Origin of the sequence: uncultured Methanobrevibacter sp. (genome assembly GCF_900314695.1) — an archaeon.
Lineage (GTDB): Archaea > Methanobacteriota > Methanobacteria > Methanobacteriales > Methanobacteriaceae > Methanocatella.
In genome coordinates, this window is the sequence record NZ_OMWD01000011.1 from 1 (window position 1) to 57,671 (window position 57,671).

General features: G+C 30.6%; 49 protein-coding genes and 2 tRNA genes (1 of these 51 running past the window's edge). 14 read left to right on the forward strand and 37 right to left on the reverse strand.

All coding sequences use genetic code 11. The features are described from left to right. Positions 1-2,979: hypothetical protein (locus QZN45_RS04765; RefSeq protein WP_296811400.1), on the reverse strand; the 2,979-nt coding region annotated here is incomplete at its 3' end. Between the two features lie 41 nt (positions 2,980-3,020). Continuing rightward, the gene (locus QZN45_RS04770; RefSeq protein ID WP_296811403.1) at positions 3,021-4,541 is read right to left on the reverse strand and encodes a hypothetical protein; all 1,521 of its coding nucleotides are present in this window, start codon (positions 4,539-4,541) and stop codon (positions 3,021-3,023) included. 1,156 nt (positions 4,542-5,697) lie between these two features. Here QZN45_RS04770 and QZN45_RS04775 point away from each other — a divergent pair. From QZN45_RS04775 to QZN45_RS11060, 3 genes are all read left to right on the forward strand, one after another. Next, on the forward strand, positions 5,698-6,024 hold the full coding sequence (locus tag QZN45_RS04775; protein WP_296811406.1) for an HNH endonuclease: 327 nt from the start codon (positions 5,698-5,700) through the stop codon (positions 6,022-6,024). Between the two features lie 153 nt (positions 6,025-6,177). Further along, a complete protein-coding gene (gene rhuM / locus QZN45_RS04780; protein WP_296811410.1) occupies positions 6,178-6,336 on the forward strand; it encodes a RhuM family protein in 159 nt (52 codons plus the stop codon). Positions 6,337-6,347: 11 nt separating this feature from the next. After that, on the forward strand, positions 6,348-6,482 hold the full coding sequence (locus QZN45_RS11060; RefSeq protein ID WP_342764027.1) for a hypothetical protein: 135 nt from the start codon (positions 6,348-6,350) through the stop codon (positions 6,480-6,482). Here QZN45_RS11060 and QZN45_RS04785 read toward each other — a convergent pair. After that, on the reverse strand, positions 6,419-7,519 hold the full coding sequence (locus tag QZN45_RS04785) for an FRG domain-containing protein (RefSeq protein WP_296811413.1): 1,101 nt from the start codon (positions 7,517-7,519) through the stop codon (positions 6,419-6,421). The two genes, QZN45_RS11060 and QZN45_RS04785, sit on opposite strands and share 64 nt — an antisense overlap. A 47-nt stretch (positions 7,520-7,566) precedes the next feature. Then, a complete protein-coding gene (locus tag QZN45_RS04790) occupies positions 7,567-9,060 on the reverse strand; it encodes an FRG domain-containing protein (RefSeq protein ID WP_296811416.1) in 1,494 nt (497 codons plus the stop codon). A 366-nt stretch (positions 9,061-9,426) separates the two neighbouring features. On the opposite strand from QZN45_RS04790, the gene QZN45_RS04795 reads away from it, so the two are divergent. The 4 genes from QZN45_RS04795 (at position 9,427) to QZN45_RS04810 (ending at position 14,952) form a co-directional block, all read left to right on the forward strand. After that, positions 9,427-11,652 carry a hypothetical protein gene (locus QZN45_RS04795; RefSeq protein WP_296811419.1) on the forward strand — a complete coding sequence of 742 codons (2,226 nt, stop codon included), beginning with the start codon at positions 9,427-9,429 and terminating at the stop codon, positions 11,650-11,652. Positions 11,653-11,895: 243 nt separating this feature from the next. Then, the gene (locus tag QZN45_RS04800) at positions 11,896-12,291 is read left to right on the forward strand and encodes a hypothetical protein (protein ID WP_296811422.1); all 396 of its coding nucleotides are present in this window, start codon (positions 11,896-11,898) and stop codon (positions 12,289-12,291) included. Positions 12,292-12,560: 269 nt separating this feature from the next. Beyond that, positions 12,561-14,042 (forward strand): Eco57I restriction-modification methylase domain-containing protein, encoded by a 1,482-nt coding sequence (locus tag QZN45_RS04805; RefSeq protein ID WP_296811425.1) that lies wholly within the window; start codon positions 12,561-12,563, stop codon positions 14,040-14,042. Continuing rightward, positions 14,035-14,952 carry a BsuBI/PstI family type II restriction endonuclease gene (locus tag QZN45_RS04810; protein WP_296811428.1) on the forward strand — a complete coding sequence of 306 codons (918 nt, stop codon included), beginning with the start codon at positions 14,035-14,037 and terminating at the stop codon, positions 14,950-14,952. Before QZN45_RS04805 ends, QZN45_RS04810 begins: the two co-directional genes overlap by 8 nt. Before the next feature lie 15 nt (positions 14,953-14,967). On the opposite strand, the gene QZN45_RS04815 is transcribed toward QZN45_RS04810, so the two are convergent. The 5 genes from QZN45_RS04815 to QZN45_RS04835 form a co-directional block, all read right to left on the reverse strand. Next, the gene (locus QZN45_RS04815) at positions 14,968-15,363 is read right to left on the reverse strand and encodes a hypothetical protein (RefSeq protein ID WP_296811431.1); all 396 of its coding nucleotides are present in this window, start codon (positions 15,361-15,363) and stop codon (positions 14,968-14,970) included. A 73-nt stretch (positions 15,364-15,436) separates the two neighbouring features. Beyond that, positions 15,437-16,363, reverse strand: a complete 927-nt coding sequence (locus QZN45_RS04820) for a hypothetical protein (protein WP_296811433.1) — start codon at positions 16,361-16,363, stop codon at positions 15,437-15,439. Between the two features lie 10 nt (positions 16,364-16,373). Further along, positions 16,374-17,312, reverse strand: a complete 939-nt coding sequence (locus tag QZN45_RS04825; RefSeq protein ID WP_296811436.1) for a hypothetical protein — start codon at positions 17,310-17,312, stop codon at positions 16,374-16,376. A gap of 11 nt (positions 17,313-17,323) precedes the next feature. Further along, positions 17,324-17,818: a hypothetical protein gene (locus QZN45_RS04830; RefSeq protein WP_296811439.1), complete on the reverse strand. Its 495-nt coding sequence runs from the start codon at positions 17,816-17,818 to the stop codon at positions 17,324-17,326. Between the two features lie 277 nt (positions 17,819-18,095). Further along, the gene (locus QZN45_RS04835; RefSeq protein ID WP_296811440.1) at positions 18,096-21,074 is read right to left on the reverse strand and encodes an Eco57I restriction-modification methylase domain-containing protein; all 2,979 of its coding nucleotides are present in this window, start codon (positions 21,072-21,074) and stop codon (positions 18,096-18,098) included. A 203-nt stretch (positions 21,075-21,277) separates the two neighbouring features. Between QZN45_RS04835 and QZN45_RS04840 the strand changes: the two genes are divergently transcribed. From QZN45_RS04840 to QZN45_RS04850, 3 genes are all read left to right on the forward strand, one after another. Further along, complete coding sequence (locus QZN45_RS04840) at positions 21,278-21,883, forward strand: hypothetical protein (RefSeq protein WP_296811444.1); 606 nt, start codon at positions 21,278-21,280, stop codon at positions 21,881-21,883. A gap of 210 nt (positions 21,884-22,093) precedes the next feature. Then, the gene (locus QZN45_RS04845) at positions 22,094-24,925 is read left to right on the forward strand and encodes a class I SAM-dependent DNA methyltransferase (protein WP_296811447.1); all 2,832 of its coding nucleotides are present in this window, start codon (positions 22,094-22,096) and stop codon (positions 24,923-24,925) included. Beyond that, positions 24,925-25,602, forward strand: a complete 678-nt coding sequence (locus QZN45_RS04850) for a hypothetical protein (RefSeq protein ID WP_296811450.1) — start codon at positions 24,925-24,927, stop codon at positions 25,600-25,602. Before QZN45_RS04845 ends, QZN45_RS04850 begins: the two co-directional genes overlap by 1 nt. Before the next feature lie 53 nt (positions 25,603-25,655). Here QZN45_RS04850 and QZN45_RS04855 read toward each other — a convergent pair whose 3' ends face one another. The 11 genes from QZN45_RS04855 to QZN45_RS04905 form a co-directional block, all read right to left on the reverse strand. Beyond that, a complete protein-coding gene (locus tag QZN45_RS04855) occupies positions 25,656-26,687 on the reverse strand; it encodes a hypothetical protein (RefSeq protein ID WP_296811453.1) in 1,032 nt (343 codons plus the stop codon). A gap of 2 nt (positions 26,688-26,689) precedes the next feature. Next, positions 26,690-27,712, reverse strand: coding sequence for a hypothetical protein (locus tag QZN45_RS04860; RefSeq protein ID WP_296811456.1), 1,023 nt, complete (start codon positions 27,710-27,712; stop codon positions 26,690-26,692). A gap of 13 nt (positions 27,713-27,725) precedes the next feature. After that, positions 27,726-28,577, reverse strand: a complete 852-nt coding sequence (locus QZN45_RS04865) for a hypothetical protein (RefSeq protein WP_296811458.1) — start codon at positions 28,575-28,577, stop codon at positions 27,726-27,728. A gap of 5 nt (positions 28,578-28,582) precedes the next feature. Further along, positions 28,583-29,527 (reverse strand): hypothetical protein, encoded by a 945-nt coding sequence (locus tag QZN45_RS04870; protein ID WP_296811461.1) that lies wholly within the window; start codon positions 29,525-29,527, stop codon positions 28,583-28,585. 14 nt (positions 29,528-29,541) lie between these two features. Then, positions 29,542-30,141, reverse strand: a complete 600-nt coding sequence (locus QZN45_RS04875) for a hypothetical protein (protein WP_296811463.1) — start codon at positions 30,139-30,141, stop codon at positions 29,542-29,544. Beyond that, positions 30,134-30,397 carry a hypothetical protein gene (locus QZN45_RS04880; RefSeq protein ID WP_296811466.1) on the reverse strand — a complete coding sequence of 88 codons (264 nt, stop codon included), beginning with the start codon at positions 30,395-30,397 and terminating at the stop codon, positions 30,134-30,136. Before QZN45_RS04880 ends, QZN45_RS04875 begins: the two co-directional genes overlap by 8 nt. A 24-nt stretch (positions 30,398-30,421) precedes the next feature. Then, the gene (locus tag QZN45_RS04885) at positions 30,422-30,673 is read right to left on the reverse strand and encodes a hypothetical protein (RefSeq protein ID WP_278514536.1); all 252 of its coding nucleotides are present in this window, start codon (positions 30,671-30,673) and stop codon (positions 30,422-30,424) included. After that, positions 30,670-30,843 (reverse strand): hypothetical protein, encoded by a 174-nt coding sequence (locus QZN45_RS04890; RefSeq protein WP_296811471.1) that lies wholly within the window; start codon positions 30,841-30,843, stop codon positions 30,670-30,672. Before QZN45_RS04890 ends, QZN45_RS04885 begins: the two co-directional genes overlap by 4 nt. Continuing rightward, the gene (locus QZN45_RS04895) at positions 30,840-31,031 is read right to left on the reverse strand and encodes a hypothetical protein (protein WP_296811474.1); all 192 of its coding nucleotides are present in this window, start codon (positions 31,029-31,031) and stop codon (positions 30,840-30,842) included. Before QZN45_RS04895 ends, QZN45_RS04890 begins: the two co-directional genes overlap by 4 nt. 67 nt (positions 31,032-31,098) lie before the next feature. Further along, the gene (locus QZN45_RS04900) at positions 31,099-31,875 is read right to left on the reverse strand and encodes a hypothetical protein (protein WP_296811477.1); all 777 of its coding nucleotides are present in this window, start codon (positions 31,873-31,875) and stop codon (positions 31,099-31,101) included. Position 31,876: 1 nt separating this feature from the next. Next, positions 31,877-33,067 carry a hypothetical protein gene (locus tag QZN45_RS04905; RefSeq protein ID WP_296811479.1) on the reverse strand — a complete coding sequence of 397 codons (1,191 nt, stop codon included), beginning with the start codon at positions 33,065-33,067 and terminating at the stop codon, positions 31,877-31,879. Between the two features lie 597 nt (positions 33,068-33,664). Here QZN45_RS04905 and QZN45_RS04910 point away from each other — a divergent pair. Then, the gene (locus tag QZN45_RS04910; RefSeq protein ID WP_296811482.1) at positions 33,665-34,435 is read left to right on the forward strand and encodes a hypothetical protein; all 771 of its coding nucleotides are present in this window, start codon (positions 33,665-33,667) and stop codon (positions 34,433-34,435) included. 484 nt (positions 34,436-34,919) lie between these two features. Here QZN45_RS04910 and QZN45_RS04915 read toward each other — a convergent pair whose 3' ends face one another. Beyond that, on the reverse strand, positions 34,920-35,891 hold the full coding sequence (locus tag QZN45_RS04915; protein WP_296811485.1) for a hypothetical protein: 972 nt from the start codon (positions 35,889-35,891) through the stop codon (positions 34,920-34,922). A 64-nt stretch (positions 35,892-35,955) separates the two neighbouring features. After that, positions 35,956-37,257, reverse strand: a complete 1,302-nt coding sequence (locus QZN45_RS04920) for a hypothetical protein (protein WP_296811487.1) — start codon at positions 37,255-37,257, stop codon at positions 35,956-35,958. Between the two features lie 234 nt (positions 37,258-37,491). Here QZN45_RS04920 and QZN45_RS04925 point away from each other — a divergent pair, with 234 nt between their 5' ends. Both QZN45_RS04925 and QZN45_RS04930 read left to right on the forward strand, forming a co-directional pair. Further along, a complete protein-coding gene (locus tag QZN45_RS04925; RefSeq protein ID WP_296811489.1) occupies positions 37,492-39,570 on the forward strand; it encodes a hypothetical protein in 2,079 nt (692 codons plus the stop codon). 204 nt (positions 39,571-39,774) lie between these two features. Next, a complete protein-coding gene (locus tag QZN45_RS04930) occupies positions 39,775-40,953 on the forward strand; it encodes a hypothetical protein (protein WP_296811492.1) in 1,179 nt (392 codons plus the stop codon). An 80-nt stretch (positions 40,954-41,033) separates the two neighbouring features. On the opposite strand, the gene QZN45_RS04935 is transcribed toward QZN45_RS04930, so the two are convergent. From QZN45_RS04935 to tgtA, 8 genes are all read right to left on the reverse strand, one after another. Beyond that, on the reverse strand, positions 41,034-41,972 hold the full coding sequence (locus QZN45_RS04935; RefSeq protein ID WP_296811494.1) for a DUF1848 domain-containing protein: 939 nt from the start codon (positions 41,970-41,972) through the stop codon (positions 41,034-41,036). A gap of 186 nt (positions 41,973-42,158) precedes the next feature. After that, positions 42,159-43,007: a DUF1848 domain-containing protein gene (locus QZN45_RS04940; protein ID WP_296811496.1), complete on the reverse strand. Its 849-nt coding sequence runs from the start codon at positions 43,005-43,007 to the stop codon at positions 42,159-42,161. Between the two features lie 24 nt (positions 43,008-43,031). Then, a complete protein-coding gene (locus QZN45_RS04945; RefSeq protein ID WP_296811499.1) occupies positions 43,032-44,189 on the reverse strand; it encodes a thiolase domain-containing protein in 1,158 nt (385 codons plus the stop codon). A gap of 12 nt (positions 44,190-44,201) precedes the next feature. After that, entirely contained in the window at positions 44,202-45,239 is a 1,038-nt protein-coding gene (locus tag QZN45_RS04950; protein ID WP_292609516.1) for a hydroxymethylglutaryl-CoA synthase, read from the reverse strand. 143 nt (positions 45,240-45,382) lie between these two features. Next, positions 45,383-45,456, reverse strand: a tRNA-Gly gene (locus QZN45_RS04955). Between the two features lie 8 nt (positions 45,457-45,464). Further along, a tRNA-Gly gene (locus QZN45_RS04960) sits at positions 45,465-45,538 on the reverse strand. A gap of 89 nt (positions 45,539-45,627) precedes the next feature. Then, positions 45,628-46,296, reverse strand: a complete 669-nt coding sequence (locus QZN45_RS04965; protein ID WP_292609518.1) for a class I SAM-dependent methyltransferase — start codon at positions 46,294-46,296, stop codon at positions 45,628-45,630. Positions 46,297-46,304: 8 nt separating this feature from the next. After that, on the reverse strand, positions 46,305-48,284 hold the full coding sequence (gene tgtA / locus QZN45_RS04970) for a tRNA guanosine(15) transglycosylase TgtA (protein ID WP_296811500.1): 1,980 nt from the start codon (positions 48,282-48,284) through the stop codon (positions 46,305-46,307). Positions 48,285-49,825: 1,541 nt separating this feature from the next. Between tgtA and QZN45_RS04975 the strand changes: the two genes are divergently transcribed. Continuing rightward, a complete protein-coding gene (locus tag QZN45_RS04975) occupies positions 49,826-51,049 on the forward strand; it encodes an MnmC family methyltransferase (protein WP_296811502.1) in 1,224 nt (407 codons plus the stop codon). On the opposite strand, the gene QZN45_RS04980 is transcribed toward QZN45_RS04975, so the two are convergent. The 7 genes from QZN45_RS04980 to QZN45_RS05010 form a co-directional block, all read right to left on the reverse strand. After that, complete coding sequence (locus QZN45_RS04980; RefSeq protein ID WP_296811505.1) at positions 51,034-52,926, reverse strand: Ig-like domain-containing protein; 1,893 nt, start codon at positions 52,924-52,926, stop codon at positions 51,034-51,036. The two genes, QZN45_RS04975 and QZN45_RS04980, sit on opposite strands and share 16 nt — an antisense overlap. 386 nt (positions 52,927-53,312) lie before the next feature. Further along, on the reverse strand, positions 53,313-55,097 hold the full coding sequence (gene glmS, locus QZN45_RS04985; RefSeq protein ID WP_296811507.1) for a glutamine--fructose-6-phosphate transaminase (isomerizing): 1,785 nt from the start codon (positions 55,095-55,097) through the stop codon (positions 53,313-53,315). Further along, entirely contained in the window at positions 55,098-55,817 is a 720-nt protein-coding gene (cobA, locus tag QZN45_RS04990) for a uroporphyrinogen-III C-methyltransferase (RefSeq protein ID WP_296811509.1), read from the reverse strand. A 9-nt stretch (positions 55,818-55,826) separates the two neighbouring features. Next, positions 55,827-56,471, reverse strand: coding sequence for a phosphoribosylformylglycinamidine synthase subunit PurQ (gene purQ, locus QZN45_RS04995; protein ID WP_296811512.1), 645 nt, complete (start codon positions 56,469-56,471; stop codon positions 55,827-55,829). Positions 56,472-56,481: 10 nt separating this feature from the next. Then, positions 56,482-56,748: a phosphoribosylformylglycinamidine synthase subunit PurS gene (purS, locus tag QZN45_RS05000; RefSeq protein ID WP_292609532.1), complete on the reverse strand. Its 267-nt coding sequence runs from the start codon at positions 56,746-56,748 to the stop codon at positions 56,482-56,484. Beyond that, positions 56,749-57,477, reverse strand: coding sequence for a phosphoribosylaminoimidazolesuccinocarboxamide synthase (gene purC / locus QZN45_RS05005; RefSeq protein WP_292609534.1), 729 nt, complete (start codon positions 57,475-57,477; stop codon positions 56,749-56,751). Between the two features lie 90 nt (positions 57,478-57,567). Then, positions 57,568-57,671: the 3' end of a hypothetical protein gene (locus QZN45_RS05010; protein WP_296811516.1), read on the reverse strand. It continues 181 nt past the right edge of the window; the window shows 104 of its 285 coding nt (coding positions 182-285); its start codon lies off the right edge, out of view; the stop codon is at positions 57,568-57,570.

Below are 57,671 nucleotides of genomic sequence, written 5' to 3' on the forward strand. Positions count from 1 at the left end.
ACTAATTTCCTTAGCCTGAGACTCAATAGTACTGTTCTGAATAGCTACAGTATCAGTAAGATTACTAATTTCCTTAGCCTGAGACTCAATAGTACTGTTTAACTCTTTAATGATTTCATTGAGTTCACTGATTATGTCAACTGTTGGTGTGACATTAACTGCAACTGTTCCAGTAGCTTTATTGAATTTTTCGTCACCTGCAAAGACAATATTCGCTGTGTAATTACCTGCAACTAAACCATCAACTAAAACAGTAGCTTTACCTTTATCAATGTCACCATAGAATTTTTTACCTTCAACATCTACTAAAATAAAGCCAGAATCAACATCAGGAATGTCAATTTCGATTGTTGAGGTGTTTCCTTCTTCGAATACTATTGGGTTTGCTGTGATTGAAGTTTCATCTTTAGAGACCGTGTATTCTTTGGTTGCCATGTCACTTTCGTAGTTTTTATCACCAGAATATGTGATATCGGCAACGTAGTCTCCTGCTTGATTGTTTAGATTAATGGTTATTGTTTCGTTTGCAGAAATGGTGTCTGCTTTTTTACCATTAATTTTAACTGTAACTTCACCAGTAGCATCAGACGGTAAACTGATTGTTAATGTTACATCATCTTTTGTTGTAATATTTTCTACTGGTTCAACAATAGCATTCATTGAAGGATTTGCTTTATTAATTGTAATTGTAGCTGTTTTGGTAATATTAGTATGGTTTTCATCAGGATTTGTTGTTACAGTTAATGTGTATTTACCTGTGTTTAATTTTGGTAAGGTTATGTTGTCTCCGGATACTGTGACTGCTATTTCAGTGTTGTTTTCATCTGTTAATGTTGCAATAACATCTCCAGTTGAGTTTTCACATACTGCATTGATGACTGTTTCTGCCGCATAAGTGAATTCTTTATCCGGTATATCTAGACTGGAGTTTGCTTTATTGATTGTTAAATCAATTGTTTTTGAAACCCATTCATAGTTAGAATCAACTATTGTTGTTGCTTCTAAAGTGTATTTCCCTGCAGGTAAAGCATCTAAGTTAATAGTACCTGATTCACTTGAAGCAGTTGCAACTTCATCATCATCTTTGTTTAAGACACTGACGGTTACGCCATTTGCATTAGTCACATTAAATGGAATAACTATAACATCACCATAGGTAAATGCTGCATCTTCAATTTCAAGAACTGAATCTGCTTTATTAACTGTTACACTAGCTGGTTTATCTAAAGCCACATATTTATCATTACCACTGTAAGATACAGTTACACCGTATGTTGTTGCATTTAAGTTAGTGAAGTTTACAGTCATTGTTTGGTTTGCAGACATTTCTTTAGTGTCATTACCAAATTTGACAATAACTGTACCGTTAACATCATCAGGCAATGTGATAGATATTGTTGCATTATCACCAACTTTAACATCACCAGTTGCAACTTCAAAAGTATAATCACTTACTTTAGATACTGTTAAAGTAGTTGTGTTGAAACCAAATAAGTTATTTTCTGCTAAATTAATTTCAACATCATAAATACCTTCTTTTAAAGTATCTGGAACAGTGTAGACAATTGAATCTTTGCCGATGACTTCGACTCTTTCGGATTTATTGTAACTTCCATTGGAAACTGTTACAGTAACATTAGCAGTTATTGGTTGAGTGAAATTGAATGTAATATTTTGATCTTCACCATAGTAAATATTTACTGGATTGGCAGTGATGTTTACTTTAGTGAATTCTAATTCAATTTCTTCATTATGTAATGTAGCAGTTACTTTATGGGTTGAATTTGAACTGATATAAATAGCTCTGAAATTACCATTAATTAAAGTAGCCGTTTGATTAATATCACCAGTAGATGATTGTAAGTTAACAGTCATAGGTTGGAAGTTTTCCATACCATCTTGATCTTCAGTACCATTCCAAGTTAACTTACCAATAATTTCATATTGATCATTGCCCAAATAATTTTCAGATACTGAAAAGATTGCATATCTATTAACTGGGATAACATAAGTATCATTATAGGTTCCATCAGGATTTATTACGTTACCATGTGCTGGAGTAATATAAGGCGGAAGTGAATTTTGACCAAACCATACACTATCCATTGAAATATTGCACCCAATATATATGGATCCACCCAACATTTTACTGGTATCAGGTAAATTAAATACACAATATTCAAAAATGTGCACCATATTTTTAGTAAAACTTCCCTTGAATATTGTATTCCAAGTATTATGGATGTCAAATATACAATTTATAAATTGAGAGTTATATTCTTCTGAACCAGTAATATAAGTTTTATCTGTAAATCCAATAAATGAACAATTATTAAATATCCCTAAATTAGCAGAACCATAAAATGGAAAAAAATAAAAATATGCAGAATTCTTATCTGATATATATGTACCCAGTTTATTATTACGCCCAGTTATATCAAAAATTATATTTGAAAAAGTAAAATTTGATAAAGAGGATGTTAATCCAAATGCTTCAGCATGATTTGTATTTTTAGTAAGTTTAGTATCACTATAAAGATTTGTTATAATAACCTTACCACCAATACCTTCAATATGCAAATTTGTGGTATTGAAATTTAATTGCGCACCTAATTTATATGTACCATTAAAAACTTTAACTGTGACTTTCTCTTGGCCATTAATATTATCACATGCTAAAGAAAAATTAGAAAATGGATTTTCATAAGATCCATTCCCACCAATAGTACTATTATTATTACCCACGTAAATAACGTATCCTTCATCAATATTTTGACCATCTACACCATAATTTAATTCATCATCTACCACTTGATTCAAATCCACCTCCTCAGAGGAAACAGATAGCAGTTCATTTTCATTGCCAATATTTAACACAGTATCATTAAAATCATCTAAATTAGAAGCTGAAATAACATTAAATGAACTGAACAATACAACAAATATAACAAATATTAATATTAAATGTTTAGTTACCATTTGAATCAAAATTTAAAGAAAGAAATATTTTAAGTAATATTTCAATTATTAATTCCGACATCTGCAGTAGGTGCAAATATTGCATCATTACCAGTATTTGGAGTTGAAGAATTTGTTATTGCTTCTAAAGTATTATCGTTAATATCCCCAGTTACACTAGTATCATTCATTAAATAAACTGCATAATCCCCGTTATATACAGTTACATTATTATCATGAATATTATAATAATGTTGACTGTAAGTATTTTGACAATAACTTATACCATATGCACAATAATTTTTATGATAACCTGCAGTATTATTCACAGTTACAGTATTACCATATACAGTTGCATAAGTATCTTGTAATTCCATACCTGATACTAATGACCATTCGTCACTACCTGCTTTACCAGTTACAGAAATATGATTACCGCAAACAGTAATGTTAGTTTTACCATAATAGTTTTGAGAGTAAATACCTAAATTAGGACCATTATTTTTTGTAGTTAAAGTGTTATTACATATTTTTACACCAGTGTGTGGACCAGTGAGTTGTATACAGTATGCTGCACCAGTTCCATTACCACCTACTTGACCACCAGATTTATTACCATTCATATCAACAGTGTTACTGCAGATTGTTATATTAGTACATGAATATACATCAATTCCATAAATATAACTTGCATTATTTGCAGGTGTTACTGGATCAGTTTCATAAATATTATTTCCACGTATTTTAGCATTTGGAGATTGTGCTATGATAAATGCATCTAATGTTGGGTAATCTCCAACACGTCTATTTCCAATTACAGTTAAATTATTTTTATCAAATTTTAAATTGTTACAATATTCAATTGCCGCACCGGCAACATAATCAGCATATATGGAACCAGATAGAGTCCAATTAACTTGTTTGAGTGGGACGTTTGCATTAATTTCATTTCCATATATTGTTAAGTTTTGACTATGTCCTGCTTTTATTACATAATTATAGTTTGCAGCATTATCATAGTTACAGGTATAATTTACTTTATTGTTTATTACAATAGCATTATTTGCATTTTGAATGTCAATTGCAAAACAGTTATCATATTGAGGAGCGTTAACAACTATTGTTGCGCCATTCAAAACTATTCCATTATGCAATAATTCAAATCCCATATTATTAAATGTGGATCCTGTTGCGGTAACTGTTATTGCTTGATTAAACTTAAGAGTTGTATAAGTATTTGAAGCAAAATTTCCATTAAATATTACTTCATCCACATTTGCATCATTAAATACACCATTTGTGAATTTAGTTGTATAATTGCTTGGAGTTAATGTAATTTTATTTGTACCGCTTGGTATAGTAGGTACTTCAATCACACAATTGCAATCATTACAATCACAACCTCCAGTGCCCCGATCTTGTTCGACTTCCTCAACTGAGTCAACAGTATCATCTATTTCAATGACAGCTGTATCATCAGGTACGGTAATGTTGTCTGCATCTGTTGCGCTTACTGCGCTTACACAGCAGATTAACATTACTAACATTGACATAAGTAGTATTGTTTTAGACATACTCTTCATCTTAATAACCTCGTTTTTCTAGAAGATTTTGACGAATCCAATTTTTGGAATCTGCCAAAATCAAGGTTCTTTTTCAAAAAGAGTTTCAATCTGCTCGCCAAAATGTTATACATTGTATCAATGTCTCGGACATTACTTCTTTTATAAAAGTTTTGATTATTTGTTTAAACATTGAGATTCTGATTGCGAATTCGTATTTTTATTTTTTGGTGATGATTATTCGGCAGTTAAATAAATAATGTGTTTTCAGCTTTTTTTATCTATTTTAAGTGAGAGTAATATTTAGTTTACATCGATTTTTCAGGACGGCTTTCTGGTTGTATTTAAAAATGGCTTTAAAAATTTGGTAAATTCCTTAATACATGTGTTTACAGTCTGAAGTTATGAATTGAATGCTTTTAATTAAGTTTGGATTGATTGAGGAAATATTATCGATTAACTTGTGGTAAACAAGTGGATAATGTAAGATTTATTTAACGTTTTTTGAAATTTTGTTGAATTTGCGATTTTTCATGCAGGCAGTTAAATTTTCTAAAAGAATCCCTTTTCGTTTAAAATGAGTAATTAAATATTATAATGGAGTATTTTTTTATGAATCTGTTTTAAGATCTTTAATATTTCTTTTTGCAAAAAAATCATTTAAATTTGTCAATTTAACACCTTTTAAAAAATTCAAGCATGATTGAATAATGGGAAAGTATATATTAATAAATGGATAAATAATATCATATGTATAGATGCTAAAGTTATCTGTACTAAATTAGGTTTTATGTAAATTTAAGTTTAATTTAATAAAAAACAAAAACTTAAAGCTTGATTTGATTAATTCAAAAGGAATTCAATTAAAGTTTAAAAATAAGATACATTGATACAATGCCTAGGACACTATCACAGTCATCAAAAATCAGGTGTGATTTTTAAAAACCAAAAGGAAAAAAAACATTTTCCCAAAAAATCCTATTAATCTCGAGTGATTGAAAGCAAATAAAAAGATTGAAATTAAGCATTTTTTAATTTTTTGTTGAGGTCTAAAAAAAATACATTAATACAAGCCAAAAACATTATTACTTTCTCTTTAATAGGATGTAAAATAATTTTTTTATTTTACGGTTTTAACTTTTTTATCTTTTAGTATAAATATCTACTCTTAAATTTATTGAGAAATCATCATGACACAAAAAGAAGAATGGATGACATTTCAAAAAGCAAAAGCATAGATGAAGTGAGAAACACCAAGGAGTATAAGGACTGGGTTAAAAGTATAAAAGAAAGGGATAATGAATGCTGCGTTTTATGCGGAGCCGACCAGCACCTGGAAGCCCATCACGTGTTCTCGTTTAAGAATTTTATACCCCTGCGTCTTGAGCCGGACAACGGCATAACCTTATGTCACTGGTGTCATAAAAAGTATCATACATTTTATAACCTTGAGAATACCAATCCCGTAACACTTCTGAAATTCTTTAAGGATTTCAGGTTTTAGATAATCAAACATTTAAATAATATTTTTGAGTCAGGACAAACTGGTAAAATCAGAAGTTATCTTCAATCCGAACGATTCTACTAATAGTGGAATCGTTATTATAAACCTCGATGCGAAATCACAAACAATATATACAACCTGAACACCCTAATCTTGGTTGACCCTCGTGTAAACAGCAAACAGGCAACATACTTTCGCAGATGGGCAACAAGCGTGCTTAAGGAGTATATTGTAAAAGGTTTTGCACTGGATGATGAATTATTAAAAAAAGGCACAAGATTCGGGAAAGATTACTTTGACCATTTGCTTTAAGAATCCGTGAAATCCGTGCATCAGAGAGAAGATTCAATCAAAAAATCACTGATTTGTATGCAACAAGTGCAGACTCAGATTTTCATTTCATCAACAACTCATCTAAAATTACCTTGTTTTTTACACTATTGGAAACACCATTATAACCTGGGAATAAAAACTCTTCTGAATAATCATCTTCATATATTTTTTTTAGAATTTTAGGTTTTAATTTTGAAGGAATGATAAATTTATAAAATATTTTTTCTCCTTCAGGAACGTCAGAATCTGTTAATCCATGAGATCTAGTTAATGATTCACCACTGAAATTATTATCATTATTTTTTTTAAAATCATCAATAATTATATCATCAAATGATTTTTCATCTTGATTATACAAATCATTTATAATAAATGTAAAAAATCCTTTTTGAGCAGTTAAATTAGGATTTGAATAATATTCTGGCCTATAAAATCTTAATTTAAATTTTTCACCTGTCCTATTATTTTTATGATTGAAAGGATAAAATAATTTATAATTAAATGCCCATAAAACACCATCTGCCTCTTCATAATCTTTATCTTTATAATTTAAAATATCAGAAACAGCAAAATATATTGAAGATTTATAATCATATGACCAATCTAAAAATCTTGTAGGCATCCCATAGTGTTGAGCTAATCCAATAATTTCATAAAAGCTTTCTCTTGGCCAATAATCTTCAGGATAGTAGAAATCAGAATTGTCTATTAAATCACGAATCTCTTGATTAATATTAATTTTTAAACCAGTTTTATCTGCACGATTAATGAATTTCATTAAAACATTACACTCTTTTTTAATCTGCAACCTATTTAAACTGATATCATCAAACCACCCATCTCTTGGAGTTTCATAATATTTATTGGTCCTTAAATAATATTCTCCACCGTATTTCTCAAGGTCATCTTGAGGGATTGAATATTCCCTAATTTGAGCATTAGTAACTCGATATGGAAATGTTTCCTTTGGCGAAATAGCTTCATTTAAATCAGCCCCATCATTCCTTAACGATTTTGGACATAACGGATATGATTCTTTCTTTATTCCTCTAAAAATACATTTTCCATGTATATTCTCAATTTCATCACGACCCTCTATTAAATCAAAAAGTTCATAACAGTTTTTGATTTTATGTTCCCAAATATATTTTTCATCAACCATAATATAAGTGTATGATAATAACTATAATAAATTTATTAAATTCATTATTACTTAAAATTCAATAAAAAGTTTATATCCGTGTTATCGGGTTCAATATACATAAATTGATTCCTCATACTAAAATTATTGATTTTGAATGGAAACTTAAATTCTATTAAACCATTTATTCTGATGGCATACGCTTCATTATCTTTAAAATAATTGTTAAAATCCTTTTTTAACCAATTAGATTTATTATGATATTTTTCCCAGATCAAATTAGGAGAATTCTTAATGATTTCATTAGCTTTGAAATATCCTTTAATTTCTTGGGATTCCGGCGAATAAATATAAATATTTTCAATTTCTGAATTAAAATTGAACTTACCAAATAAATAATTTATCTTTCTTTGAAATATGTCCTCACAATTCTTAATTTTTAGCAAGATATTCTTTTTAGGTTTTTTATCACTTTCATTCTTTATATTTTCTAACATGACTCGATTTCCCATATTTTGTATAACCCTACCATATCCCGGAAATAAAGTATCTTCAGAATAACCTTCTTTATATAATTCTTCTAGGATATCTAACTTAGCATTTTTAGAAATTACGAATTTATAAAAGATTATATCATTTTCAGTTATTTCAGGAGGGATTAATATTAAGTCTTTTCCATTGTCAAAAACAGTCTTTTTATTCTTTTTTCCAATATTTTTAATTTCATTACAGATTGCCTGATCTAACGGACAGTCTAAGATTTCATCAACCGGATTTATTAAAAATGTGAATAATCCTTTTTGAGCTCTTAAATTTGGATTTGAATGATATTCTGGTCTATAAAATCGTAACTTATACTCATTTGATTCATTATAATTATCTTCAAATAATCTATAATTCAATGCCCAGATAACCCCATCATTATTTTTATTTTCTAAAATGTCCTTTACGGCAAAATATAATGCTACATGATAATCATAAGTCCAGTCAAGAGCACAAGTTGGTAAATTATAATGTTGAGCTAAAGAAATTATTTCAAAAAAGGACTTTTTTGGCCAGAATGTAATTTTATCAGGATTCAAATAATTATGTATTTTACTTCTGGTCTCATAACTGGTATTAATTTTTAATCCATTTTTATCGGCAATATTTAAAAATTTCAATAAAGCATATGTTTCTCTTTTGATTTGTAAATAATTTTTATTTTTTAAATACTCTCTATAGTTATCAAAAAAAGGATGATGATTTTTGTCAAATAAAATCAATTTTCCATAACCTAAATCAGTATGCACCTGCTCTTCTAAAAAATTAGAATTAACATCCTCATTACTAATCAAAACTAAAAAACCTAAATCTCCACCAACATAATCATTTACAATAGGTTGATTGAGATCATCTTTTCTTAAAGCAGAAGGTACTAATTCATATTCAAAATTCGATAAACCTCTAAAAATAAAATTATCCCTAAGATCCCCACATTTATCCGTTTTTCCTTTAATATGATTAACTAAATCATCATAACTATCAATCTTTATCTCAATAATGTTGTTTGTAGATTCCATAATTATTCTATAAATTTAATAAATTATTATTCTTTTGTTAAATACATTAAATCCTAAAAAATAACTAAAATAATTATAATTTAATAAGAAAAATGTCTTATTTCAAAATAATCTTTCAAAACATGTTAAAAAGAAGAATAACATCCTAACGTAAACATTGATAAACTTTTTTTGAAGAATAACCATCAAATGAAAAATACATCCAATCTTACAATCCAAACAGATATGTTCTAACATATGCATTAAGATAAACTTTATAAAACAGGATTAATTGAAGGTGAAATACAACTCAGATAAAAAAAATAATAATATGAATTTCACATATATTATTAATTGAAAATCTTCTTTAATTTAAAGGTGGGTAATATGGATAAAATTTTCATAAATTTAAAAAATTGTCACGGAATTAAGCAATTTAAACATGCATTTAATTTTGAAAGAACAGGAGTTAAAAATACGAATATTTCTTTAATTTATGCTCCAAATGGAATGATGAAAACCTCCTTTGCAAAAACTTTAAGAGATATAGGCAATAACGAATCCCCTCAAAATCAAATCAATGGCCAACCACCTCTTTATAATATTAAAATTTATGAAGATGATGATTCATTTGAAATAGATAATGAAGAGGTAAATAAAAGGATTTTTGTAATCGAATCCATGAACAGAGACTTTTCTTTTGAAAACACAACTCCCTTAATTTCAAATAAACAATCAAGAGATGAATACAATGAAATTTTTAATGACTTAATATCTAAAAAGAATGAATTTCTTAGTATTATAAAAAATAAAACCAAGATATCTGTTCCTCGAAATGAAGATCCGTATGACTTTATTGAAAATAAAATAAATAACGATTTGAATAATGATTCCGAATCATTTCTAGAATTTTTATTTTCATTTTCAGAAGAGTTAGAAAATGATGATTTCCCACTTGATATTAATTCAATAAAATATTCTGATTTATTTGATGATGGTATTATAAAATTATTAAAAGAAGAAGATATTCAAAATAACATTGAATCATTTTCTAATAATCTAAATAGGCTTCTTTCAAAATCTAAAATTTATGATGTTGAGCATTTTAATCATAATCATGCTAGTGATTTAGCCAAAGCCATTAAAAAAAATAATTTATTTGAGGTTGGTCATCAAATTAATTTCAAGGGCGTTAGAAAAAATGTATCTGATTATAAGGAATTAAATAAATTATTAAACAAACAAATGGATAAAATTTTTAAAGATGCCTCATTAAAGGATGATTTTGAAAATATCAATAAAAAATTTTCCAATGCAAAAACAAAGAATTTCCAAAATATTTTAGTTGAGCACAAAGAAATTATACCTTATCTTGACGATATCGATAATTTTAAGAAATCATATTGGATTGCAGTTTTTAATTCAGAAAAAGAACAGTTTTTCACAATTATTAATGAGTATAATGATAAACATTCAGAGTTAGACAGAATTAGATTAGATGCTTTAAATGAACAGACAGAATGGCAAAAGATTATTGAAATATTTAATAAAAGATTTCATGTTCCATTTACACTGAAATTGGAGAATAAAGAAGATGTCATATTAAAAGAAGATACTCCTCGAATATCATTTTATTATGAATACAATGATGAACCAATAGAAATTTCATTAGACACCCTGAAAGAAATATCCAGTGCAGGACAGGAAAGGGCGATGTATTTGTTAGATATATTATATCAAATCGAAGCTAAAAAAAGCGATAAAGATACACTACTAATTTTTGATGATATAGCGGATTCTTTTGATTATGATAACAAATATGCGATAATTGAATACATTTATGAGTTATCAAAAAGAGATGACTTTAAAATTATTCTGCTAACACATAATTTCGACTTTTTTAGAGCATTAAAATCTAGATTGAATTGTAAATACACTTATTTTGCAAGTAAAACCGAATATGGTATTATAAAGTTAGAGGATAACAATTTTGAATCATCAAATAATATCTTTGTTGAAATCCGAAAAAGAATTGAAGAAAACCCTGAAGAACATATTCGTGACATCCTGGCATTAATACCATTTATTCGGAATTTATATGAATATAATGGAAATCAAGAAAATTTTCTAAAGTTAACTAAAATCCTACATTATGATTTTGATTATAATGAAGTTCCTTTAAATTCACTGACTAATATCTACTCAGAATGGAACATTCAAATCCCCAACAATACTGAAAAAATATATCAGTTAATTTTTCAGGAAGCTGAAGAAATTACACAAACACGAACAACAAAAATCAATATCGTCAACAAGCTCGTTTTATCAATGGCTATTAGATTAAAAGCTGAAAAATTCATGCTTGATTATTTAAATATTACAGATACATCAGAATTTGATAAAAATCAAACTAGATCATTATTTAATATGTTTAAAGTGAATTCTAATGAAAATAAAGATATTGAAATACTTGAACGTGTTGCAATAATGACACCTGAAAATATCCACGTCAATTCATTTATGTATGAACCATTATTGGATATGAGTGATGCAGCTTTAAAGGACTTGTATTCAGATGTTTTAGATTTAATTGATAGTTACAATAATTCATAATATATAATACTAGGGCAAATGACTTATTTTATAAACAGTGAAATTATGTTTGTGGATACAAACCATATGAAAATGCCTTGAAATAAGTTTATCCATTATGTTTTCAAATGTCTAGTAATCAAATAACTTGTAGTGAAATATAGTATATATCAAAAAAATTACTTTGCAAATGCTCTCTCTAATTCTTTATATACATTATAAACATACTTACTATATATAATAATATATTAAAAGAGGTTATTTATGTCAAGTGAAAAATTACTAGAAGTAAATGAAAATATTTTATCTGAATTAACCAAATTAAGAAAAGAAGTTACTGAGATTAAAAAAGGATTGAATAAATCTAATTCAAACAAACAAAAAAATACAGAATCCCATGAGGATTTATTTGATACTGAAAAAATGAAAAAAATAATTTCAGAATATGAGATGTACAATATTCATGATTTCATGGATTTGCTTGAAAATTTAAAAGATGGAAAACCTATTAATAATTATTCCTCTGAGGATAACAAAATATCTAGAAAGTTATATACTGAAATTTGTGAGTTGTTAACTAATATTAAAAATGGGGATTATGATTCAATTTTTAAACTCGATGAAAAATTCATATCTGATGAGGATTCCCCTGAGGAATAATACCATTAATATTTTCAGAACAGGCAATGACAATTATGGCGAATATAATGAAAAATCAATGCAAGGCATATATTAAAATTTACAATATTTAATTTTAATTATTTGGAGTTTAAAAAGACATATTATTAATTAATGAACTAAAAATCATCAATATATCCCCATACTCCAGATAATTAAGTTATACACTATTTAAAGGAGATTCATTTATAAATTAATAATATTTAAGTATTATTAATAATATAATTATTAAACAGTTCCGGAGGATTTTTATGTTAAATCATGTTGTTAATATTACCGACCAATATTTAGAAAAATTTCCCAAACCTGAAAGAAAAAACATTGGTCAGTTTTTCACTTCTAAAAATACTGCCGTTTTCATGGCAGATATGTTTAAGGAAAATATTAATAAAGACTTAACTATTTTAGATCCTGGTGCAGGTACTGGAATATTATCTGCCGCATTAATTGAAAGACTACAAAGTCTTAATTTGAATTCCATTCATCTAGTGATGTATGAAAATGATGAAAATATTCTACCAACATTAGAATCAAATTGCAGATATCTAATTAAATCTTCCAAAATTCCATTAACAATTGATTTAGTCAAAAAGAATTTTATTTTAGACAATGAATTTGAAAATTCCCTATTAAACTCCAATACCAAATTTGATTTAATCATTTCAAATCCTCCTTATAAAAAAATACCTAAAAAAGCTCCTGAATCCCAGAAAATGTTAAATGTGGTTTACGGCGCTCCAAATTTATATTTTCTTTTCATGGCAATGTCTCTGCACCTTTTAAAAGAAGATGGTGAAATGGTATTTATCATACCTCGTAGCTGGACATCTGGAAATTATTTTAAAACCTTCAGGAAATACTTATTAAGAAATGGGGAAATTAACAATATCCATTTATTTATCAATAGAAATAATTTATTTAAGCAGGATTCCATTCTCCAAGAAACAATAATCGTTAAAGTTTCTAAAAGCCATAATAATCCTGAATTCATTAATGTTTCCTCATCAAATGATTTCATGTTTGATGATTTGAAACGATTTAAGTTACCCTACGAATTATCCGTATCTAGAGACGATAATTCATTTATTTTTCTGCCGACAAATCAAAGCGAGGTTAATGTTTTAACTCTATTAAATAAATTTGAATATAGCCTCACTGATTTGGGAATTAAATTAAAAACAGGTTTAACAGTTGGCTTTAGAAATAAAGAGTTATTATCTGATTATCAATGCCCTCAATCCGTACCTATATTTTATCCATGCCATTTTAATGAAGGATTTGTTAAGTTTCCAGTTGACACTGATAAAAAACAATTTATTTTAAAAGATAAATCTAGTTTACTTCAGGACAATAAAAATTTCTTGTTTTTGAAAAGATTCACATCTAAAGAAGAAGAAAGAAGATTACAACCTGCAATATACCTACATGACTCTTTAAATGAATTTAATTATATTTCAACTGATAATAAAATTAATTTCATTGACACTATTAACAAAAATGATTATTTGACACTGCCTGAAATTTACGGATTATTCGCCCTATTCAATTCCACAATATATGACATGTATTACAGGATTTTAGACGGAAGTACACAAGTAAATGCTAGTGAAATTAATTCAATGCCTGTTCCAGATAGAAATTCATTAAAACAACTAGGTAATAAAATAATTCATTCCAGTAATTTAACAACCCCTTATTGTGATAAAATATTAGGAGAATTAATTTATGGATAATTTAGATTCTGCAAAAGAAATATTAAAAGCAATTGAAATGCCGGAACGACAACAAAATGACATCAGTGCTTATACACTATTAGCATTAGCAGATATTAGCCAAGACAAAAATTGGAGTCAATCCAATAATGATTGGATAGGAATACATGAGATTATACAATTCATATCCAATAATTATGATCAAACATATGCTGAAAATTCACGAGAATCTATTAGAAAAGATGCCATTCATCCATTTAGACATGCAGCAATAGTTAAAGATAATGGTGAAGCCACTAATTCTCCAAATTATAAATATAAATTAACAGATGAGTTTTTAAACTTAATACAAAGTTATGACACACCACAATGGGATAAATCTTTAAATGAATTTTTATCATCACATGAATCATTAATACGCATATATTCTTCTCAAAGAGAATTAACAAAAAAACCAGTACAGATTAATGGTGAAATTTTTAGTTTTACCTCTGGAGAACATAATGAACTACAAATACAAATCCTTGAAGAATTTGCCCCACGTTTTGCACCGGGAAGTGAATGTTTATATGTAGGAGATACTGCTAAAAAAGATTTATTCATTAACAATGAAAAATTAGAAGAATTAGGATTTGAAATTTCAACCCACAACAAAATGCCTGATGTTATTTTATATTGTGAAGAAAAAAATTGGATTTATTTTATTGAAGCTGTTACTTCAACAGGTCCAATGAATCCTAAAAGAATAATTGAAATTAACCAGTTAACTGAAAATGTTGATGCAGGAAAAATTTACATTACTGCATTTTTAGATTTCAAAACATTTAAAAAATTCGCAACCGATTTAGCTTGGGATAGTGAAGTTTGGATTGCTGATAATCCTGATCACTTAATCCATTTTAATGGGGACAGATTTTTAGGTCCAAGGTAAAAAAAAAAATAATTATCAATTTATAATATTTTTGTTATGTATCCACTCACGATGCTTTCCAATAGCTACACGAACAATAACATCAATCAAATCAGTTTCATCAATCTGTTTGAAATAATAGTGAGCCGGTCCTTCAAGCATCTGCCTTAAGTCATAAAAAGGCCTTGGCTTAACAGCATCCGGATGCATCAACCCATATTTTTTCAATAGCTTCACATTTTCTGTTTCGTATTTCTCCAATCCGGATTTCTGCACTTTAGTGGCAACGGTCTTTTCTTTTTTATCGAAAATCTTAGCAATTTGAGATGAATCGATTAAAATACTAGATTCAATTAACAGCAGCATTATTTCTTTTCCTTTAACTGTTATTGTTGTTGGATGTGAATTTTCACTATCTAGTATTAATTTCATTTTATTGCCTCAGTTATATATTACAATCTCTATCTAAAAAAATGTTTAGCTAGGAGAATTAACTCCCAACTATTTAAGCCCTGAACTTACCTTTAATAATCCTATTAGGTGCATTCATCAAAACACCTACTGAAGTGAGTATGAATAACTTTGTATACATCGGCAGTTCATCTCGGATGTCCTTGCGCATGAATTCAATCAATGGATAAAAATCATATACATCCCCGTCAGGCCCTAAAGGAGCAACGGTAGTACCGCTTATTCTTGAGTATAACAATTTCATTCCTGGATTTTGATAGTCCATACCGATGTATGTTTTCTCGGCTATTTCAGATCCGCCGTCACAAACAGCAGTGCCCAATAAATCTATATTGTCAATACCGTAATATGACTTTATTGTTTCCACAGACTCAACTTGCCTATTTGAAGCAAACATATCAGATTTTAATGTGGTTAATGACTTATAATTGACCGCCATGCTGTTCAGGTTACAGAAGCTTCCTGCTGACTCCTTGAACTTTTCCTGAGCCTTTAAAATGGTAACTCCACTGTCATCACCGGAAGTGTGATTGTAGGTTGCTACTTTATCGTTGTTTAAAATCATGTTGATGGCAGCCTGCTCAATGCTTCTTCCTATAAGAATCCCGACATCCTGAAGCATATCATGAACACTGATTAAATTAGAGTCAAGCATTTGCGCTGAGACATTCAACACGCCACCGATTGTATCGATTGATACTGTGTCACTTACTGGTTTTCTTACGTTCAGCTCCTGAAGTGTTGCTCCAGGCGCAACATCTTTTGCTTCACCTAATTGACCTTTTGCTATTATCTCATCGATATTTACACGCTGGGACATGTAAGTGTAATATTGGCTGTTTTCCTCAATTTCCTGCTTTGGAATCAGTCTTGTAAATCTCATCCATTTGGCTGAAGTGTCTGCTACAATCTGTGCCATCACTTCATCCTGAACTTTAGTATTGTTTCCTTTAGTTAACATTTTATCACCTTTATGGTCTGCATTTTCCTGTAAGTGCAAGATGCGGTTTATTTAACAATATTCCAACCTTGGACTGGATGAACAGTTTAGTATACTGTGGCAGCTCATCATAGATGTCCTTTCTCATGATTTCGATGATTGGATAAAAGTCTGCAATGTTTTCATCTGATGTAATTGGTGCAACAGTAGTTCCTGAAGACTTGGAATACAACACGGTCAACGGCGCATTCCTTAAGTCAAATGCAATGTAGTCCTTTTCTCCAAGCATTGCACCGCCGTCTGCATGGGTTGTTCCCAAAAAGTCAATATTATCCACACCATAATAGCTTTGTATTTCCTCAATCGGCTGAACCAGCTTATTGCTAATATATGCCAATTGCTTAATATAGCTTAATGTCCTGTATGACTCAACCATTACTGTTAAATCTGCACCTGCACCGGAACTTCCTTTAAATGCTTCCTGTGCCTTGATGACAAACTGACCGAATGCCTCCATGGTATCCTCAGTTTGTGTGGTATTGTATGTTGGAACCTTAGGTGAGCTTACAAGAGTATTGTAAATGTTGGACTCGATTTTATTGGCAATAAGTGTTGCCACATCCGCCAACAAGTCCTCAAAAGAGATTCTGTCACTGTCAAAGACATCCTTGTTGACGTTTAATACTCCTCCGACTGTGTCAATGCTGATAGTGTCTGTTACAGGTTTTCTTATGTTCAGCTCCTGCAGGGATGCTCCCGGTGCCAGGTCTTTTGCCTCACCCAAAAGTCCACGTTTGATTGCATCATCAAGATTGATGTTCTGGCGGAAGTAAGTATAGTAATCAGAGTTTTCCTTGATTTCCTGCTTTGGAAAGAGCCTTGCCAATCTTAATCTTTTAGCTGACTCATCAGTAATGGTTTGAGCAATTACTTCGTTTTGCACTTTGGTATCATTTCCTTTTGTAATCATTCACTATCACCTTAAGTTTGACCTGTTGTTCCAATATCATATGGTCTGAACACTTCGATATAATTGTAATCATCAGAACTAGCTACAGGGTGCATTGCAATGTATTCGCCGTCATCTGATTTGATTGCTCCAGTACTGGTTAGAGCAATTCTGTCATTGACATCAATGTTTGATAATCCTGAGGCTAGTTTTAATCTGAACATATGACCTAAAACTAGGATTGAAGTTTTCCTTCTACCCCCAGTCATGGTGACCGGATCGTTGACTGCAATACCTAAAATGATTTCATCTTCAGCAGCAGTGTATTTTTTAACTGTTGGCTTTCCAATGTCTGAGGCAGCAGATAGAGTCACTGCATCATCGACCTTGACTTTGTTTCCTGCATACTCATAACCTGGAGTTTCTCCAGTTGGAGTTGTTACTGTGGTTGCAGTGATTGTACCTTCATCCAATAGGAAAGTTGTGACTTCTTTTCTCTCTTCAAGCAATATTATAGAATCTGCCATAAATGTCCTCCACTTAATTTATTATATAATTTATTATTTATAATATATAAATATTTATATATTATGGCTACTTTTTTTAAAATTTAGCAAAGATTGACATTAACGATTAATAATCCAAAATAAGGGATAGAATAGAAATAAGCCAAAATAGAGTTGTAATGGAATGTCCTTAAAATAAAGATGACTTACTTCTATTTTGAAAACAAATATAGGAGTGAAATTAATTTGTCCCCAATATAATATTTGTTATTATATTATATAATATTGAAAGTAAAAATTAAGATTCACTTACAGTTTCTTCAACAATATTAATTTCATCATCTGATAATTCATATAACTCATAAACTAATTTGTCTATTATTTCATCAGTTTTATTTAATTGTGTTTCCAATATTCTTTTTTCTTTAGGAGTTTTACAAGCAGATAATTTTTTGTTTAATTCAATCATTTTATCCGCCAAATCAACAAATACTTTTTGTTCTTCAATTGGGATTTCAGGAATTGGCAATTTGGAAATTCCATTAGGGAAATATTCATAAATACCATTTCCAGTTTGTTTACCTAAAGATCTATATCTAAATGTTAATAATTTTGAGTTTAATAATGCTAGAATATATTTTAAATCAAAATTTTCATTTGTATCGAAGATAACAGTCATATTTGAGAAACTCAGATATTTAAATTCACCATCATATGAAAATTCATTAATTGAATTTCTTCTACTACAAAATAGCTTAGGCTTATTATAAAATTCTTTATGCATAGGCCTACTATATTTCCACCAAGGCCTTCCTTCATTTTTAACTGTAGCACGCTTATTTAATGCAGCTCTATTAGATTTAAGATATTCTTTTATTTCATTAGGCAATTCTTTAAAATCATTAATAAATTCATAATATAACAATAAATCAGTATTTTCATTAATAAAATATCTTCCAGAATTTTTTCCAGTGACTCTTAATTTAATAAATTCTGGAGGGAATTGTTTCGGATATTCTTTAAATGAAAAAATTTTATCTGCTGCAGTTTCCATTCCTTTACCAACTAAACAGATATCACCTAATTTTTCATGAGTACTATCTATCTTGGAATTGAATTTTTTTATCTTATCATTAATCAATGGAAATATTTTATTTTTATCAAATTTTACTTTAAAAAATAATTCATCATCATTAATTATATTAATTAACTCTTTTTTATCTAAATCTTTTTCAGGTATAGTTAAAGCTTTAGTGGAAGAATATTTTTTGGTTTTGTCAAATATTGTTATAGCAGTTGTAATTCCAGCATTAAATACTAAATATTTTTCAAAATTAACAATCTTGACAAGAGAGACATCATCTAAGATATAATTTCTTAATTTTTTTGCTTTATCTGAAAACAGAAATGCATTGGATATGATAAATCCAATTTTACCTTTTGAAATTTTACTAGATTTAGAAATGAAATAAAATAATATGTCACTTTTATCCATGTAGATCTCATAATTATTTTTCAAATAATTAAAGTAATTTGAATTGGCGCCCAGAGTTTGTATGTTGAAATATGGTGGATTTCCAATAACAGCATCAAATCCTCCAGTTTCAAATATATCAGAAAACTCTATTTCCCAATCAAAAGGATTAAGTTCAAATACTTCATCATCAGTTAAATCCTGTTGTTCTAAAATATCAGTGCCTATTAAACTATTTCCACAACGGATATTATCTCCAAGATAAGGCAATGCTCTTTCTTGTATTAATTTCTGCTGAGCTTCTAACACATCTTTGTTTTCATCTTCAAGTACTTTTAAAAGTAAACTTAATTTAGTTACTTCAACAGCTTGAGAATCAATATCCACACCATAAATATTGTTTAATAAAATTCTTTTCTTTTCCTGAATAGTTAATTTAGGAATTCCATCTTTACCTATGTAGATTACATTTTTTGGAGGTTGATCTAGATTAGAATAATAATCTACATGCCAATCCAATAGCTTTTGATAGGCACCCAATAAGAAACTACCTGAACCACATGCCGGATCAACAATTCTTAACTCAGAAACTTTATTTGGTGTTTTTCCTTTCAGAAGTTCACCGACAGTATTTTCAACAATGTAATTAACAATGTATTGCGGAGTATAGAATACTCCTCCTGCTTTTTTAACTTCAGGTTTATCTTCAACTTTAGCCTGATGGCCATCAGTTAATCTAATTACTTTTCCAAGGAACTGTTCATAAATGTTTCCTAAAATTTCAGTTGAAATCATACTAAATTCATAAGGACAGTCGGGATAGTATAATCCGTCAATAATCTTTTTTAATTTACCATCATCAACTTTTAGACCTGGAGTCAGTGTATCTGCACTTAAGCTAATGTCTTTTTCTTCTGTGAAATGAAACAATCCCGAATTATATTTAGCATCAGCTTTCCTACACAATTCTATGAACGCTTCATAAACCTGATAGTTATCTTTTTCATTTCTTGCTAGTTCAGTTAATTTCTTTAGCTGACCATATTTTTCTATTCCTCTGTCTTCAGCTATTCTTAAAAAGATTATACGGTCAATAATTAGTTGAACTGCAAAGTTTAATTCATCCACTGTTAATTCTTTATTTCTGAGCGCAATATTTTTTGCAAGTTCCAATCTCCACTCTTCAATAGTTTTTAAGAATTCTGAATCTACAGTAGATGTTCCTTTTTTATCACCATGAATGTTTTTAACGTATTGATCAAATTTACCAGTTAGTACAGCTCCTTTAGAGAAGATATTATATATCTCTTCCCATTTGTCAACGTATTCACTGTAATGATAATATTTAATTCTGTCGACACTTGTGTTGTGAGTTTTTTTAGGTGCAGTTTTAGGTTCGTATATTGCAAGCTCTTCAAAGTCTGTGAGTAATCCTAAAGGCAGATGTGCACTCCAAGTATATCTTTTAAGCTGAAATGCATAGCGTCTGTCATGTTCAATATCTACACTAGGCTTTTTGGCCTCTACAAAAAATATTCTTGCCCCACCAATTCTAAAGCAGTAATCAGGAGCTTTAGGTTTTCCACCAACAATAACAGTATCCTCAAATTCAACATCCTTGAATTGTGGTGCAACACCTGCTTCATTTGTTACATCCCAACCAAGAGCTTGAAAGAATTTGTTTATGAAATTAATTTTGGTATTTTCCTCATCAAATGCTACAGTTTTATAGATATGTTCGTTTGTCTTAAACTCTTCAACAAGACTTGCAATTTGTTTTTTACTAGTTTCAAAATCAATCATAGAAACACCTTACTCACAATATATTTTAAGTTATGTCAATCATGATTAATAAAAATAGATATAATCTTAATCGAATTATGATGAATTACATATGAATACTTTTAAAAATCGTTTAAACAATTAATATATACAATATATTGTTTGTGTACAAGTATAAAATACCATAAACTTTTTTAATTATTAAAATCTAACTAAAACGTACTATGAAAAAAATTAAAAAAAATTTCGTCATTAATATTGATGACGAAGAAAAAATAAGTATAATTGAAAATAAAATTTGTGAATATGGAACTATAAATTTTTGGCATACTGGAGATTTATATTCTACAAAATATGAGTTAAAGCTAGAAGATTGTATTTTTGATATAATTGGATTTCAATTTGAAGCGGACAGTCAAGAGGAACTTGACGAAATGTTATCCAAGTTTAGTAGAGATCTTGATGAATTAAATGTTAATTATAAATTAAAGGATTTTGATACAAATGAACTTATTGAATCTGTTTATTTTGAATGTAGAGAAGAAATAATAGTTCATTTTACATCAACAAATGCGTTTAATGAAAAAATACTGCGTAAAATCCATATAATCAAAAATCTTCCAAAAAATTATGAATTCATTGGTGCAAACAGAGCGTACGAAAAAATTACTATCAAAAATTCCACTGATAGTTCTAGAGGTTTTATTTCAATAACCATCAAACTATATAGCTTATTAGATGATGATTTAAAGAATTTAGAACAGCAAGTTATTAATGAACTTGAAAAATTAAATGAAGATTTTGAGTTAGAGATTAATCATTTAGATTAATCTTTTTTTATTTTTCTAGATATGATACTCCACCATAGTTAAATATCATATTACTCAAAAAACATGATTTATATTATGAAAACAATATTGTAATCATCTAATAATATTTATCTCATCATATAATATTGTTTTCAGTAAATTAAGTAATTTAATTGATTAATATGACAAATAAAGAAAATATTTAAATACTTCATTGATTAAATTATAATCATGGAAGATTCTCTGAGAAACTTGTTGGATAAACTTGAATTAAATGAAGATAATGGATTATTTTTAAAAGGAGAAGGTTTAAAAATAAATTCACGTATCAAAAATTCTCTAAAATACATTGACTATGATGCAATTTATATTTTAGATGAAAATCCATTAATTATCTTCAAAGAATTCGACACATATTCTAAAAAAGATATTGATGATTTCCGTAAAGGAATCTGGAACCTCAATGATGTTCCAATAATATTTATTATCCTTCCAGAGGAAATTCAGGTTTATAATTCCAATATTTTCGATGATGAGAACTCATTTTTAGGTAAATTTTCAAAAGATGATAATTTAGAAATTTTTAATATTTACAACTTAGCCAATGGAACTTTTTTTGATAAATACCACAATTCATTTAATAATTCAAAAAGAGTTCAAAATTACTTATTGGAGAATATTAAAATAACAATTAAGTTATTAAAGAAAGATAAATTAGATTTAGAAATTATACATAGTTTAATTGGGAAATTAATCTTTTCAAAATATCTCATTGACAGAGGCATTTGTAAAGATGAATTTTTTATTAATAATTATGGTTGTAAGTTTAATAAGGTCATCCTAAAAAAAGAATGTTTATTTGAATTTTTCAACACTCTTGAAGAAAAATTTAATCCTGATTTGTTTAAATTAACTGAAAATCAAAAAAATAAAATCACAGATAAACATTTGAAAAATTTGCATAAATTATTCAGTGGTTTTGACATGAAGAATCCAGAACAAGCTGTTCTTGATTGCCCATATGATTTTGAAATAATTCCTATTGAGTTAATAAGTAATATTTATGAAGCATTTCTCCAGGATAATAATTCTAAAAAGAATCAAAAAGCAATATATACTCCCTTGTTTTTAGTAGATTATATACTAAATAATACATTAGATAAAAAATTAAAAAATAATACTAATTGTAAAGTTTTGGATCCATCATGTGGTTCTGGAGTATTTTTAGTCGAATCATTGAGAAGAATAATTGATAAACATATAGAGGTGAACTCCACAATAACATCTGATGAATTAAAAGAGATTTTAACATCAAATATTTATGGAATTGACATTGATAAAGACGCAATTCAAATGACTATTCTTTCAATACAATTAACATTATTCGATTATTTAGATATTAAAGAAATTAAACATTTTAAAATGCCTCAATTATTAAATAAAAACTTTTTTAATGATGATTTTTTCAATTTAGATGGATTGTTTAACTCATTAAATGATTTTGATTTAATTGTAGGTAATCCTCCATGGGGATCAAAACAAAAATCCCATATAGAATATTGTAAAGAAAAGGATTTACCCGTTTCTAATAAACAAATAGCACAATCATTTTTACTTAGAGTTGATGATTTTATAAATGAGTCATCTGATGTTGCACTAATAGTTACAAGTAAACTGTTATATAATTTTAATGATTCAAAATTTAGAAAATACTTCTTAAAAAATTTTAATTTAACTGAAGTACTGGAATTTTCATCAATTAGGAAAGAAATATTTAATAATGCTATTGGACCAGGTTCAATATTATTTTATAACACCAACATGAAAAATTGCAATAATGTAAAACATATTTCACTTAAACCAAACAAGTTATTTTATTTATTATCTTCTGTTGTAATACAGAAATCTGATATTAAATTTATTTCACAAAAAGATTTGCATGATTATGATTGGGTTTGGAAAGTTTTGGTTTATGGAAATACTTTAGACTTCCAATTAATAAATAGATTGCACTCTAAAAAAAATATTGGCCAATATATTAAAAAATATGATTTATTCAGTTCATTTGGAATAATGAAAGGCAATGGAAATAAAGATGCAACAAAATATTTCAAATATGATTTTTTAGATGTTCAACATAAAATGCTTCGAAGATATTATATTGATGAAAGACATATTGAAAAATGGAATATTGCAAATGTTTCACGTCCAAGGACTAAAGAAACATTTACTCCACCATATGTTTTAGTTAAAAAAACCCTTACTCAAGATTTTGAATGTGTTTCCACATATTCTGAAAAACAATGGGTTTTTACTGATAGTGTTATGTCTATAAAAGGAGAAGAATATGATGAAAAATTATTAAAATGCATGGTGGGATTTTTAAATTCAAAATTATTTTCTTATTTGTCTTTTTTAACTTTTTCATCAATTGGTATTGAAAGAGAACAAATCTTTTTAAATGAAATAAAAAATATTCCTATGATTATCAACGACACACTTGTTAATTATGTTGATGAAATGTTAAATAACAAAGATAGTGATAAATTACAAATCATTCAAGAAAAAATTGACAAATTAATTTTTGATTTATTATCATTTACCGATTTAGAAAAAGATTTAGTAAATTATTTTACTGATGTTACGTTACCAATGTTTAAAAAAGAAAATGTGTATCATAAAGTTTCAAATGAAATTTTAGAAGATTATATTATGGTTTTTGTTAAATATTTCAAAAATTATTTCAAAGCAGAAAATAATGAATATTTCCATGCTGAATGTTACAAATCAGAACATTTTATTGGAATTAGATTTATCATTGATGAAAAACCTCCAAAACATTTAATTGGATATAATGAAAATAAAACAGATATATTAAACCTCTTTGGAGACATAAGTATTGAAGAAAAACAAAATTTATTCGTGCAAAAAGACATTAAAGGATTCGAAGAAACTTCTTTTTATGTAATTAAATCAAATGAATTTAAAAATTGGCATAGAGCTATTGCTAGAAAAGATTTAATTGAATTTACAAATTCCTTGATGGGTGTGGAGGATGAATAATGTTAGATTCTTCCAAGTTTAAATATTTTGAACGCTTTGAAAATATTGATAGTGAAGAACATTTTAATAAATTAATTAATTTAGCAATACACACATATTTTGAAATTTTAAATACTAAAACTTATAGCAAATCTGAAATGATTAGAAAAAGAGAAAATGAATATCGAGATGATTTCGTAGATACCCTGCTTGAAATTCAAGAAGATTATGGTTTTAATAATTTAATTATAAATTGTGAACCTCAAGAAAGAAGGGAAGATGTTGAAGAAAGAGGGTTATTAGATATAAAAATTCAATATCAAACTTTAAAAAATATTCACATTAACAAATATTATCATACTATTGAATGTAAAAGATTTGGAAATGATTTAAAAATTAAAGAGAACTATTATGAAAATGGTATTTTAGAGTTTTTAGAAGGTAAATATTCGAGTAATGCTAATTATGCTGGAATGATTTGTTTTATAGAAGAATTTAAAAATAATTGGAACATGGACAAGATTATAATAAAAATTAATGAAAAATTAAACGAAAATAATATATCCTCCCTAAATAATAATCCTCATGATGATTATGAACATGTTTATACATTAACAACATTACGAGATTACAATAACAAAAACATCCATATAATTCATTTAATGTTAGATTACACACCAATATTCTCAAATAATTGATATTATAACCATTAGAATGTCTTATAAATATTAATTTATTCTATCTTTTTCAATTACGAATTTCTTACAAAATAAATTGTATCCTCATCATAACTACCTAATGCATCATATTCTGCTTGTGTCATAAATCTGAATTTACCAAAGACTCCATATTCCACGCCCATATATACGGGTCCTGTTGATTTTGCAAGATACATCTGTATACCTCCGGAATGCTTTAATGGTATCACAGAATATGCATCAAGAGATTCTGTATCCCATGAACTTCCGTTATACTCTTTAATGGTCATGACTGAGCTAGTAACAATAGCTACACGATAACCTGCACTAACACCTGTAGGTAATGTATTTGTAGTTCTTATTTCATCTACTGGCAGTTTCCATCCAGCTTCTTCATCACTACCAACACCCATATCACCTTTAGGTCCTGTTTCACCAGCGTCTCCTTTAGCACCGGTATCACCAGTATCTCCTTTATCTCCAGTTGCTCCTGTGTCTCCTTTTTCTCCTTTTATATTTCCTACATTATCCCAAGTATTATTAAGCCAAACATAAAGGGAACCGTTTACTAAATAGCTGTCTCCATCCTTACCGGTTGGATGTGCAGCTATTAGTTCTTGGTAAGTAGTATACGAACCTTTAATAGTAGTACCAATACCAGTAGCTCCAGTGTCACCAGTTGCGCCGGCCGGTCCAGTATCACCAGTAGCTCCTGTATCTCCAGTATCTCCTTTAAGTCCTTGTTCTCCTTTCTCCCCAGTTGCTCCAGTCTCACCTTTGTCTCCTTTACTACCTTTCTCACCAGTATCGCCTTTATCACCTGTATCACCTTTAGGTCCTGCTGGTCCAGTTGCTCCAGTTTCTCCTTTTAAACTTCCGGCATTTTCCCATTGATTTCCATTCCAGAAATAAAAGTTACCGTCTACAATGTATGCATCTGTATCATTACCTGTTGGATGTTCGGCTATCAATTCTTCCAATGAATTGTAGCTTCCTTTTATTGTTGTTCCAACTCCAGTATCTCCTTTTTCTCCGGTATCTCCCACTACTCTTCCGAGTGCAATCCATTCTGTATTTTCTGCCAATCTTATTCCCCCTCATATGTCCATGGTTCAACACTTATGCTTTCAAATTGGACATGTCCTCCCGCATCATAAATCATTATGGCCGGATAGAAAGTATCAAATGTTATTTTATCACTTATGTCTGCTTCATATCTGAAATCAACAGTACTGCCATGTCTTATTGTTGCTATAACATATCCATTATCATAATACAAGTCAAAATAGTAGTCTTGTGAATCTAAAGTTAATTGTCCTGTTGTTACATTAACATCTCGCACTACATGATCGGAAGTTGAATATTTCAATCCTTTTTTACCAGGATATGCTCCCAATTCTAAGATTTTTGTATCTCTATAATGAGTTAATGATTTTGAATTTACTAAAGCTATTGCATCTCCCCAACCTTGATTGCTGTCCTTTTTCTGATACAAATCAGCTTGAAGGTGAATTCCATTATCTCCACTAATGCCGTTTGAATATACATTGGGTATGGCCATTACAACGTTTCCGCTTCCAACATCTTTAGCTAGATTATATACTTCAGTATAATCCACTTCGGAGATGTCAAATGTATGTGAAATGCTTGAAGGATATTTTACAATATCATAAGCATAGATATCGCAATTCCATCCATAATCATTAAAGCTTGGAAATGGAACGCATTTATAATTAATGTCAATAGCTACTTTTCTTCCAACTTTGCTGACTAGTGTTCCTGTTGCATCCTGAACATATGGTACATTAACAGCTGAAACTCCATTGCTATTAGTTCTAACAGTACTATGTACTCCATCAATCCACCAATCGACCGGAACTCCAGCATCTTCTAATGTTACACTATATTCAAATCCTCCAGGAGTAATGATTTCTGATTTCACAGTAGCTTGTATTGGCATTATAAACATCATCATTAATCGTTCTGCGAGCTCAAATATTGTTAGGGAATTGTCCCACCAAATATTATATTCAGTTAATTTGTTTCTGAGTTTTGTTCTGGTAGCTCCAAATCTTGTGTTTTCTAAAATAACATTACTAGCTATACTCACATTAACGCCTCCGTTATTCTGGTTCATAATATATTTTGGTTCTGTTTATCATCCCTACAGCGTATCCACTTTGTTCTATTTGGCAGCTTGCAAACATGCCAAATGTTATTTCATCTGAGTTCCAAACCCTGCCTGGATCAAAAGTATCGGACTCTATAACATTACCATTTGAATCTTTGAATGACCATGACAAGTAATAGTCATCAGTTTTTTCTAATATGGCGGTTCCTTTAAAGTTTCTACCGACATCATCAAGATACACTGAACCATTAGGCAATCCCCATCTTTCATTCAAGTTCCATACTCCAGGATATCCTTCATATAATCCAATAAATACTCCAGTATATCCATTACTATCTCTATTTGTTAATGGAACGTTTGAAACAAAAAATCCGATTCCAAAATATCCGTATTGTGTTCCGATATCTTCTATGTTGAATTCTATTTTCCAACCGTTATTGTCTCCATAATAGTAAGTTCCGGGAGTTGTATTAAATTTACCAAATACTGCTGCATAATACGTATCTTCTTCTTTAAATTCGTGAACGCTTGTATCTCTTTCATATCCTATAAAATATCCATTATTTTTTAAAGATGAAACATTCCAATTGCCACTAGTTACATTAGCTAATTGATAAATTGTTCCCAATTTCTCAGCAGTTAAAGGATTTTCATCATCTTCCGTTTTGAATATTGGAAGTATTTCATATCTGTCAATTAATTGATTAATAGTATCAGATTGACTATAACTAATTCCAGCATTTGTTAATCCAGTTCTTAGATTAGCTCTTAATGTTGTTAATCTTGTATTCATTAGCTGTTCATTAGTTAGGACTTGTGAAAGGTCGGGTGGTGTGAAACTCATGTTAATCAGCTCCCGAGTAGATTAAGATTGCTTTGTTGTGTGGATGTTATTGTTCCAATACTTGTTTGAAGATTTTGAATAGCTGTAGCTACTGGTGCATTTTTAATAGCGTTAGTATTGTCTGTTGTATCTAAAGAACCTGCAAGATTAACAGGTCCTGTATCACCAGTTGCACCTGTATCTCCGGTGTCTCCTTTAGGGCCTATATCTCCTGTGTCACCTTTTTGACCTGTGTCTCCTTTAGGTCCAGTTATGTCTGAATAATATATGGTTGCACTTGAGTCTTTCCCTTCAAATGTTATATTTCTATGTGCAGTATCATTATAAACCCAAATGCTTTCTCCTTCCTCTCCAGTATTACCTTTTGGACCTGTATCACCTGTATCGCCTTTAGGTCCCGTATCTCCAGTGTCTCCTTTTGGTCCTGCTGGTCCGGTATCTCCAGTGTCGCCTTTTTCACCACCTCCACCAGAACCTCCAGCACTTGATAATTTAAAGCAGTTAACATAATGATATTCATCTGAATCAGTTACTGGATGTAATGCTAAGAATTCACCGGAAGAATCTTTGACCGCCCCATTTTCAGTTAATTTGATTTTATCTGCTGGAACAATATCATTAATATTACCCGCTAGTTTGAGTCTGTATAATTGGCCTAACACTAACACACTGGCTTTTCTTTGACCGTTATCCATTACCATTGGGTCATTAACGATAATGCCTATTGGTATCTCATCATTATCGCCAGTGTATTTTTTAACCATTTCTTTTCCGATTTCTGATTTGTCTGAGATTGTAACAGTATCTTCAGGATAAAGTTTTGATGTATATTCATAGCCAATGTTCTGGCCTGTTTCTGTAACTACATCTTTTGAGGTTACATCCCCATCATCAAGTAAAAATGTAGTTACTTCTTTTCTTCCTTCCAATAAAACAATTTGGTCTGACATTTACATCCCTCTTTTTACATTAACACTTCATATATATGATTACCTTTTACATTTGGATTGCATTTGATATCTATTCCATATTTTCTAGCTTCTGTGCAGAAATACAAGTCTTCAGACAGTACAGTATCATTGTCATAGATTATGTATTTGAAATATGGATATGCCATTTTCTTGAAGACATTAACATTAACGAGAGCTATTCCCAGCCCCCCACCTTTAATATCAAATGGATTATTAGCTTTCCATAATGTTTCACCATAGATCATGTTTTTGTCTGTGTAGTCTTTTCCAAAATCATAGATGACAGTTTGATCTGTTTTTGTTCTTTTTTTGTAGTACCATCCTAAAGCAATGTCTGTTTCACATTCCAATAGCTTAACTACGGTATCCTTAGGAACACTAACATCTGAGTCTATCATTAACACGTAGTCGAAGTTGTGTTTGAGTGCGAGTTTAGCTATTTCATTTCTTGCACGTGCACAATCATAGCCTTTGACATAATCAAAGAAGAGATTATAATTTTCTGGATTTGTTAAACCGAATATGCTTTTAAAACATTCCGGTTTGATATTCTCGAATGTTGGAACTGCAATCAGGATTTTACCTTTATTCATCTTGATTACCTTCCAACTTTTCTATTCTCTCTTCCAATTCATCCATGTTAATCTTGTCTTCATACTCACATCTATATTCATAAATGTCAATTGATGCGACAATGATGATGGCTAGTGTAAATGGCAATAGTCCTTCAATTAAAGCATACTTTGTGGCATTGGTCATGATGATGTTGATAGCTACAGCCGTTAAAACAGCACTTGAAATTGTTTTGGTAAAGTTACATATTAATATCTTCTTTTTTAGTTGGTTCATGATAAGAATATCCTCCAAAGAAGTTTATTGTTTTTCAGGGTAACCCAAAACTCTTTTAGCTTTTTGTTTTGCGTCTTCAACATCTCCTTGGCCTCTAATTCTACTTGCGTAATGGCTTGCTATTCCTAAGATTATCATGAGAATACAGTATGGGATTGTATTTTCTGTAATTCCCAATGCTTCTGAATATAGCATGACAACTGGAATAGCTGTAACGAGAAATGAAGTTAATATGTCAATGTCTTTTCTGTTTCTTTCTATCCATTCGTAAATCATTGTGTATCACCTATAGCTATTGGATTTTCAAAATCTTTGTATGTGTGGCTGATTATTACTCCATCAACGCACATTTTTTCTTCTGATTTGTATACTTCTTCAGCATTTTCTTCTATGCTCATCCAGGTTTGGTATTCTTCGATTGTTTCAAAGTATTTTATGTATTTCATTGTGCCTCCCATGTTATTGAGTAGTATAGTATTCCATCTTCGATTTTAAATGATATTATAGGTTTAACTGCGTAAGGATAGCCACTATCGACGTATCTTGTGCCGTTCCAGTAGAACCAGTGTCCTGTTGATTGATCGATATATGGTCCTTTATTTTCTAAAGTTCCTACAAGTTTCCTTATAGTCATGATTAAACCTCACTATAATATATTATCTTTTTTATTATATAATTTATTATGTATTTTATTATTTAATTTATATAAGATATATATCCTTGCCATCATCACAACCTTCCCATTCCATGTAGAGTTTGTTATCTTCCCAGACAAACCTGACATCATTGACAATAGCTACATCAGGAAGTTCACAATAGGTAACGCCGTCAGCATCTTTAACATAATTGGCCTGAGCCATTATATTTGCCTCAGTTGGTACAATCATATTAACGACATGAGTTATTTCATCCTGTTCAAAACTGCAGTCTGCAAGATCAATACAATTCTGGGATTCAGGATACATTTCAATTTCAGACATTTGTCTATAAACTCTAATGTATTCTGTATCTTCATTTTCCGTTAGATTAACAATCGATAATAGTCTTAAGTCATGGCCATGTTCAGGATTGCATTCACCATCACTGTCAATGTAGATTCTTGTATTTGGCAGAATATCTTTTGGAGCTGGTCTTTTCAGTTTCAATCTGAAAACATCACCAAGAACAGCTACTGCCACTAAAGTCAATCCTGAAGTCTTAACCTGGACTTTGCCTAAGAGATATCCGAAAGCCAGTTCGTTTTCTTTTGCTTTTCTGACAATTGTGTGTTCCATTGTGGATGATTCATTCAGTGTTACCATTTCACCTACTGCACATTGGTTTTCACATATCCATGCAGTATGTTCATCATTAACATAGAATCTCTCGCCCTCATCTAAAAGACAAGCTATTACATCCATTTTCTCTTCGTGTTCCAATCCTGTTGGATATCCACGTCCGTGTCCAATTGTTGAATCTATATCATAATCAATTATCATTTTAAAACACCCAATCCCAATTCTTGTTTATTATTTTATCTGGAATATGAAGTCCAGTATCGTCCATGTCATCATCATTAGCGTTCCACATTAACGTACTGCCTCTGTAGGCCTTTGTGTATTCATGGCTTCCTTTGTATAAGCGAATTCCAGTTTTAATTCTTTCCGTTACTGTCACCTGTGGAATTCCATTAGCTGCAATTATGGGTGATGGAAATATTAACAGCCATTTTAGATCAATATAGTTGTAGTCTTCAAATTCTGTTGTTTCAAAGAATGTTGGAGAAATCTCTACTTCAGCGAAATTATCATCATAGATTTTGGTTGGATTGTTTCTGCTGAACCCTTCCAAATAATCGCTGCTTGATGAAAAACCGTTTCCTACTCTTCCATGAATATGGTATTGTTTGTAATTTCCATCTTCATCGCTTCCCTGATTGTAGGCGTCCCAGGATGAAACCTGAACTAAAGTTTTAGCTCCGTTAAACATCAAATAGTCTTTATCACTGTTGGCCCAGTTGAGTGATGTTGCTTTGGTGTCAATGCCATAGGGTGTGAGACTTCCGTCCATTTGCATCATGACACTTCCCGCTGTTGAACCATGATATGTTGCATTATCATTAACATCAACACATCCTGAAATTCTTTTAAATCTTGCAACAGTAACACGATTGTTTGATAAAGACTGACCTGAAGCAACTGTTGTGAATAATGATGTTGGAGAGCTACCATCAAGGCTTGGAACAAATCTGGCTCTTAAAAATCTGCCATTATCTGTTGAGTCATTGTTGATACTTAAACCTGAGTAATTCATGAAATATTGTGAGCATGTATCAGAATTTGCATCAAACATTAATACATCATTACCAGTTGTTAAAGTGCTTGAGAATGTAGTTGATCTGTCATAAACATCCAGCAATAGTTTTGTAGTTTGGGAGATCTTACCTGTTGGAATTCTCACAAGTATTGCTGCAGGTTGTGAACCATATGCTGGAATGTATAATGCATGACATTCTGTTTTGTCTAGGGTTTTGATTTTCAGGTTTTTTAAGTCAATTCTGAAAAGATTAGAATAAGAACTACTTGCCAGATTATCTAAATAGATGTAATCATAGTTTCCCGAATAGCTACCACTCCTTTGATTGTAATTACTCATCACGATGTTTATTTGTAATTCATCTTGCAATGTCATGATTTAATTTATATTATTTAATTTATATAAATAATATAATAAAAAATGTAATATTACATATTCGCATTAACGATTTCAACACCCCTTCAAATTAAAATAATATTAACACCAACCATTTATTAACGGAAACTAGTTTTTTGAAAAGGAGCAAATACAGAGCATTAGAAGCAAATCCAGTTTTTCTAACAATAATTTCTACAAGATTAACATGAAACTATTTTTTTTACAATATTTTACTAGTAATATTACAAAAACATTTAATGATTATAGGAGAATATTGCAAACATGTTTTTATCTCCTTTTTTGATGTGTGTAAAAATTTAAATAAAAAAAATATAAAATTTAAGATAAGTGGAGGAGTAATTTTTTTACTCCCCTCTATTTTTTAAGATTGCAGTTAGTAGTTCTATCAGAGCAGATATTAGATTTAGAACTCCTGCAATCAATATTATTAATTGACTGTCACCAATGCATCAATTTCCATACAGACTTATTTCAAAAAAATTAACACTCTCACATTATTATCCCATCCATAAAAAATATATGTCATGAAATAAATACATAAAACTTTATTACTATTCAATTATGGTGAATTATATGGATAATGATTTATTTCAAATTATAAATACTCCTTGGGCTAATTTAGATTCAGATGAATTAAAGATATATTCAATTATTCTTTTCATTTTATCTTTTTTAGGGGGAATAGTTGCATCTTTAATTTTATCTAAAACTTTCTCAATGAACATTTATTATGCTCTGTTCGTATTTTTAGTTTTAAGTGTTTTAATGACAATTTTTACTTACAAAAGGGATTGGTTTGATAATAAATACGGCATATTTTCTGAATTTCACATTGGTATGAATTATTCCGTTGTATTTTATTTATTGGTTATTCTTAATATTGTGATATCTCTTTTATTTTTTTACCCAAACTTTAAAAGTTATGGATTAACATTTGCAGTAATAATGTTTTTTTCACAATATCTTCCATTAATATTTATGTTATTTAGAATTAGTGTATTTGATGATAAGAATTGCCAAATTATCAGAAAAGATGATTATGGAAATGAGTACTATGAAAATACAATAGGATATAATCCGTTAATTTATTTTTTAATTAACATGCCTTTTGCCATAATAACTGGATTTTATATGAATAATTTTATTAATGACTTATTAAATTCAACATATTTAACATTTAATCTGATTTATTTAATAATATTTATATTAATATTATTTCTAATAGCATCACCCGATTTGTTAAATAAAAAATTACCTTTTGAACTTAGAACATGGGGAGGCGTATTAAAATTTATAACCTTATTATTAATTATTATAATTGTAATAAATATCTTTCTCAAGTAGACATCATCGAATTAGTTGAATCTAATAGATGAACTATTGATAATGGTTCTCATAAAAAATATAAGATATTATACAATAGAATCAATATCAAATACAATGTTAGAGAGTTTACAAATACCTATGAAAATAGTTTAAACTGAAATATTCGTTATTTAAATTATATTTTTCATACTCAATAAAAATAAGTCCAATAAGTATATAGGGAAATAATTAGGTTGTCAGATTTAAGAACCGACCGTTTACCGGTCGGTTCGAGGGTTAAGTAATGAAAAACTTAATTTCATTTGCATTGGTCTCATTGGTAATTAAATGGGGTTGTCCCCCCTTAATTAGGCATTAAGGGTTTCAATGCCTTTTTAATCCCAATAAACGAACTATTAAAATTTTAGGGAAAGATTGAAACAGACCATTAAACACCACTTCCCTAAATTAGATGATTCAATGAATTTAGCTCCGGTGAAAAAAGCAAAAAGCACCATCATAGCTAGATTCTGGTTCTGTTGAATCCCATATCCTTTAAGATTTTATTATATTCCTCACGAGTAGTAAATGAAGGAGCATTCTCATCTTCACTTCCACCAGTAGATCCGGTTTCTTCACTTTCACCACTGTTTGCCGGATTTCTTCCTCCAGGTGCTGAACCGTCACTTGCAGCTTCAATTTTAATTCTTCTCTCAGCCAGTTTTTCCATCAGCTCCATATCAACATCACCAGATAATAGCTTATCAATTATCTCCTTATCCTGAGCATTCTCATTATAATTGAAGTTATATTTAGCTTCGTATTCTTTTATTTTCCTTTCATTTTCAGCTTTTCTAAGCTCAGATAATTCTTTTAAAATTTCATCTTTAGAATCAATGAAATCCTTATTTTCTTCAATAGCTTTTTTTATCTCATCGTATTTTTTAGATTCTTCTTTAAGGTTATTAATCTCATCCTGAAGTTTTCCAATCTCCACATCTTTACCTTGCAACTTTTCTAAAAGTAAACTAGTAGCTACATTAGTATCTTTTGCAGGTGGCTGAGGTTGAGGCTGTGGTTGTGGTGCAGGTTCAGGATTTGGATTTCCCGCAGCACCAGTTTCTCCGGTTATTTCTGAATTCAATAATCTTATCTTTCTAGGGTTTTTAGTAACTCCAACATCTATTAAACTCATAGTATCAATTCCAAACGAATCTCCATTATCTTCCAATAAGACATCAACTTTAGGAGATAGGCCTTTACCTTCCATATCCAGTTCATCCGGAATTTCAAGGAATAGCTTTCCTTCTTCATATTCAATATTATTTCCGATTCCTACATAGATATTGTCATGTTCTGAAGTTAAGGGAATTCCTCCACGGTAGTTTTCAGCTATTAGCTTTAGATCATCTTCCGTCCATTCAACAGGTTTGTCAAGTCTATCATCCAAGTCAGAGTAATCGTATGATCCAACTTCAAAAAGTTCATGTCTCATCATTATCACATTTTTATTATATTAATTATTATATATTTTATTATATCTTTTATATAAATCTTTATTATATTTCAACACCACCATCCGTTAAAATCCTCTCACCTACCGGCTGTTCCTCTTCAAAGTTACTAAGATAGTTTTTATAGATTTCATCACCTTCAGATGAAAGTTCCATAATGTATCTTAATATATCATCTCTTGAATAGCTGAAGTAGATATCTAAAGTTTCATTAACACCCATTAACTCCAGTTGGCGATTTAATAGTTCATTGCAATACTTTAACACCCATTTCTGGTCATTGGCCACATTAACAATAAAACCTGTAATGGCTGAATCGTTAATGTATTCAGCCACATTCTGGTTAGACTTTTCATTACCTGCCTGAGACTGAGGAGTTACAAAAGTCCTTAAAATATTATTTCTAAAGATTTCCGTTTGTCTTGTATAATCTGACTGGTAGTTGTTACCCCCAAGTATTTTACTTTCTATTCCTGGAGGCACAATAGCTACATTACTGTCTGCAGTAGTTCCATAGTCCGCATACAAATTTTCTTTAGCGGATGATGACAGTTCAGTAACTATAGGTTGGCCGTTAGCATCCAATGAAGGTTTAACTTCAATAATATTATCCTTATTAATTCTCTCTACCTGGTTTCGCTCCAAGTTACATTTGTGATAAATATCATCAAGACAATTCAGGATAATGCTTTGCGCTTCACAATATATTTCATTATACATGAAGTTAATGACTTCTTCAGGCTCATACTTTACCGTTAATGTTCCTTCTTCAACACTAACATAATTATTGAACTCTTCAGGAGATCCGTTAACAATATCTTTCGGCATCTCATGCAAGAATAGCTGCACTTCATTATCATCATTAAACTCTTTTTTCAATCCATAGCCATGAGCACCAATTTCTAAAAAGATAGGTTTAATGTATTTGCCTATGGATTTGTCCCATCTTTCAACAGGTTTAATTAAACCCTCTCCATCAACCATTCCACCTTGCAAGATATTTTTAGCTACTTGGCTGATGTCAATTTTTCTGGCCCATAAAATCAAAGTTAGTTTTTGCTCTTGAGATAACTTATTTTCTTTATCAATAAGAACAATATTAACATTAGCTTTATCTATTCTGTTTTTCAAAATTCCTGAAGTATAACCGTCAAGCTTAACAGCATAACGTGCATTAGCTATTGTCTTATTAATTACTGGTGGAAGTGCATCCGGCAAATCAAGGCCCGTATTTATTCCATCAGTTCTAGGTTGTCTTTCATCTTCACCCCAATAGCTACGCTTAGTGTTATACTGCTCTACCCTATTATTTAATAATCTAGTTTTAATATAATCAGTAAGTCTCATGACAATCATTTCCAAAATTTATTTTATTATATTATTTATTATATTTTTTATATAAAATAAGTAATAAATTTAATGTGAAATTTATAGAGATTATTAAATATTAAGCTACATCACTCTAATTCGTAAACAATTATTATTGATGATAAACATATATTATCAACAAGTTATTTTTAAATTGTTTTATGAAAATCGGCAACTATAAAATTTCCATTAGTCTACTTTAGGAGCATGTTAATGTTAAACAAATTTAAAAATTTAGTTGATAATATCCCTGCATCAATACATAATGAAAAAGAGTTTATGAAAGAATATCGAGTAGATATTGAAGAAGAATCAATTAATTATATTGAAAAAGCAATATCTAATGATTTAAGAACAAAAATTGCCAATCTTAACTATCCTTTAGGTAAAATCAATCGAAATACTTTTAATATGTTAAAAGAAGAGTTGATTTATCGTGAAGTTATTTTAAATGAAAATTCAATCCCCTATTTGAAAATCATTGAAACATTTTTTTATATTAATCCATATATGGAAAGATTAGCCCCATTTGATGATGAAAAATGGGCAGAAGTAATTGAATGTTGTAAAAATTATCTAAATTTTAAAAATTACAACAACTTGTCTAAAGACAATTTAAAAGAACATTTTCCTAAGGAGTATAATAGATCAGAATCAGTTAGATACCTTATGGATAAAGGTTGTAAGATTAAAATAGAAAACAACAAAATTGATTTTATTTATGGATTAGATAACATTTTAATTGAATTAGATAAAAAAATAGAATCATTTGGAGGAATAAATTTAATTATAGAGATATTTAATAATGTAGAGTATAGTTCCGAATTTAAAAGATTTTATTTCATGAAAAATACAGACATATTAAATCAAAACAAAAACCTGGAAACACCATGGGGATATCTTTTTAATTTAGCGCTAAAACATCCTAATTTTAAGCATTATTCAAAAAGAAAGAAATATGAAAGATTATATAACGAAATTAAAAAATTATCAGAAATAATTGTAAATGGAGTATATGATGTTCAAGAATATAATATCTTTAATCATATTTTTCAAAATGAACAAACATTCCCACAACATGTCTCTGATTTAGTTTTGTATGATTCCTTATTTCGAGTTCCACAAGGAAATATTGATTTAGAACTAAAATTATGCGAATATTTCTTTTCCTTTGAAGATGATTTCTTTGAATCAACTCTAGGATTCTCTCTTGAAGAATTTATAAGTATTATAGAACAATTAAAAAATATTTCTCAAAATAGTGGAAATAGAATAATGCTCAGACTATCTAAAAAGGAGGATTATGTGTTGGATTATTATGATTATTTAAAAATATTAAATTTTATGTCTCATAAAGATAATATTAATTATGAATATATTTTTCCAGCAGATTATTTGAAAATTGATTTTTATAAAAGACCTTTAATAAAGTTAGATCAAACCAGTTTTTTTATACCAACCATTCCAGTCATTAGTCCTAATTTTTATGAAGTTATAGCAGATAATTTAAGAAAACCCTATAAAAAACAATTTAAACAAAATTTAGATGATGTTTTTGGAACAAGATTAGAATTATTAATTAGACATTTATTTGATGAACGGAGCATAATCTATATTCCCAATAGTAAATTTTCACATGGAAAATGTAAAGGAGAATCCGACTTTATAATCGAAACTGATAAATCAATTATTCTTATTGAAGTAAAAAAGAAAGTATTGAGAAGAGAATCAAAAGCAGGATATAATTATAGGATTTTTATGGATTTATTTGGTAGTTTTGTTAAATCACAATTTCAAGCAAATAAATTAGAATATTTATTAAAAAAATATGGGAAAGTTGAATTGGATTTAGAGGATGAAACTAAATATATTTTATCATTGAACGAAAGACATGTCAAAAGAATTTCATTAACCCAATTAGAATATGGTTCATTATATAATCCCAATTTCATTGAATATTTTTTATATACATTAATTTATGGAGAATATGTTCTTGAAAACGGTGACGATAAATTAAATGATGAATTTGAAGAATTTAAAAAAGATATTATAGATTTTAATGAATCATACAATAAATTAAATGAAATTGAAGAAATTAATTTTAAAGAGTATGCACATGCAAATACATATTTTATGAGCCTTTCACAATTATTTGAGGTAATAAAAAAATCATCAGATAACAATTCCTTTTATAAAAATTTACCAAATCAATTAATGGAATTCGGCACTTTTGATTGGTTTTACGAATATGGACGAATAATTAATTCTAGAAATAAACATGAAAATCAATAATGTAATACAGATAGGATTATTAATTAATAGTACCATAATTTAACCATGTTGAGTTTAATAATCAATAAAGATATTTTCAATTGTTATAATTGCATAGGAACATTCTCATTTAACAAAAAAGAATTTCATTCTCCTTTTTATTTAATGCAATATGTAGATGGTAAAATAGATATTATTGTTGGAGGATTTTTTACAGTCCCATTTATGGAAAGGGATAGTGAAGAAGATGATTATTGTACAATTACAGGGAAATTATTTGACAATTCTGCACAGATTAAAATAGAAGAAGCAGTCATTTCTAATATCAATTTCAATGTAAATAATGGAAAACCGACATATTGTATTCTAAATGTTTACAAACCAGTAAACATTCTGTTTAAAGATGAAAAAACAAAATTTAATACTATTGATGTCTATTTAACAAATTTCTTAAATAATATTTCAAGAAATAGTAATTTTTTAGAATTCAATATACAAACTGACAATTATTTAATTGATTTCAAAAGCACTTACGATTATAACAACTCTAAAACATTATTATATGAAGATAAAGAAGATGTTTTAATAACTTCTTTAGCAAAAATCGATTTAAAAAATCAAAAGGTAGATATTGTCTATGAAATGAACAAATTAACCTATTTAATGTCATATGCAACAAGAACCAACATTTCACCCGTCTGTTTTAACTTTTATAACGATAAAAAATTGATTAAAACAGTTTTATGGCCTGCCTTAACAACTAAATTCTCAAACAAGGAAAAATTAATTGAACCAAGAAATATGAAATATTTTATAGAAGAATCTTATCCTATTTTTTTAGAAAACTATTATACATTCTCTTTAAATATTATTATCAGCATTTATCTGGAATCATTACTAAGTAATTATGTAGATAGTGGTTATATATTGCTAGTTGTAGCTCTTGAATCATTTTTATTATCTCATGAAGAAAACTGTAAACAGAAAGGAGAAGAAATTAATCCCAGTTCTATAAAAAGAATTAATAAACAAATGAACAAATTTTTCAATGAAAAAGAATATGATATTCCTGACAATGATTTAATGGAGCTCTCTCAAAAATTAGCATATAATAATACTACGTTAGGTGAAAAATTATCTTTATTAAAAAATAAAGAGCGATTTAAATCAAATTTAAACTTAAATTCAAAAGATTACGATTTTCCAAAAATTAGAAATGAAATAATTCACACAGGAAAAGTTCCAAAATCAATTCCTTATAAAAAATGTAATCGGGAAATAAACATGAGTGTGGAATTTGCTAGAACATTATTCTTATTAGATAAAATTATTCTATCATTACTAAAATATAATGGAAAATTCAATGATTATTTAAATAAAAAGGAAATTAGTTTTAAACATTGAAATAAAATCAATTCTTTTATTATTTATAAATTTATAATTAAAAATGGAAGAATAATTAATAATATCCTTATGACACTCATTTAAAAATCAAATAAAGTTGTTTGCTTTGGCTCAATATATCTTATTACTTCTGTATCAATTAGCTTGTCACCTTCCTTAAGATGTCCAAGTAATAATGGTGATTTCTCATCATGCAATTTTATAACATTCTTAGGAATGTCCGGTTTTCGATTGGCATAGCAATATTTACATTCACTTAAACAAGAATTATAAGCACCTATGTCTCTTGATGGAATGCAGTGACAATTTTCTCTAATTCCAGTTCCTTTAACATTTTTATAAACTACATTGTGTGCCTGTTCCAATATTTCACGAGTGGTGCATCCTGCAGCATGTATACCATATTTCTCATAGCTTTCATTTGTTGCACAGGATTGAGTGTAAAGATCATATCTCCTTGATATCTCACCAATCCCTTTCAATAGCTTTTCTTTATCCTCTTGAGTGAATGGAATTATTTCCGGCATATTCTCTTCAACTTTTTTGTACATATCAACAAAGCTGAAGATGCATCTGTAAACCAGAGGTGCAATTTCTGAAGCCATATACTCAAATGTTTCAAGATGTTTTTCAACTGTGTATTTTTCAGTCAGAAGTATCGGATCATATCTCCAGAGAATCTTGTTGCTACCAACAATATCGGATAATCGTTTCAACGTTTTAATAGATTGATTTATTGATGGGACTTTCGGTTCTATGTCCTTGCCGTATGCAGTAATCGTGTAGTTGCACAATATATTGTACTTTTCATCAATGTCACCTATATGTTTCAGTATAGGTTGGTAGTTCTTGGAGCAGAACAGAAGACAATCAACATCTTCAGGCTTTAAGCTTAACTTATACACATTCTCTCTTGCAAATGGATTTCTTGAATATGAATATCCTTCACTAAGTCTGTTCAATAGCCATGGAGTGTAGTAGTTTACTATATCTGTTCTTCCGCCGACATTTATTATCATGTTATCACTTACTATATCTGGTGACATTAACATTTCTTATTTGTGTTTTGACCAGCCTTATGTAACCTCTTCTGATAAATAATAACTGTTCAAGACAACATTTTTATTTCTATACATTCACTAATATTTTTATTTTATATCTGAATATATGTTAAAATTCTACGATTTGAACGAATTTCCAAAACTTTAATTACTGAAGAAAATAAAATTAGTATCTATAGTGAGAGAAAAGTAGTAGATAATTTCGTGACTATTTGCATAGCAATATTTGCACCCATGAAGGCAGGTATTATATAATCCAATATCCCTTCCCATTAAACAATTGCATTCTCGATTTCTGTATTTTCCTTTGGGGACTTTTAAATTATTTCCAATAGCTTTTTCCAATACCTGTTGAGTCATGCAACCGGATGAATCAAATCCAAACTGGTCAAGCAATGTTCCTTCAACGCATGTTTTCATTTGCATATCATATTGCCTGGCAATTCTTGCAAAATTTTCACCAATAACCAAACGTTCCTCAGTCGTGACTTCACGAGCTTCATGAAAATTCCTTAAAACCTTCTGATACAAGTCAATGAAGCTTATTGTGCAGTCAGAAGTAAAATCATGCAATTCAGATGCCATCTCTTCAAATTTATCAATATGAAAATCCAAGTTATATTTTTCAGTGATAAAAATAGGATCATATCTCCATGACACGCAATTAATGCCCAATGTTTCAGACAGCTCCTTAAATGTTTTCATGACCTTTTTGTAATTCACAACATTGACTTCAACGTCTTTTCCATAGGGATTTATTGTTGTAAACCAGAATTGCCTGTAATCAGACAGTTTATCCAAATTCTTTACCAGAGGTTTTGGATTTTTAGAGCAAAAACAGATACAGTCAACATTTTTGGGATTGAAATTATATTTATAAATCTGATTGTTATATGGGTTTTTGCTAAGTACGAAACCCTCTTCAATCCTTCTCAAGAACCATTTACTAAAAAAAGCAGGAATATCAGTTCTTGTGCCTGTGTTAAGAATCATAAAAAAAGAAAAAGTAAAAGAGATTTATAAATCTCTTCCGAAAATATGTACAGCTGCAGTACCACCGGTTCCTCCGATGTTGTGAGTCATACCGATTTCTGCACCTTCAACTTGACGTCCACCAGCTTCTCCTCTAAGTTGCCATACTATTTCAGCAGCTTGAGCAATACCGGTTGCACCTAATGGGTGTCCACGTGCTTTAAGACCACCTGAAGAGTTGATTGGGAAATCACCATCGATTTCTGTTTGACCTTCTTCAATAGCTATTCCACCCTTACCTTTTTCAGCAAAACCTAAGTCTTCCACAGCCAATAGACCGTTGATTGAGAAACAATCGTGGACTTCAGTAACGTCAATGTCTTTTTGGGTGACTCCTGCCATTTCATAAGCTTTTCTGGATGCAACCTTAGTAGATTCAATGGTAGTAATGTCTTTTCTATCATGCAATGTTAAAGTTCCAGAAGCTTGTGCAGAAGCTTTTACATAAATTGGAGTATCAGTATACTTTTTGGCATCCTCGGCAGGCACCATTACAATAGCTGCTGCTCCGTCACTTACAGGGGAACAGTCAAGGAGAGTTAATGGGTCTGCCACCATAGTGGAATTCAATACCTTATCAACACTGATTTCAAATGGGAATTGAGCATTAGGATTTTTAGATGCATTTTTATGGTTTACAACAGAAAATTGTGCCAATTGTTCGCGAGTGGTACCATATTCATGCATATGTCTTTTTGCAATCATTGCATATAATGACGGGAAAGTAGCGCCTTGCTGTGCTTCCCATTCCTGGTCTGATGCAGTAGCAATAGCTGGAGTTGCATCCACAACATCAGTCATTTTTTCAACACCTGCAGAAATAACCACATCATGAAAACCGGATGCTACCGCCATGATTCCTTGTCTTAATGCAAGACCGCCTGATGCACAAGCAGCTTCAACTCTTGTAGCTGGAATTGGATTAAGACCTACATGATCAGAAATAAGTGCTGCAATGTGTTCCTGTTCTACAAAAAGTCCGGAAGACATGTTTCCAACAAACATTGCTTCAATGTCGTCACCACCAATATCTGCATCCACGATAGCTTTTAAACCAGCTTCAGCAATCAAATCCCTAAAGGAAGAATCCCATAATTCACCAAATTTAGTTTGTGAAACTCCGATAATCGCAACATCTCTCATATTCAAGCCCCCTTACATTTTAATTTTACCTTTGAATTTAGCGTAAACAGCATAATCAACGTATGTTTTGTCATCAATGATATCTTGTGTTTTTGGAGCTAATTCTCTTCTTTTTTCAATTTCATCTTTTACAGTGATTGTGAATCCATCACTTCCTGCACCTGAACCATATGAGACAACAAATATTTTGTCACCAGGTTCTGCAACATCTAAAATGTTGGATAATGCAAGAGGCACAGCACCAGAATAGGTATTTCCAATATTAGGAGTTAAAAGACCTTGTTTGATTTGTTCTGATGTGAAACCTAATTTTTTACCTGCCCTCAAGTAGAATTTACCGTTAGGCTGATGGAAACAAGCATAATCATAATCTTCAGGCTTTGTATCAGTTTCTTCAAATAACATTTTTGCTGCACTTAAAACATGCTTGAAGTAAGCAGGCTCACCAGTAAAACGACCACCGTGTGACGGATAGTTTTGACCTTCCCTTCTGTAAAAATCAGGAGTATCAGTTGTAAAACTGCAAGTAGTATTTATATCTGCAATAGTGTCCTTATTACCAATGATATAAGCTGCACCACCAGCAGATGCAGTATATTCTAAAGCATCCCCAGGAGCACCTTGTGAAGTATCAGCACCAATAGCCAATGCATATTCAACCATTCCAGACTTTACAAGACCCATTGACATTTGAACACCTGCAGTTCCGGCTTTACAAGCAAATTCCAAATCTGCAGCAGTCAATTTAGGAGTTGCACAAATCGCTTCAGCAACAATAGAAGCTGTTGGCTTAACTGCATATGGATGTGATTCTGAACCTACATAAACAGCACCAATCTTACTTGGATCAATTTGAGCTCTTGCTAGAGCATATCTAGCAGCAGTAACTGCAATAGTTGCAGTATCTTCATCAGCAGAAGGAACGGATTTTTCATTAACAACCAATCCATTTGACAAAGCAACAGGGTCATCTCCCCATACTTTTGCAATTTCCTCTACTTTAATTCTATATGATGGCACATGCGCACCATATCCTACTATTCCTACCATTAAATCACCTTAAATCATAATATTTAAAGACATTAAAAATCAATTTAATTATTTATATTATATTTTTAGTATTATATAAAACTAACTAAAAAAGAGCATTATTTTAACAAAAAAAGAATTTTAAAAAAAGAATTTATTCAAGATGCAGTCGCCGGGATTCGAACCCGGGTTGTAGGCTTGGAAGGCCCAAGTAATAACCAGACTATACCACGACTGCATAAAAAATGCGGCGTCCGGGATTTGAACCCGGGTCTCTAACGTGGCAGGCTAGAGTCTTAACCAGGCTGGACTAACACCGCATGAAAACTAACAACAAGTAAACTTATGTTTTGATAGTATATAAAACTTTCGATTTTTAAAAGAATTTTATAAAAAAATAAAAAAATAATTAGATTTTTCTAGCAGTCACGCAAATCCAATCATGTTCTTCATCAACATATGCTTTGAAATCTTTAAAACCTGTCTTTTCAAGAGATTCCTTTAAAACGTCCTCAGAATAGATTTTCATGTCAAGAAGTTCCACAAGATCATCATATTTTTCCATTTGACCTTCCCTGTAAACTGCTTCATTACAGAAAAATACCAAACCATCTTTTTTAAGAACCCTGTTAACCTCTTTTAAATCATTGATGAAATCTGGCCAGAAATAAATTGTTTCAAAGCCTGTTACAATGTCAAATGTTTCATCATAGAATGGCATTTCAGACACTGACCCTTGCAATACGTTAACCTTTCCGGCATCAATTGCATCCTGATTTAATTTGGTGGACTTTTCCACACTGACTTCAGAATAATCAATTCCAACAACCCTGCCGTTTTCAGATATTTGGCCGGCAAATCTTTCAATGTTTCTCCCACCGCCGCATCCGATGTCGAGAATTTTACTGTCTTCATTTATTTCAAAGTGAGTTACACCCCACTGAGCCATTGATTCATGGGATTCGTTCATCCTATCCAAGATTTGATGACCCAACTCCCCCACGGGTTTGCGGGCGTTTTTTATAAGTTCCTTATCTTCAATATTGTGACCTGTATTAACCTTATTTTCATCAGCCATTTTATCACCTACTTTTTGAATCCTTTACGTGTCTTAATAGCCTGACCTGTTTTGAATTCCTTTATTTCACAGGCTCCAAGCAATGCTTTTCCATATGCCAGCAACTTATCCTGCTCATTAACTATCAAAACTTCGTCCTTTGCACGTATATTATCATCACAGTCAACTACGAATTTACAGAATACACTTTTTCCATCAAGTGCAAACGGTTCGGAGTCCTTATTTACGACCACCCTATTTTCCGGATAAGGCATTGCATTATGAAGCCTTTTGGCACCTTCTTTTGATAAGACCAAATATGAATCTGATGCTCTCATGTTTACAATCAACACCTTTCCATCATAGATGTGTCTGATTTTGCCTGTTTTTTTACTTTTTTCTATTTTTATATTTCCTTCAAACAATGCATCTCCAGCTCCGAAGCCGAATTGATAATCTGCAATTGCCTTAACTTTCTGGACATCATCCTTTTTATATCTTATCTCATCGGAATCAATGCACTTATTGTAAAGGCCAATTTCCAAGTCCTTGATTATCCGTGAATGTATTAAAACCTGGTCGTAATATTCCACAAATTCGGATATGAAATCCTCTACAAATTCAATGCTGTCTACATCACGTGTTTTTGGAGCATCATTCTGGCTTAAAGGATACACTTCATCAATTTCTAAAGGTATTAACCCAAACGGCACATCCAAGACCATGAAATCTGTGTTTTCCAAATCGATTTCCTGCTCTGCACCATAAATATAAAATTCACCAAGTTTTCCTGAGATAAATTTGGAGTAAGGTTTTCTGGTCGGAGGCAATATGACCAGGTCTCTTTTTTTAGGCATTTCACGCAATTTTTGCATGTGCCTTAAGACTTCGGGACGGCACAATGATTCTGGACCTGTGTAGAAAAACGCTGACTTTTTGCTTCTTGGATCGTATTTTTCCAAATCCATTGAATAATTTCCAAGCTGTCTTACAGCCTCCAGAAGTGCAGGATGGGCACGGCATCTTTCTTCCACAAGTTCCATTAAACTGCCTTCATAGATGGCCTGTCTAATCAATCTCAATTCAGCAAAAGAGACATGCAAATTATGTTGAGCTATTAAATCCCTTCTTTTCTCTTTTGGCATTGCCCTCAAGTCATCAGGAGTGTATTTGGTACATACTTCACAGGAGCATGGCATTTCCTGAAGGTTTTCCAGCTTATATGTTCCTCTAGTTGACAAAAGCCTGTCATCTTCTGCATACAAAATATATGCTGCTGAGTCAAACAGGTCACATCCCATCGCAACGCACAGTGCAAATATCATCGGATGGCCTGCACCCATAAGATGTCTTGCAGTGCTGTCAGGCAGTTCCTTCATCGAATTCATTACAACATCAACCAAATCCTTATAATGATAAGATTCCATCAAAGGAACTACAGCGCCGATAGGATACAAATCAGCGTCAAGCTTTGATAATTCATTGGCACATTTACGTCTTAAGTCAAGAAATGTGGAACCCTGAACTACTGAATTCAAAAGCATTTCCATATCCTGAGATTTTTTATAGTCAACAGCTTCACGGGCTCTTTCAAGAGTTATTTCCAAATCGCTTTCAGCCTTTTCACGGTCAACAAAAGGTGCTGTCGGAATGTCCAGACTTGTTCCGATATCTGTTTTGATCAATTCCTGAAATTCTATGACCTCCTTGTTGGTGATTTCCACATCACCATATACTGAAAGCTGAAAGGAACCTGAATCGGTCATTATAGGACCGTCAAAATGAATCAGCTCATGCAAACCCTTTTCAACAGCTTCCTTTTTCAAGTCTTCATCCTTATAAATCAGATATGCATTTGTAATTACAATATCCGCACCATATTTGCCCACATCAATAGTCTGTTTGCGTGGGTGAATTACCGGCATCAATGCAGGAGTCTTAACGTCACCATGCTTGGTTTTTAAAACACCTACACGCCCCATGTTATCTTTCGCTTTAATTTCAAACATTATACCTTACTCTAAATAGTTTTTAAAAATTAAATCATCAAGTTTAATTAAAAAAAAATTGTCCTCAAAAAATAATTTGAAGATAGTTAATATCTAAATAAAGTTTAAATTAGAAATTATATAAATCTTGCTCATTTAAAAATTAAAAAATTGCATTGGCATGTTAAAAAATGTTATCACAATCAGATTGAGAAATAATCAGTAAACTGTAAAAAAAGGAAAAAAGGAGGTTAAAAAAAATTTAACCCTACTTCGTGTTTAATCTGCATCCAGCATGTCCCAACAAATTTTAGGAGAAAATTTTTTAGTGATTCATCGTCTATTCATGAGTTATTTAGTAATTATAATGAGTAATACAGACATCCTGGAGAATCTAAAATTATCAACATGATCTGCAACCATCACTCCGCAATTGCAACATCATATTGGATATTAATAGATTCATGGCAGATTCATTTAATTTCAACATTTGATACGTTGAAACATAGTATTGAAGTGATATTATCATTGATTTTCATCACCGCAATACTTCAATCTTAAGCAAATACCAAAAAATTTTACACATATATCAAGTAAAAAGTTTTGAATACTTAAGATTGTTAGTTATTATTATGAAATAAGTCTTATATAAATGTTTTTATTAAAAAATAAGAAAAAATATCCAATAAATAAGAAAAATAAGCATTTTAAGAAGAAAAATTAAACGGTTAAAAATTGCCCAAATCAACCATCAAAAGTTAAAAATTTATAAAAAATACCCTCCCCACCCAAAAAATGACAAGATAAAATCTAACTAATAATGCTTAAATTACAATAAAAATAATTAAATGAGAGTATTTTAAATAAAATAAAACTAATAATAAATTAATTAGTTAAAAAAACAGTACAAAATTCTTTATTTAATTAAAAAACAATCCCTAAAAGAAAAGGATTAAGAAAGCCTCAATCAATAAAATAAGCAATAACAATGAGTATTTGTGAAAGTCAGCAAAAATCAACATGATTTGATTTCCAAGAGAATAAAATAAATTCTGAAGATAATTGATTAAAAAACAAAAAGAGAACCAATTAACTCTTTTTTTATCATAAATGAACTGTTGAATTTGAATTATTGCAAAAACAAAGCTGAAATTTGAATTTAAATTTAATGACTGAAAAAGCAAAAATACCCTTGAATCGAAGCCAGATTATTAAAATAAAATCAATGAATCCATTAAACACTCAAAAAACATTTGAAATCGAATAAAGAATTTTAAAAATATAATTAATTTTTTACAAATCATTGAGTTTTAAATTTAATCCTAAAGACCAATTTTAACTACCTACGCAAGATTTTTAGCCAACCAACAGATAGCAATGCCAAAATCTAAAAAAATAACCAACACAAATCAATAATTTTAAAAAAATTTTGAACAAAACCATATATTTTTTAATATTAATGCATTTTATCCAAATTAACAAAAAAATTATTAAAATCCAATTTGAATTTGAAACCACTTCAAAAATAAATATTAAGAAAAACAAAATTTTTTATTGATAAAATGAGTTATGAAGACAATGCCAGAATAATAAATGATGATATTTTCGATTTGGTAAATTCATGTTTCGAGTTGGAAAAAAGTACCCAAAATAATGAAGGAAGAGTTAATTTTTTTGATACTTATAAAAATTATTTCGTTTTAACCGATGATGGATCTTATTCTATTAACTCGAAGGAAATAAATCACAAAATTGAAACATTACATACATCTACCGGAGCAATAAGTGAGTCATTTGAGAAATTTATCAAGCCAATGAAGTTCAACTACGAAGAGGACATTGCAATTTTAGACATATGTGCCGGACTCGGCTACAACTCATCAGCAGCAATAGAAGATTTCATGAAAAACTCTTCAAAATCCAATTTAACAATCGATATGGTTGAAATATCCTATGCAACACTTGCGTGCGGTCTTTTGATTCCTTCACCCATCAAAGCACATGACATTACCAAAAAAGCCATTGAAGATGAACTCATCAAACAGGATTATGCAACATTAAGCCTGGAGACTTGTGAAATTCCCGAAAATATTGACATCAATGTCTACATCGAAGATGCAAGGCAAACTGTCCAGAAGCTGAAAGACAACACATATGATGCGATATTTTTAGATCCATTTTCCCAAAACATGGCACCGGAATTATTTTCGCTCGAATTTTTCAAAGAGTTCAGGAGAGTCATAAAAGATGATGGAATTGTTGCAACCTACACTTCATCCGCTCCAGTAAGGGCAGCTTTCATTGAAGCAGATTTCTATATTGGTCAAGGCCCTATTTTTGGAAGAAAACAGGGAGGAACACTGGCCAGTCCAAATCCATTGATGCTTGACACAGCACTGCCAAAAAATGATGAGATAAGAATTGCACTGTCAGATGTGGGAATTCCATTTAGAGACCCTAATCTAAACAACAGCAGCGATTACATTCTAGAAAAAAGAACAGAAGAAAGGCACAATGCCCGCCACACCACAAAAATTTCATCTGCCGTTAAAACACCCATATTTTTAGCATGTGAAATGGATGACGAGAAACTTAAAAGAAGAGTGGAACGCAATCTGGCAAAAATGAATATACCATCAACAACTTCCGATGAAGCATTCTACATTGTTGAATGTGAAAACAGCTATTCAAAAAAACAAGACGAAAAAAACAATTCAAGAAATAGAATTTTAGATATGGAAAAAAAATTAAAAAAAGTTAAATCAGGAAATTATGACAATACATAATTTCCACTTTTTAAAGCATATGCTTCTTCTTTTGATGATTTATAAGGACCATCCAATATTTTTAAATGCATAGGATTACTCCAAACATGTTCATTACCGAATATTGAAAAGTCACAGTCACAGTCCTTACAGAAAATATTTCCTTCAGCACTTCCTGTTTCATACCGGCCTGTTGCAGGGAAAATTCCCCCGTCAGCATATTCACTACCTGCCCAGAAAATGTGCCAATAAAGATTATGACCTCCACAATACGGACATGTTCTCTCAAAGAGAGTTTTATAAAATGTATATCCATATTTGGATTCTTCACCAACAGCAGATGGTCTACCAACTACCATAAGCATACTGCCATCTTCAGAAACACCATACTTATCAAATTTAATACCTACAATAGGACCGTAAACATTGACAGTACAGGTTTTTGTGTAGTTTGTACGTAAATCCTTACAGACTATTTTGTATTTTCCCTCTTTTAATTTGAAAGTAATGCTTGCAACACCTTTTACATTGGTTTTGACATTATATGTTTTGCCATTTAATGTCATTTGCATTTTGGTATTTTTCGCAAGACTACCATCCTGATTCAAAAGAGTTGCAGTATAGGTTGTCTCTGAATCTTCATATGTATTTTTAGTATATGCTCTAATTGAAGCCAATTTAACAGACACTTTAGTTTTTATTGAATATTTAGTATAAGGATCATATGATACAAAATCATAAGTTCCTTTAGCTAATTTAAAGTTTACGCTGGCAATACCATTGGCATTTGTCTTAGCAGTTTTTTTAACGCCTTTGATATAAACATAAACTTTTGCATTTTTAACTAACTTATCGTTCTTATAAAGTTTAACCTTAAATGTAGCTGTTTTGTCTGAAAATGTTGATACTTTACTAGCAGACAAAGTAGATAATATTGTTACATTTCTACTTACCTTTTGACCGGTTTCAGGATTTATTGAAACCATTTTAAAGGTAGTAGGTTTTGAAATAATAGCGATTGAAGCTACACCCTTCGAATTAGTTTTTACACTGAAATATTCTCCGTTACGATAAAATTTAACATATTTCTTTGCTAATAATTTCCCATTTTTTCCATAAAAGGTTGCTGAGAATTTTTTAGAACTTAAATAATGCTTTTTAACATTTGATGCAACAACAGAATTCTTTATGACTATCTTATTTGATTTTTTATATCCGTTTGGATGAATAGCCTGAATAACATAACTGCCAACTTTTAAATTGGAAGTTTCAAATGTTGCATAACCTTTAGCATTAGTTTTTTTAGAATATGTCTTACCGTTAACTTTAAATTTAACAGCAGAATTTTTTAAAGGATTGCCATGACCATCTAAAAACTTAGCCTTATATTGGGCAGTGCTTTTATAGGTTGTAGTGACATCACTAGCTGAAATGACAGGCAATACTTTAATAGTATTCTTAATTTGTATATCATTATATTTTGCAGTAGCCACATAGCTACCTGAATTTAAAGTAATTGGAATAGATATCTTACCTGATTTATCAGTGACCTTAGTATATGAAACTCCATTGATAGTAATGGACACTGATGCATCTTTAACAGGTTCGAAATTTTCAAGCAAAGTCACGTCATAACTAGATCCATTTTTATAATACATCTTTACGTTATCGACCTTTAGCTCATATAAAGTTCCAATTTGACTTTTATCATCATTATCAGTAACTTCAAGATTATTATCAGTAGAAATATCTTGAACTACACCCGAAGGAGGTTCTTCGTCTACTTCCCCAATAAGCATGTCATCACTAGTAGTAGTATTTTCTACTGCCGCCACAGCGGAAATTGACAACATGAAAATTAGAGTTACCAAAAATAATTTTACTTTATTATTAAACATAACGTTAACTCCATCTAACATTTGTTCGTACATTATCTTATCACACTTTTCTTATAAAAAGCTTTTGATTTTGAAAAAAAGCATAATCAAGCTTAATTTTGAAAAAATAAGTACAAAAACAATTATAAATAAAATAAAAAAATTAAAATAGTTAAAATTATTATCAAAAGACTTATTTTAATTAAAAATTGGATAATGAATATTTTTAATACTAAAAAAAAAGTTATAGTAATCCGATTAATTTAAAATTCAAAATAAATATGAAAATACCATTAAAAATAATAAAAAACAAAATGGATTGAATAAATAGTAAAAATATTGAATTATAACTTGTTAAATATAAAATAAAGATAAAATAAGGAATATAGAAAAAGTTTTCAAAAAACTCATTCTACAGTCACACATTTTGCTAAATTTTTAGGTTTGTCAGGGTCATGTCCCTTTTCAACAGTAATATAATAGGCTATCAACTGCAACGGCACAATATAAACCAGCGGTGCAATAATCTCTTTCACGTCAGCATTGATTGCAATTACATCATCGGCTTTAGCTTTTAGTGATTCATCATCAGCTGACCCGATAGCCAAAACATTTGCCCCACGGGATTTAACCTCTTCCAAATTGCTCATGGTCTTTCTGTAATTATCCCCAGGAGGAATAATGACCACTACAGGAATTCCTTCATCAATCAAAGCCAAAGGACCATGTTTCAACTCACCTGCAGCATATCCTTCACCATGAATGTATGTAATCTCCTTAAGCTTTAAGGCGCCTTCCAATGCAGTAGGGTATGAATAGCCTCTTCCCAAATAGAAGAAATCGCGAGCATAATTGTATCTTTTTGAGAAATCCTCAATGAACTCAATATCCTCAAGAGTCTCATCAATGAAATCAGGAACCTTTTCAATTTCTTTTAAAAGCTCCACATTTTTAGACAGCAATGCTGCAAACAGATAAATGGAAGTTAGCTGAGCGACATAGGTTTTAGTTGCTGCCACTCCAATTTCAGGACCTGCCTGAGTCTGGATTACATATTGAGCCCTTCTTGTAATGGATGAACCTGCAACATTAACAATTCCCAAAGTTTTGGATGTCTGATTTGCCACATCCAATGCCTTAAGGGAATCTGCAGTTTCCCCGGACTGAGATATAAATATTACCAGAGTCTTATCGTTTAAAGTATTGGCAGAATATTTGAACTCTGAAGCAAGAATAACATCGGTTGGAACGCCTGCCAATGATTCTATCAAATATTTTCCAGTCAGTGAAGCATGATATGATGTTCCGCAGGCAACAAAGCATATCCTTTGAATGTCATCAATGTCATCAATGATTTCCTGAATATTGTCCTTTTGAGTCAATGTATTTCTAACTGCTGTTGCCTGTTCATTTATTTCCTTTATCATGAAATGGTCATAACCTTCTTTTTCAGCCATTTCAGGAGTCCAGTTAATGGTATCTATTTCCTTGTTGACCACATTGTCAAATTCATCATGAACCACAACACCATCCTTATCGAGAATTACAATTTCACCCCTTTCAGGATAAATTATGTCACGTGCATATTTCAAAATAGCTGGAGAGTCTGATGCAAGATAATAACCCTCTTCGCCAATACCGACAATCAATGGTGAATCCTTACGGGTTGCAACAATCTTGTCCGGCTCATTTTTACTGATTGCAGCAATCGCATAAGCCCCTTCAATAACATCGATGGTTTTCCTGACGGCATGCTCAAGGTCGAATTTTTCATCCATGAACTTTTGAATCAGATGAGGAATGACTTCAGTGTCTGTGTCTGATTTGAATACATGACCTTCGAGGGTTAATTTTTCCTTAATCTCCAAATAATTCTCAATGATACCGTTGTGAACAACAGCAATACTAGCATCTTCATCAACATGAGGATGTGAATTTAATTTTGACGGATCCCCGTGTGTTGCCCATCGAACATGAGCAATACCAAAATTGCCAGGCATATCTGACAAATCCAATTTCTTGTCCACTTCTTCGATTTTACCTTTATCCTTTTTGATATGAATATTATCATCTGCAAATGTAGCAAGTCCGATTGAATCATATCCCCTATACTCCAATTTTGAAATACAATCAAAAAGAATCGGCGCCACATCATTATCTTCTTTCAATATACAACCTACAATTCCACACATCTAATCACCTTGATAATCATAAATATCTTTATAAAGATTTACAACATTCCCTATTATTAAAATAGCAGGAGTGTTAATTTCCTTATCCGAAATGTCTCCCAATGTTCCAAATACTACGTTTTCATCAGGAAGAGTTCCGCTTTCAACAGCACAGACAGGTGTGTCGGCTGAACGGTATTTCATGATTTCGGAAGTATTTTCTTTAATATTTCCAATTCCCATTAAAATAATTAATGTATCGGCAGTGTAATCCCAGTGAACTTGGCTTTCTGCTTTTGTCGGGTCTTCATGACCTGTTACAATAGTCACTGATGTTGCTACTGCCCTGTGAGTTACTGGCAGTCCCAGTGAAGTTGGTGCTCCAATAGCGGAAGTTACACCTGGAATTACTTCAAATTTGATATCATGTTCCATTAAAGCCAATATTTCTTCACCGCCACGGCCAAATACAAAAGGATCTCCTCCCTTGAGCCTTACAACATTTTCATGATTTTGAGCCTGCTGGATAATCAATTCATTGATTTGGTCTTGTGTTTTATAATGCTCCCCTGCTTTTTTTCCGACATAAATTTTTTTTGCTGAATCGGGAGCATGGGCCAATATTTCTTCGTTAGCCAAATAATCATACAATACGACATCAGCTTTATTCAATGCATTGACTGCTTTAAGAGTTATTAAATCAGCATCTCCAGGTCCTGCACCAATTAAATAAACTACCATCTTATCACATTATAAAAATCCTTTAAAAAAGTTTAAACCATCATCGGAACCAAACAATTCCTCACAAGCTCTTTCTGGGTGAGGCATCATAGCGCAAACTAGTCCTGACTCATCGCAAACGCTTGTGATTGCTTCCATTGAACCGTTAGGGTTTTTGCCTTCAAACTGCAATACGATTTGGTTCTGGTCTTTTAAAAGGTCAATGTCTTCGGTGTAAAACCTTCCCTCAGCATGAGCTATAGGCAGAGCGATTGTCTGATTGTTTTTGAATGCTTTGGTAAAAGGAGTCCTGTTGGTTGCCACTTTCAAATTAACCCATTCACAGTTGAATTTAGGATATTCGTTTGTTATGAAAATTCCTGGAACAAGACCGATTTCTCCTAAAATCTGCGCTCCATTACATATTCCCAAAACCGGTTTTTCCTCTTTTACCAATTCTTTAATTCCATCAATTACAGGTGTGATTGAAGCCATTGCACCAGCTCTCAAGTAATCCCCATAAGAAAATCCTCCAGGAATCACTATACCGTCAAAATCAGTTAGCTTTTCCTCATTCCACCAGATGTATTCTGGAGTAAGGCCGGCCAATTCAATAGCCTGTGCAACATCCCTGTCACAGTTGGTTCCCGGAAATCTAATTACTCCGATTTTCATTTAAATCCCTCTATTTACCACATGCCATGTTTTGTGGAATAACATTAATTTTATAATCATGAATTACAGGATTACATAACAATCTTTCACACATGTCAGTAACATTGTCTCTGATTGCTTCCCTGTCTTCACCTTCCATTTGGAATTTGATGATTTCAACAGTTTTTACGTTGTTTACATCATAACCAAGTAATTCAAGAGATCTTTCAATTGTTGTTGCTTCAGGATTTAACATTCCGCTTTTAAGAGAAATTTTCACTTCAATATCAAATAACATCTAAATCACCTTTTCATCATCAGGAATAATTCTATTGTACACTTCAATGTAAGCATCCATAACTTCATCGTCTTTTCCTTTTCTAAACAGTTCCTTATCCAGCATTTCCAATGTTTCACTGTCCCATAGTCTGCATCCGTCAGGAGAAATCTCATCACCTAAAAGAATGTTTCCATCTTTATCCTTACCGAATTCAACCTTGTAGTCAACCAGAATAATACCTGCATCCGCAAAGAATTTGGTTAAAATTTCATTGATTTTTAAGGCCTTTTGGGTTAGGATATCGATTTCCTCCTGGGTAGCTATTCCCAGTGCCTTGATAATGGAATCATTAAGCATAGGGTCATGATATTCATCATCCTTAAAATCCATTTGAACGATTGGAGGGTCCAATTTGGTACCGTCATCAATTGGATATTTGCGAACAAGACTGCCTGTAGCAATGTTTCTTACAATCACTTCAATTGGAATCATTTCAAGCTTTTTTGCAAGCATGACATTAGGTTCAGGCAGGTCAATGAATTGAGTTTCAATGCCGTTTTCTTCCAATACCTTGAATATTTTTGTAGAAATTATCGCATTGTAGGCTCCCTTATTGTTCATTACCTCTTTTCTTGCACCATCACCAGCAGTCATATCATCTCTAAACTCGATAATGACCTGATTCTCGTTATCGGTGGTAAATACACTTTTTACTTTTCCGCCATTAATTAACTCTTTTTTGTCCATGATATCAACAAAATTATTAAATTATTATATTATAATTTTTGATTAAAATATTATATAAAAGTAGTTAAAAAAATAAGAAAAAATAGCAGGTTACAACTCATCGATAAATTTTTCATCACCATCATTCTGGCCGAACTTCATTCCGTTCAAATTTCCGTTAGGAAGCCTTGATATTATGATTACTGGAAATTCAT

Excerpts from the sequence above, each read along its gene's own strand:
- QZN45_RS04770 (WP_296811403.1), bottom strand. The coding sequence starts at position 4,541 with ATGAAGAGTATGTCTAAAACAATACTACTTATGTCAATGTTAGTAATG.
- QZN45_RS04785 (WP_296811413.1), bottom strand. The coding sequence starts at position 7,519 with ATGGTTGATGAAAAATATATTTGGGAACATAAAATCAAAAACTGTTAT.
- QZN45_RS04790 (WP_296811416.1), bottom strand. The coding sequence starts at position 9,060 with ATGGAATCTACAAACAACATTATTGAGATAAAGATTGATAGTTATGAT.
- QZN45_RS04795 (WP_296811419.1), top strand. The coding sequence starts at position 9,427 with ATGGATAAAATTTTCATAAATTTAAAAAATTGTCACGGAATTAAGCAA.
- QZN45_RS04800 (WP_296811422.1), top strand. The coding sequence starts at position 11,896 with ATGTCAAGTGAAAAATTACTAGAAGTAAATGAAAATATTTTATCTGAA.
- QZN45_RS04805 (WP_296811425.1), top strand. The coding sequence starts at position 12,561 with ATGTTAAATCATGTTGTTAATATTACCGACCAATATTTAGAAAAATTT.
- QZN45_RS04810 (WP_296811428.1), top strand. The coding sequence starts at position 14,035 with ATGGATAATTTAGATTCTGCAAAAGAAATATTAAAAGCAATTGAAATG.
- QZN45_RS04815 (WP_296811431.1), bottom strand. The coding sequence starts at position 15,363 with ATGAAATTAATACTAGATAGTGAAAATTCACATCCAACAACAATAACA.
- QZN45_RS04820 (WP_296811433.1), bottom strand. The coding sequence starts at position 16,363 with ATGTTAACTAAAGGAAACAATACTAAAGTTCAGGATGAAGTGATGGCA.
- QZN45_RS04825 (WP_296811436.1), bottom strand. The coding sequence starts at position 17,312 with ATGATTACAAAAGGAAATGATACCAAAGTGCAAAACGAAGTAATTGCT.
- QZN45_RS04830 (WP_296811439.1), bottom strand. The coding sequence starts at position 17,818 with ATGGCAGATTCTATAATATTGCTTGAAGAGAGAAAAGAAGTCACAACT.
- QZN45_RS04835 (WP_296811440.1), bottom strand. The coding sequence starts at position 21,074 with ATGATTGATTTTGAAACTAGTAAAAAACAAATTGCAAGTCTTGTTGAA.
- QZN45_RS04840 (WP_296811444.1), top strand. The coding sequence starts at position 21,278 with ATGAAAAAAATTAAAAAAAATTTCGTCATTAATATTGATGACGAAGAA.
- QZN45_RS04845 (WP_296811447.1), top strand. The coding sequence starts at position 22,094 with ATGGAAGATTCTCTGAGAAACTTGTTGGATAAACTTGAATTAAATGAA.
- QZN45_RS04850 (WP_296811450.1), top strand. The coding sequence starts at position 24,925 with ATGTTAGATTCTTCCAAGTTTAAATATTTTGAACGCTTTGAAAATATT.
- QZN45_RS04865 (WP_296811458.1), bottom strand. The coding sequence starts at position 28,577 with ATGAGTTTCACACCACCCGACCTTTCACAAGTCCTAACTAATGAACAG.
- QZN45_RS04870 (WP_296811461.1), bottom strand. The coding sequence starts at position 29,527 with ATGTCAGACCAAATTGTTTTATTGGAAGGAAGAAAAGAAGTAACTACA.
- QZN45_RS04875 (WP_296811463.1), bottom strand. The coding sequence starts at position 30,141 with ATGAATAAAGGTAAAATCCTGATTGCAGTTCCAACATTCGAGAATATC.
- QZN45_RS04880 (WP_296811466.1), bottom strand. The coding sequence starts at position 30,397 with ATGAACCAACTAAAAAAGAAGATATTAATATGTAACTTTACCAAAACA.
- QZN45_RS04885 (WP_278514536.1), bottom strand. The coding sequence starts at position 30,673 with ATGATTTACGAATGGATAGAAAGAAACAGAAAAGACATTGACATATTA.
- QZN45_RS04890 (WP_296811471.1), bottom strand. The coding sequence starts at position 30,843 with ATGAAATACATAAAATACTTTGAAACAATCGAAGAATACCAAACCTGG.
- QZN45_RS04895 (WP_296811474.1), bottom strand. The coding sequence starts at position 31,031 with ATGACTATAAGGAAACTTGTAGGAACTTTAGAAAATAAAGGACCATAT.
- QZN45_RS04900 (WP_296811477.1), bottom strand. The coding sequence starts at position 31,875 with ATGATAATTGATTATGATATAGATTCAACAATTGGACACGGACGTGGA.
- QZN45_RS04905 (WP_296811479.1), bottom strand. The coding sequence starts at position 33,067 with ATGACATTGCAAGATGAATTACAAATAAACATCGTGATGAGTAATTAC.
- QZN45_RS04910 (WP_296811482.1), top strand. The coding sequence starts at position 33,665 with ATGGATAATGATTTATTTCAAATTATAAATACTCCTTGGGCTAATTTA.
- QZN45_RS04915 (WP_296811485.1), bottom strand. The coding sequence starts at position 35,891 with ATGAGACATGAACTTTTTGAAGTTGGATCATACGATTACTCTGACTTG.
- QZN45_RS04920 (WP_296811487.1), bottom strand. The coding sequence starts at position 37,257 with ATGAGACTTACTGATTATATTAAAACTAGATTATTAAATAATAGGGTA.
- QZN45_RS04925 (WP_296811489.1), top strand. The coding sequence starts at position 37,492 with ATGTTAAACAAATTTAAAAATTTAGTTGATAATATCCCTGCATCAATA.
- QZN45_RS04930 (WP_296811492.1), top strand. The coding sequence starts at position 39,775 with ATGGAAAGGGATAGTGAAGAAGATGATTATTGTACAATTACAGGGAAA.
- QZN45_RS04935 (WP_296811494.1), bottom strand. The coding sequence starts at position 41,972 with ATGATAATAAATGTCGGCGGAAGAACAGATATAGTAAACTACTACACT.
- QZN45_RS04940 (WP_296811496.1), bottom strand. The coding sequence starts at position 43,007 with ATGATTCTTAACACAGGCACAAGAACTGATATTCCTGCTTTTTTTAGT.
- QZN45_RS04945 (WP_296811499.1), bottom strand. The coding sequence starts at position 44,189 with ATGAGAGATGTTGCGATTATCGGAGTTTCACAAACTAAATTTGGTGAA.
- QZN45_RS04950 (WP_292609516.1), bottom strand. The coding sequence starts at position 45,239 with ATGGTAGGAATAGTAGGATATGGTGCGCATGTGCCATCATATAGAATT.
- QZN45_RS04965 (WP_292609518.1), bottom strand. The coding sequence starts at position 46,296 with ATGGCTGATGAAAATAAGGTTAATACAGGTCACAATATTGAAGATAAG.
- tgtA (WP_296811500.1), bottom strand. The coding sequence starts at position 48,284 with ATGTTTGAAATTAAAGCGAAAGATAACATGGGGCGTGTAGGTGTTTTA.
- QZN45_RS04975 (WP_296811502.1), top strand. The coding sequence starts at position 49,826 with ATGAGTTATGAAGACAATGCCAGAATAATAAATGATGATATTTTCGAT.
- QZN45_RS04980 (WP_296811505.1), bottom strand. The coding sequence starts at position 52,926 with ATGTTTAATAATAAAGTAAAATTATTTTTGGTAACTCTAATTTTCATG.
- glmS (WP_296811507.1), bottom strand. The coding sequence starts at position 55,097 with ATGTGTGGAATTGTAGGTTGTATATTGAAAGAAGATAATGATGTGGCG.
- cobA (WP_296811509.1), bottom strand. The coding sequence starts at position 55,817 with ATGGTAGTTTATTTAATTGGTGCAGGACCTGGAGATGCTGATTTAATA.
- purQ (WP_296811512.1), bottom strand. The coding sequence starts at position 56,471 with ATGAAAATCGGAGTAATTAGATTTCCGGGAACCAACTGTGACAGGGAT.
- purS (WP_292609532.1), bottom strand. The coding sequence starts at position 56,748 with ATGTTATTTGATATTGAAGTGAAAATTTCTCTTAAAAGCGGAATGTTA.
- purC (WP_292609534.1), bottom strand. The coding sequence starts at position 57,477 with ATGGACAAAAAAGAGTTAATTAATGGCGGAAAAGTAAAAAGTGTATTT.